We start from the raw sequence: 57,671 nt of genomic DNA, 5'->3' as shown, positions 1-57,671 counted from the left end.
GTCCTCGGTGGGGTGAGCGCGTCGGGACGCGGTCAGCTCGTTGAAGTAGGCGAAGAAGTCCAGAAGCGTCGCCATCCGCTCCTCGAGTGTTGCCCCTCGACGGTATTCGACGTCGTCCGCGCCGAACAGTTCCTGCGTGAGCTGATGCATTCGGGGGAAGTCCGCTTCGGGCAGGCCCAGCAGCGAGAGGATCACATACAGCGGGAAACCGACCGCGACCTCCTCGACGAAGTCGCATTCCGGTCCGATGTCGCGCATCCGGTCGACGTAGCGCTTGGCGAGCTCGTCGACGCGGGTCTGCAGGTCGCGCAGGGCCTTCGGCCGGAACCAATCGGCGCCGATCGCGCGGACCTTGCGGTGGTGCGGATCGTCCATGTGGATCAGGGTGCGCAGGCCCGCACCGGATTCCAGCTGCGCCCGTGCGACATCGTCGGCGGCGGCGGTGGTCAGCACGGGCCGCGGTTCACTCAGCCACAGGGTGTTGTCGCGCTCGATGTCCATGATGTCGGCGTGCTTGGTGATGGCGAAGAACGGTCGGTAGGGGCCGTGGTCGACGCGCGGTACCGGATTGTGTGCCCGCAGATATGCCATCGCCGCGTACAGGCGCGGCTCGTCGGTGTAGGCCTTGGCGTCGGCGAAGATGGTGGCGGCGTCGTCTGCCGTGCTCGTGCTCACGTCGCTTGTCGTCAACGGGTGCGTCCTTCGGTCGAGGGTGATTCTGGATCCGAGTGTCCGATATCGGGGTGTTCCAGTTGGCCGGAATCGCGAACCCGATCGAATGTGCCCCGGCCCATCCGGAAGGGGCCAGGCGACGAATGGCCGCCATGAGCACCGCGACCGAATCCGGCGAGGACGCGAATCCGACTTCCCGATGCGACGGCGCCACGACGGCTGACTCCGCGAGCGACTACCTGCCGATCGCCGATCACGGTGTGATCGGTGACCTGCGGACCGCAGCCGTCGTGGGAGTCGACGGGCGCATCGACTGGTTCTGCTGTCCGCGATTCGACTCGCCGAGCGTGTTCGGCTCGTTGCTCGATGCCCGACGAGGCGGCGCCTGGACGGTGGAACCGGTGGACGGCGACGTCACCACGCGCCAGTTCTATCTGCCCGACTCCAACGTGCTCGTCACCCGCTACCTGAGCGAGGACGGCGTCGCCGAGGTGCAGGACCTGATGCCGATCGCGAGACCACACGACCCCGACCACCGGACGCGGATCATCCGTCGGATCTCGTGTGTCCGGGGTTCCGTCCGGTTCCGCGTGACGATCGCGCCGCGGTTCGACTACGGCCGTGAGGCACACAAGCTGGTCGTCGAGGACGGGCGTCGGGTTCGCTTCGAGACCGACGGCCTGGTGCTGCATCTCGTCTCGACGGCCGATGTCGACACGATCGACGACCGGGACGCGCAGGCCGACTTCACCGTCGAAACCGGCGAGTGCGTCACGTTCGTCCTCGCGCCCGACCCCGTCGACGACGAGCTTCTCGACCACGACAGTTCGCCCGCCGTCGTCGCCGCGACGGTCGCCTTCTGGCAGGACTGGGTGTCGAGGTCGTCGTACACCGGTCGGTGGCGGGAGATGGTGCATCGGTCGGCGCTCACACTCAAACTGCTGACGCACGAACCGTCCGGGGCAGTGGTTTCGGCGGTGACCGCCGCGCTTCCCGAGGAGATCGGTGGCGAACGGAACTGGGACTACCGCTACGTGTGGATCCGCGATGCGGCGTTCACGCTGTATGCCTTGCTCCGGTTAGGGTTCACCGACGAGGCCGGCGCGTTCATGGACTGGCTGACCTGCCGGTTCGACGACGGTGCCGACGAGTCGGGAGATCTGGGGCCGCTGCGATTGATGTACACCCTCGACGGGGATCCACCACCGAAGGAGACCGAACTCGACCACTGGGAGGGCTACCGGCAAACCTCCCCGGTGTTGATCGGAAACGCCGCCGCCGATCAACTCCAGCTCGACATCTACGGTGAGCTCATCGACTCGGTGTACCTCTACAACAAATACGGACCGGGGATCTCGTACGGGGCCTGGACCCATCTGTGCACGGTGGCCGGGTGGCTCGTCGACAACTGGGACCGTCCGGACCAGAGCATCTGGGAGGTGCGCAGCAAGCCGCAGGACTACGTCTACTCGCGAGTGATGTCGTGGGTGGCCCTCGAGCGGATGATCCGGATGAGCCGGCAGCGCGGACTACCCGGCGACATCGCCGGCTGGATGAAGGCGCGCGACGACATCTTCGTGCAGATCATGGAGCGCGGCTGGAACGACGAGGTGGGGGCGTTCGTCCAGACCCTCGACTCCGACCGTCTGGATGCGGCGCTGCTGCTGATCCCCGCCGTGAAGTTGCTGTCACCCACCGACGAGCGCTTCGTCCGCACCCTCGAGCGGATCGAGGAAGAGCTCGTGAGCGACTCCCTGGTGTTCCGGTACGACACAGACGGCGGGCACGACGGCCTCGACGGGGCCGAGGGGACGTTCTCGCTCTGCTCGTTCTGGTACGTCGAAGCGCTCACCCGGACCGGCCGGCTCGGCGACGCCCGGCTGGCGTTGGAGAAGATGTTCACCCACGCCAATCACCTGGGTCTCTACGCCGAGCAGGTCGGTCTCACCGGCGAACAACTCGGGAACATGCCGCAGGCGTTCACCCACCTCGCCCTCATCAGCGCGGCCATCAATCTCGATCGGCGCCTCGGCGAGTAGAGCCGGCGCGCCTCAGATCCAGCCGGACCCGCCGCACAGGTCGTCGGCGGCCGCGGGGCCGGTCGATCCGGCCGCATACGGTTGCGGAGCAGGCGGATTGTCCAGCACCGGCGCGGCCACCTCCCACACGTGGGCGAGGCCGTCGGGCCGGGTGAACAGCGATCGGTCACCGCGCAGCACGTCGACGATGAGTCGCGCGTACGGCGACAGGCCGTCGGCCACCTCGTCGAGCTGTTCGGTCATGTGCGCGACGGAGAGGTCCGTGCCCGACCCCGGTTCCTTGACCGTGACGGCCAGATCGATGGCACCGTCACCGGCCAGGTCGAAGGTCAGCACGGTGCCGTCCTCCCGGGTATCGGTCAGCGGACCGTCAGTGGGGGCGCGGAACACGAGGCTGAGTCGTTGCGAGCTGTGGTCGAGCATCTTGCCGGTCCGGAGCAGGAACGGGACGCCGTGCCAGCGGTCGGTGTCGACCCACAGGCGGACTGCCGCAAACGTCTCGGTGGTGGAATCGTCCGGAATCCCCTCGGTGTCGCGATACCCCTCGTACTGGCCGTAGACCACTTCGGCGGGGTCGAGCGGACGGAAGGCCGCGATGACCGACTCCCGCGCGTCGAGCAGGTCGTCGGCGCCGAGCGACGCCGGAGGTTCCATGGCGACCTCTGCCGCCACCTGGAACAGGTGCGTGACGATCATGTCCAGGAAGGCCCCGGTGGCGTCATAGAACGCGGCGCGGTCGGCGATGTCGAGGGTCTCCGGGACGTCGATCTGGACCTCGGCCACGTGCTCGCGGTTCCACACCCCGGCGAACAGTCCGTTGGCGAAGCGCAGGACGTGCAGGTTCTGGGTGCTCTCCTTCCCGAGGAAGTGGTCGATCCGGTAGATCTGCTTTTCGTCGAGGGATTCGTGCACCGCTTCGTCGAGTGCCCGGAATCCGTCGGGAGACGTCCCGAACGGCTTCTCGTAGACGACCCGCGAACCCTTCGCGAGACCATGCGCGGCAATGGCTTTCGTGTAGTCGACGAAAGTGGTCGGCGGGAGGGCGAGGTAGTGGACCAGCTGAGCGGTGTCCCCGACGGCGTTGCGGGCGGCGTCGATCACCTCCAGCAGACGGCCGGGGTCGTCCGCGGTGAACCCGCCGCCGGCGAACCGGATGGTCTCGGCGAACGATGTCCACTCGTCCGACGAGCCCGACCCGTCCGCGCCGAACTCCTCGATCGCATCCTTGACGTGCTGTCGGAACTCGTCGTCGGTGCGGTCGCCCCGCCCGTTGCCGATCAGCTGCCACCCGTCGGGGAGCAGGTCTCGGCGGTGGAGCTCGTACAGCGATGGCAGGACCATCCGCCTGGCGAGGTCGCCGGTCGACCCGAAGAGGATGAAGATCACTGCCGTGTCCTCATCCGCATCGGTGTCGGACGTTGTCGCGTTCTTTTGTGCGGAGCTGTCTGCGGTCATGCACCAATAGTGCCCATCGAAGACGCCGTAGTTCGGATACCCGGAGAGCGCGTCGTCGAAGTATGGGCCGGCGCACGGTCGGCGACTGTCGAAGCGGGCAGTTCCGGGCCGAAGAAGGAGACTGCCCGCTCGGTGGTGACAATTACGTGTCGCCCGCCGACTCGGCGAACTCATCTCGACGTAGATGGAGTGGATGGCCTGCCACGGTAGCGACTTTACAAATCGGCGAACAATGCCACGACGTCAATTGACTATTCGCTTGGTTCGAAGCCACGCATCGGACGCCTGAGGGGGCGGAAAGACCGCGATCGCGAATGAACTTGCATGCGAACATGCTTTGGCTCGATTTGGGATGAGCAGTAGGCGAGCGAGTTGGCATTGTCAGCTCGACCCACCCGGCGATCTCCGTTCCGTCCGACGACGCCCAATTCGTCGACGTCCGCAACCGTTGGCTATGCGCACCGTTTGCAAGGTCCCAACGCGGGGGTGTCGGAAGTCAGTTCTTCGTGCTGTCGTACGTACCACGCAGAAGAGCACGTCCCGCAGCGAGGCTTGCGTGAATCATCGGTGCGGTGATCGGAATGCTCCCTTCTCCACGTCGCTGCACGATGCTGATGAACGTACCTTCGGCTCGGCTGTCGGATCTGATTGCGCCGTGCACCAGGAACGGCTTAAGCTCCTCACCCTGCGGTGGTATGTCGATCAGAATCAAAGACCGTTCGCCGTCAGCCGGCACAAGGTCGACCCTCAGTCCAAGGGGCGGCGGATACAGGTGGTGGTCGAGAACTTGCCTGTACCTTACGTGGCGGCCGGCAGTCGCTGGGACGCCGCCAACTCTTGTAATGACCTCGCCACCTGGCACCTTCTTCGCCTTGGCCCCGATCACGACGAGCCCTCCGTCCTCGCCGTTGCAGAATCGGGCCACGGCTTGCGCTAGCGAGATCTTCCCATCGAGAGTTGTGAGGTCGTACTCCTGTGATTTTGCGTCGAGCCAGTTTCCCTCCGGCTGACCGACGAGTAGATGAGCTGCGCCACCGCGGACGAGATTCGCGACGGTCTGCCGCGTGATGGCCGATCCTGCGAATGCGTCGCACAGTTGCATCGCGTCCTCGGCGACCGAATACAGATCGGCCAGGGTCCGGCCACGCAACGGCGTCTCGATAGTGATCGTGAGGAACAGGACTTGCGGGTCACTAAAGCGGTCATCCGGTTCGACGACTCGTAGGCTGGACCGTGATGCGGCGAGAAGTGGAGGTAGCAACCGGCGGACAGCCGAGGTTGCTGTGTCCTCGTTCCCGTCTATCGGCCACTGCACCTGCTGGGAGAAGGTCGTGTTCAACTTCCTGCCGTCCCACTCAAAGCTGATGGGGGAGTACGGCCCGTAGTCGAGATCGACGTACCCTATGGGGACCAGTGAAACGGTTGCAGCTGCAGTCTGGACGCCGTAGAACTTCGATTCCGTAGCGAGTTCGCGCCGAAGGTCAGAAGCCGCAATTTTCCCGAGTTCATCCTCGGTGAGCACGATTTCCCCGTCACTGGAAGTGCCCCGTCTCACTCCGAGTACGGTCCATTCCTCCGCCAAGCGGGAGAACTTGAGAGATTTCACGATGTTGACCATAGCGATGCGCCCCGGTGTCGGGCGTCTGCTGGAACGTCCTACCTGGCATCGCTGCGTAAACCTTCGGCGCTCAGCTCGCATCTGAGCTTGCCACCTCACCTCGCGCGCTTCGGAAGTCGGCTCATGACCAGACGGCGATTTTGGGAGATTCCGTCTAAAGTCTGCCGGGCAAATAGACCAGTCCCAGTTACATCGCGTTCTTATCGCTCACAGTTGCTCGGCTGTCGAGATCGGCCGCACCGTGCGAGTCCGCGGGCGTATTCCCACCACACCAAAGAAATTCCTGTCAGCTTGGGACTGCTTCATCTGGAAAGTCTGGTGGGCTTTGCAGGGTGGAGACCAACTGCTCGGCGAACTCTCGGAGAGGTCCCCAGACGGTGGGATCGAGATGGCCGCCGCCCTCAGCCTCAGCCAGGAGAGTTCGAATTCGGGTCTGTACGACATCCTTGTCACTGGTGGGCAGGGATGCTTGCCATGGACCGTTCTTGCCGACTTGTGATGACCAGACAGCGCGAATAAGTTCACCGGCGTCATCTCGAAGGGTTGAGGTGCCGAAGTAGAACTCCAGCGAGGCTCCACGCCCATTGATGTCGGCGTTCGAGAGACCAGTCGGACCCAAAGTTGGAAACTCGCGGAGATAATCGAGGTTCGGAAGTGTCAGACAGTGGTAGTAGTCGGGAATCAAACCCTGTTGGCCAGCATCTATTAATCGTTGTTGTGCCACATTTCCTGCAGCGTCATTATCAAAGATCGCAATGACAGGATTTCGTATCCCGGCTGCCGCAAACGCCCTAACGGCTTTAGATACCTGGTCAGTGCCCCCGGCGGTTTTGGAGCCCTCCATGTCCCAGAACCGGAAATAAGGAGCGAGGTCCGGAATCAGCAAATTTAGGACCCGGGGTAAGATGTTCGCGTCGAACTTTCCTTCGCAGACCACTATGATTGGCAATGACTCGGGGGCCGACAAATCGCCTGTTGCGTTTGGGAAAGCGGAACCCCGCCAGGGATCTACCAATCCGGACGATAGTAAATCGTCCAGGATCAGGACGCATTCGTCATTACCGTCAAACTCAGATAATATCGCTGCGAGCAGGAAGTTGTAGTCTTTCGACTCGTGAGCTTCCGTATACTCCCAATCGAGAAAATCTTCGACGTCAGGTTCTAAAGTGGCGCCGACCCGCTTGTAAGCAATGCATTGAGCAAGGGCGTAGTTCACGAACTCGAGGTGGGACAAGTTCTTGGTTACACCGTCCACCGAGAAAGGGCCATGAGTCTTATTGGGTTCGTCTGATCCCAGGACGGATGCCATCGTGTGCCTGCTGGAGAACGGCGTGAAGCCTAGAAAGCGCAGTCTTTCCAGTAGAGAAGCGACTCTTGTTGAATAAGCAAATCGCGGAGAACTGGCGGATTCGATGTACGCCCATTCGTCATCAGTAAGAGTGTCGTCGTCTTTCTCGAGGATGGTTGCGAATTGTTGGTCAAGAACCTTTTCGTGCTCGAAGAATAATTTCAGCAAAGACTCTGGTAAGAAATTCTTTCCCCAAATTACATCTCGCGTGCCATTTACTTTGAGGGACCACTTGTCGCTCACTGTATCAGCCCCTGTGAGGCAGCGTCGGCAATTGGCGGTGCCGTTCTAGGTGCTCAAGGGTTGCACTGATCTGATCGATCGTCGCCGATGCTTCAGTTCGAACGAGGGATTCTAGGGTTAGTCTCGTGGCCACCGTGAAGCACTCCGTCCGGCGCCACTCGCGCAGTTCGCCACGCTCTCGGCGAGGCATATTAACGTCCAGATATCTCGACATTATGTGGTTAGTAATCCACTTTCACTGCACGATAAGTCTCTGCTGATGTTTCCGCCGCTGTCCCGTACGCTGTATGGAATCCTATCGCAACCCTAGCTGCGAGGCCCGGCGCCACGCGCGGAGCACTGCCGGGTGGTCTTGACCGTCGTCGACCATTGCCGGGGTGCCCGTTCGGGGACTTCCAGTCGGAAGCGCTCGGCGTACTTTTGCTGGAGGGCAGATATCGAGCCGAGCTTTCTGGGCGGCGCCCGTCGCGTTGGCGTGGGTTGCGATACCGCGACGACGCGAAGCGCCTTGGCGATGGTGGCGAACTGTACGTCGCCACCCTCGAGGCTCCTTGCGTCAGGTTGCCGCTTCCTGGCCGTAGTCATCGTTCCCGTTTGATCGTCGAGATGGAGCTCGCGGCATTCTGTGGCCACTGGAGCGATCGAGATCACACAGCGTGGAAACCTGAGTGGAATACGCTCAAGTCTGTTGGCGTTGTAGACCGCGTATGGCTCATACTTGAGCCTGTTGGACTAAAGAGAAAGGTGCACGCGAGTGGACAGCTTCACCCCCACCACCAAGACGCAGCAAGCATTGAGCGCTGCTGTGCAGGCGGCGGCCAGTGCTGGAAACCCCGACGTGCGACCGGCCCACATCCTGGTGGCACTGCTCGATCAGTCCGACGGCATCGCGTCGCCACTGCTGAAGGCAGTGGGCGTGGACCCGTCGAGCGTTCGTGCGCAGGCCCAGGGATTGGTCGATCGCATGCCGACGGTGTCTGGCGCCAGCTCGACGCCTCAACTATCCCGCGAATCGATTGCGGCCATCACCGCAGCCCAGCAGCTGGCCGGTGAACTCGACGACGAGTACGTCTCGACTGAGCACGTCGTCGTCGGTCTGGCGACCGGTGATTCCGATGTCGCCAAATTGCTGCACAACCTCGGTGCGACTCCGCAGGCTCTGCGCGAGGCATTCGTCGCCGTGCGCGGCAGTGCGCGGGTCACCTCCGAGGATCCCGAATCGACCTACCAGGCTCTCGAAAAGTACTCGACCGATCTGACCGCGGCCGCCCGCGAGGGCAAGCTCGACCCGGTCATCGGTCGCGACACCGAGATCCGGCGCGTCGTACAGGTGCTCAGCCGACGGACCAAGAACAACCCGGTCCTCATCGGTGAGCCCGGTGTCGGCAAGACCGCCATCGTCGAAGGCCTCGCCCAGCGCATCGTCGCCGGCGACGTGCCGGAGTCGTTGCGCAACAAGACCGTCATCTCCCTCGACATGGGATCGATGGTCGCCGGCGCGAAGTACCGAGGCGAGTTCGAGGAGCGCCTGAAGGCCGTGCTCGACGAGATCAAGGGGTCGGCCGGACAGGTCATCACCTTCATCGACGAGCTGCACACGATCGTGGGTGCCGGTGCGACAGGCGATTCCGCGATGGACGCCGGCAACATGATCAAGCCGATGCTCGCCCGCGGTGAGCTGCGCCTGGTCGGTGCCACGACCCTCGAGGAGTACCGCAAGTACATCGAGAAGGACGCCGCACTCGAGCGTCGATTCCAGCAGGTGTACGTCGGTGAGCCGTCGGTCGAAGATGCCATCGGCATCCTCCGCGGCCTCAAGGACCGGTACGAGGTGCACCACGGTGTGCGCATCACCGACTCCGCACTGGTCGCTGCCGCAACGCTGTCCGACCGGTACATCACCTCGCGCTTCCTGCCCGACAAGGCCATCGACCTCGTCGACGAGGCCGCGTCGCGGTTGCGGATGGAGATCGACTCGCGCCCCGTCGAGATCGACGAGGTCGAGCGGATCGTCCGCCGTCTCGAGGTCGAGGAGGTCGCCTTGGAGAAGGAGACCGACGCGGCGTCGAAGGAGCGGCTCGAGAAGCTGCGCGCCGAGCTGGCCGACCAGAAGGAGAAGCTCAACGAGCTCTCCGCCCGGTGGCAGTCGGAGAAGACCGCGATCGACGCGGTCCGCGACCTCAAGGAGGAGCTGGAACGGCTTCGCGGCGAGGCGGATCGGGCCGAGCGCGACGGTGACCTCGGACGGGCTGCCGAGCTGCGGTACGGCACGATCCCCGGACTGGAGAAGGAACTCGAGGCCGCGATCGAGAAGACCGGCACCGATCCTTCGCAGGACGTGATGTTGCAGGAGGAGGTCGGACCCGACGATGTGGCCCAGGTCGTGTCGGCGTGGACCGGAATCCCGGCCGGACGCATGCTCGAGGGCGAGACCGCCAAGCTGCTGCGCATGGAAGAGGAACTGGGACACCGGGTCATCGGCCAGAAGGACGCGGTGCAGGCGGTGTCCGACGCGGTGCGTCGTGCCCGCGCAGGCGTCGCCGACCCGAACCGGCCGCTCGGTTCCTTCATGTTCCTCGGCCCCACCGGTGTCGGCAAGACCGAGCTCGCCAAGGCGCTCGCCGAGTTCCTGTTCGACGACGAGCGGGCGATGGTCCGCATCGACATGAGTGAGTACGGCGAGAAGCACAGCGTCGCACGGCTCGTCGGTGCCCCGCCCGGTTACGTCGGGTACGAGGCCGGCGGCCAGCTGACCGAGGCGGTGCGGCGTCGTCCGTACACGGTGGTCCTGTTCGACGAGATCGAGAAGGCCCACCCGGACGTCTTCGACGTACTGCTGCAGGTGCTGGACGAAGGCCGACTGACCGACGGCCAGGGCCGGACGGTGGACTTCCGCAACACCATCCTGATCCTCACCTCGAACCTCGGTGCGGGTGGCGACAAGGACCAGGTGATGATGGCGGTGCGGTCGGCGTTCAAGCCGGAGTTCATCAACCGTCTCGACGATGTGGTGATCTTCGATGCCCTGAGCCCGGAGGAACTGGTGTCGATCGTCGACATCCAGCTCGGCCAGCTCAAGAAGCGCCTCGCGCAGCGTCGCCTCGACCTCGAGGTGTCGCTCAAGGCCAAGGAGTGGCTGGGCGCACGTGGATTCGACCCGCTGTACGGTGCGCGCCCACTGCGCCGGTTGGTGCAGCAGGCCATCGGTGACCAGCTCGCCAAGCAACTGCTCGCCGGAGACATCCGCGACGGTGACGTGGTGCCGGTCAACGTCAGTGCCGACGGAGAGTCGTTGGTACTCGGCTGATCTCAGCTCGTCACAGTTCATCGCGAGACAGAGTCCATCGCAAGACAGGGGACCCATCCTTCGGGATGGGTCCCTTTGTCGTTGTGCATGGTTCAAAGGGTGGCGAGGAGCTCCATGAGGTGTGCTTCGACGAGAGAGGGCCGGGGTGAGGGTGGTCCGGGTCGGGGTGGTCGGACGTCGATGACGTGGCTGATTGTCAGCCATGATTGGCGTGCTTGATCGTCGGGCCCCCTGCTCCCTGAGGAGCGCCCGGAGCTTGCGGAGGGCGCGTCACGAAGGGTGGTCGGTCCGTGGATCTCGGTGCGCACGGTGTTCAGATGTTCTGCGAACCGCCGGGGTATGTCGGGTCGGCGGTTGATGTGTTCGGGGTTGGGGGGTGCGCCGGGTTCGGTGTTGAGTCGCCAGATGCAGCGGCCTTCGTCGGGTCCGGACCGTTCGATTCGGGTGGTGTACTGGCCGGGCTGGTCGCCGACCATGCGGTTGTGGCGGGGGCAGGCCGGTGCGAGGTCGTCGATGTCGGTGAGACCGCCCTTGGCCCAGTCCTTGTGGGCGTGATGGAGTTCGACCTGGGTGGCGGGTTGATCGCAGCCGGGTGCGGAACAGACTTCACCGTCGGGGCGGGCGAAGGAGACGAGGCGTTGTTCGCGGGTTGCCAAACGTTTCCCGCGCCCGAAGTACAGCGGCACCGCGGTGGCGTCTTTGAAGATCGCGAGCCACGGTTGCATGTCGCCGGCCATCGCGATCAGGTCGGGGATGGGGAGCAGGGTGCCGGTGGCGGTGGTGGCGAGCCCGGCTTCACGAATCAGATCATTGAGGTCGGCTTTGATGATCAGATGGGCGGGCAGGCCGCGGTGCGACGTTCCGAGAATCCCGTCGGCGAAGCCGGCGGCCAGTGCGGCGTCGAGCGCGTCGTGATTCGTCTGGGCGAGGGTGCGGCCGTCACGATCGGCTGCGAGCGCGAGGGCGTCGGGGTCGGCGGTGCCGGCGGGTCCGGACGGTGAGGCGGGGTCGTCGGGGTTGTTGAGTCCGGGTTTGCCCCAGACGGCGAACATCATCGTCAGTCGGGCATTCAGTTCAGGACTGAGGGTGCCGGAGATGGTGGCGGTGCCGTCGGCGCGTTGCCGCCCGATCCACACGCCGCGGCGTCGTTTCTGGTCGGTGTCGTCGGACAGGGTGCCGTCCGGGTCGAGATGGGCCAACAAGCGCGCGCCCAATTGGGTGATGTCGGCGGGGGTGTGGGCTTCGGCGATCTCGGCCATCTGCCGTTCCGCAGCGACTTTCAGGTCGTGGTCGACAGCGTTCGGGATGCGGTCGAGGACGTCGAGGGCGGCTTGGACGTGTGCGGTGCCGACGGCGCCTCGCGCGAATGCCTCAGCCAGGCAAGGGTGTTCGGGCTCCAAGATTTCACCGCCGAGGCTGGTGCGGGTGGCGGTGGCGTCCATCTGCTTACGCCGCCGCAGCGGGTTCGAGACCCGCAGTCGATGGGTCATGAACTGCATGAGCGTGCGGCAGCCGGTCTTGCGGGGGAGGTCGCGGGCCTCGACTTGATCGATCTGCCGGTCACCGGCAACGGTCAGTCGTGCGATGGCACGTTCGGTCTCGGCTGCCACGTCAGTCAACTCGGTATCGGTGCACGGCGACAGGTCCACAGTCTGCAATTTGTCGAGAATCGCATGCAGCTCGGCCACCAGCTCGACCGCACCAGGGGACGGCACGCCGGTGCCATCGTGTCGTTGGGTATCTGTCATGACGGTCACCTCCCCCGAGAACCGTTGATGCGAATGTGCTTTCGAGTGTACACGACCTGGGTCGTCTGGCAACACCGAAAGTGTTGGTGTGCAACGGAACTGAGTGATCAAATTCTGTCGGTGCCGTGTGGTAGGGGCGGTTGCCCGCCACCGCCTAGGCGAAGATCGCCTGGAGGGCGGGCACCACGTCGTGGTGGTCCCGGATCGGCCGGCACCGGCCCCGGCCGATGAGCGCCAGGTCTTGTGCGAGTTCGGCGTCGTGTTCACCGGAGATGTCGAGCAGCACGTCGACGCGGGGTAACCGACCGGCCGCGTCCCGGGGGTCGGGTCCGGCGTTGTGGACGCAGTCGCTCAACAGGATCACGCGAGCGTCGGCCGAAGGTGCGTCGGCCAACTGTTCGAGGGCGGTCTGCAGCGGGAAGGCCACGTTGGTCAGGCCCTGTGCGGGCAGTGCGAGGAGTTCGTCGACGAGTTGTTCGGTGGTGACCGGTCGGCCGAGAGGGACGATGAGCGCGGCGTCGGACCAGAAGGCGATGACGGCGAGGTCGTCGCGACCGAGTTCACCGGCGAGTGCGCCGGCTGTCGCGGCCGCGGTGCGGACCTGCTCGCCGCGGGCGGAGCCGGACACGTCGACTGCCAGCACGATGGAGCGTCGGCGCCGGACGCGCTCGCGCACGCGGATGTCGTCGTCCTCGGGAATCGGGTTGCCGATGAGTGCCTCGAGGGTCGCGTCGAGATCGAGCTCATCGGAGCCACCCCGCCAACGCTGGCTCGTGAGTACACCGTTGGCGCTGCGGCGTGCGTTCCGTGTCTCCACGGGACGTGCGAGTCGGAGTCGTCTGGCGAGTCCGATCGCCCGCTCTCGCGCGACCGGGTCGGTCTGTGCTGCAGAGGAATCGTCGTCACGGGTACCTGCGTCATCGGTGACCGCGACGACCGCACCCGAGGTCCCGCGGGGCACGTCCCGGGCACGTCCACGTCGACCGATCGGGGCGACGGCGCCGCCGCGGCCTGCGGGCTCGAACAACACCGGGCTTTCCGACAGCTGTTTGGGTCTGCGCCGCAGTGGCTTCCGTCGACGGGGTTGAGTGCTGACCGAATCGCGCCGGAGCGGTGAATCGGCGTCGACCGCTCTTCAACCCGGGTCGGCCGCCGCCGGCGCCAGTAGGAAGTGGTTCTGCCAGATCTCGCCGAGCACCTGTTCGGCGGTGGTGAACGCGACGTCGTCGAGATGGATCCGCCCGGACAGGGCAACCTGCATGGCGTCGAGGAAGGTGGCGGTGTACGCCGACGGCAGGTCGCGTGGCGGTTCGACCGCGTCGTCGACCGGGACGGCGATGCCGCGCATCTCGCACAGCTGGTGCGCGAGGAGTGCGGTGTCGATCGCTCCGCGTACGCTGCTGCCCTGACGGACGGCGTCGTGTCGACGGGTGTCGCGGGTGACGGCGACGGCATCCGCGACCACTCTCGCCGACGACAATTCTGTCCTGCGCGAGACGATCTCGCGCTCCGCCGCGTCGTCCTGATAGTCGACGACCAGCCGGCACATGCGATCGTAGACCGAGGTCGACAGGCGCGTGGTGCCGACATTGTCGAAGGGATTCATCGACGCCACGATGCGAAAACTTGGCTGGGCGGCGATGGTGCCGACGCGCGGGACGATGATGGTCCGCTCGGCCATCGCGGTGAGCAGAGTGTCGATGGTGTCCTCCGGCGCGCGGTTGAACTCCTCGACATAGAGGAACCCGCCGGCGCGCATGGCCTCGATGAGCGGGCCGTCGACGAAGTTGTCGGGGGAGTAGTCCTCGCGCAAGACCCGCGCCGGGTTGTGGTGCCCCACCAGGCGTCCGGGAGTCAGGTCGGCATTGCCCTCCACCAGGACGAGTGGGATGCCCCAGTCGGCGGTGATCGAGCGCAGCAGTGTGCTCTTGGATGTTCCCGGTGGGCCTTCCAGGATCAGGTCCCGGCCTGCGGCCACCGCGGCCAGGACGAGGTCGAGTTCGCGATCGCGGCCGACGACCTCGGCGGCGATCCGTGCCCGGATCGCCGCGAGGCCATGTGTCTCCATCGGCCGAAGTGAGGTCACCTGACCGGTTCCTGGTTGACCCCGGTGAGGAGAAGGTGACCGGCATCCACCGGGATGGTCACGCCCGTGACAGAAGCTGCCAGGTCCGAGTTCAGATACAGGGCGGTGTTCGCGATCACCTCGGGTGGCATGAACGAGTGCCCCTTGAGTGCGTGGAAGTGATATCCGCCCTCGATCAGGTCGTCGGGGGTGCCGCCCTCGTGGCCGGCGAACATGTCCCACGCGCCCTGCTGATCGGTCATCGGAGTACGGATCGCGCCCGGATTGATGGAGTTGCAGCGAATTCCGTGCGGCGCGAGCTCCAGCGCGATGTTCTTCATCAGCCCGATCACGCCATGTTTCGTGGCCACGTAGTGCGCGTAGTTCATGCCGGGTTCGAGTCCGTTCACCGACGAGGTGATGACGATCGATCCGCTCTGTCGCTCGATCATGTGCGGTGCAACGGCTTTGGCAGACCTCCACACCCCGGTGAGGTTGACATCCATCATGTCCGACCACATCTGTTCGGACATCTCCCAGAACGGGGCGCGGGTCCAGATGCCGGCGTTGGCGATCAGGACGTCGATCTTGCCGAACTCGGTGATCCCCGCGGCCACCGCGTCGTCGAGTTGCGTCTGATCGCGGACGTCGGCGTCGAAGGTCAGAGCCCGCCGGTCGAGCGCTTCGACCTGGCGCACGGTTTCGGTCATGTCATCGGCTGTGGCCAGCGGATATTCGACGGAGTCGAGCTGCCGGGTGATGTCGAGCAGGATGACGTCCGCGCCCTCGCGGGCGGAGGTGAGCGCGTGCGCGCGACCCTGGCCGCGGGCTCCGCCGGTGATCAGTACGGTCTTGCCGTCGAGAAGTCCCATGTCGATGCCCTCTACAGTCGTCCGCCGGCGTCGACGACGTGGGTGGTCCCGGTGACATAGCGACCGTCGTCGGAGACGAGGTAGAGGACCGCGTTCGAGATGTCGACCGGTTCAACCATCGACACCGGCAGCCTGTTCAATTCTCGGGCGGCTTCCTCGAAATCGGCCCGGGTGGGTTGCTCGATGTCGGGACGGAAGAGTTTGTAGGTGGCGTCGTTGAGGATCATCTCGGTCGCCACCGTGGTCGGGTGCACCGTGTTCACGCGAATACTCTGCGGCGCCAACTCTTTCGCGAGGACCTGCATCATGCCGATCAGTCCTGCCTTGGCCGCGGAGTAGTGCGCGATGTTCTCGTTGGCCCACATCGCGGCGAGTGAACTGGTCAGGACGATCGAGCCGCCGCGCCCACCGGCGACGATGTGTGGTGCCGCCGCGCGAACGGTCTTCCACACTCCGGTCAGGTTGATGTCGATCATGGTCTGCCACATGGTCTCGTCCATCTCGAGAGTGGGCGCCATGGTGCTGATACCGGCGTTGGCGAGGACGATGTCGATGCGGCCGAGCTGTGCCACCCCGTCGTCGGCGGCCTGCTTCAGCGCGGACAGGTCACGCACGTCGGCCTCGGTGGCGATGATCCGGCGGTCGAGTGCCTCCACCTCGCGCACGGTCTCCTCGAGGTCCCCCGGGCGGGCGGTGTCGTAGGGGACGGTCTCGACCTGCTGGGAGACATCGACCGCGATGATGTCCGCGCCCTCCTGGGCCAGGCGTATCGCGTGACTGCGTCCCTGACCGCGTGCGGCTCCGGTGATGAAGGCGACCTTGCCCTCGAGTTTGCCCATGGTGATCCCTTCGACACGACGTGCGACGAGTGATGCACGTCTCATCGGTGACGATATGTCACAGCGTGCCATAACGGTGCCGAAACCGACTTTTCCGGTGTCAGGCGTCCGCGGCAGGCGGGGGTGACACGATGGCGGGCATGGAAACCGCACGGTCTGAGGAGGTGCGCGTCGACCGGGGCGGCCGTCCCGCCACGACCAGCGCGCATGAGCTCGCCGCACGAGCACAGGAATTGTTCCTCGAGCGCGGCTTCGAGAAGACGAGTGTGGGCGACATCGCCGATGCGGCGGGAGTCAGCCGCCGGACCTTCTTTCGCTACTTTCCGACGAAGGCCGACGTGGTGTGGGTCGAGTCGGCGGCCGAACTCGATCACTTCCGCCGGCTCGTCGCAGCGGCGTCCACCGACACGCCACCCCACCTGACGGTGACCGAAGCGTTCATCACGGCGATCGATCACGGACGAGCCGAAGAGCGGTGGGCGCGTCATCGGGCGCAACTCATTCTCACCGTGCCCGCAGTGCAGGCGCAGGCGAATGTCGTCTATCGGCAGTGGCGGACGGTCATCGCCGACCACGTCCGGACGCGTGCCGCCGGTCGTGGCGACGACGCGTACCCGACCGCGGTGGCGTACGCGGTCATCGCCGGATCATCTGCTGCACACGAGATGTGGCTCCGACGAGACGATCTCGAGCTCGGGCACTGTCTTCGGCGCATGTTCGACCTCATGGTGCCGGGGCCGCCGTCCGGCAGCTGACTCGGACGAGTCCGTCGAGCCGCCTCGCGTCGAGTTCACCGCACGACCTCGCGGTGCCCGGCGTCGATGCGGCGGGTCCACCTGCGGGAGTCGAGATACTCGAGCAGCGGGATCACCACGCGCCGAGTGGTTCCCAGCGCCTGACGGGCGGCACTGGTGGTGAACGGCTGATCGAGCGAGGCGAGGATGCGCATCGCCATGGCAGGGGCGGTCGGCAACAGCACGACCCCGTCGCGTAACCGGAGCACTCGGCCCGTGTGCTCCGCTGCGGCCAGTTCCCTGGCGCCCAGTCCGAGTGTGCTGAGGTCGTCGGCCTCGGGAGCACGAAACGGTTGGTCGGTGAGACGTCGCTCCAAGGCGCGGACCGCGTCCTCGGCGTCGCCGAGGGAGGGGATGTGGCCGGGCGCCGACAGATGGCCATCGGATGACGTGAGACCCGCCTCGGCGACGACGGCGTCCAACAACGCCGAGTCCGGCAGACCCAACAGTGCGGGCGCTCCCGCCGCGGACATGCCCGCGGACAACGGGTCCCGCTCGTGCAGCTCGAGAACGGAGGTGTGTAGTCGTCCGGCCCAGGCCGCGAGTGACGCCTCGGCGACCCACCATCCGTCGATCACGCGGACGGACCGGGGTGCGGAGTCCGCGTCGCCGACGAGACCGAGTCGCGCGAGATCGGCGACGCGCACCGCGCCCCGTCGCATGACCTCCTCGGCAGCTCCCGCGCCGTCGGTCGTGGCCGCCAGGATTGCCGCTCGACGTGCGGCGTCACCCCGGCGAGTCAGTGGCGGCGGATCGGGGTGCAGGACGACGCCGCCGACGACGATCCGCTGCCCGGGATCACGCAGTACCACCCGGTCTCCGTTCGACAGCGGGAGAGCGTGGGCGAGCGTGAGTCGGCCATGATCGGGGTCGAGCGGTCGCACGCGCACCGGTACCGCGGCCGTGCCGATGTGGGCGATCAGGTGCTCGGGGGCCTCGTCGAACGGCGTGCCGCTCGCGCGTCGTAGGTCGATGAGGGCGGACGCGTGCCAGGCGCCCGGAGTCACGAGCGCGTCACCGCGCGCGACGTCGTCGACACCCGCACCGCGGAGGTTGACCGCGACCCGGCTGACCGGACCGGCGGTCGCGAGAGTCGTGCCCTCGCTCTGCAATCCGCGAACATCGACCCGGCGGCCGCCGTGGGGAGTATGTAGTTCCAGGGTGTCGCCGACCGAGATCGTTCCCGACGCCAAGGTGCCCGTGACGACCGTGCCGGCCCCGGTGCGGGTGAACACCCGGTCGACCCAGAACCGCACACGACCGGAGGACGGTGGCGAAGGTGACTGCGCGAGAACATCATCGAGGGTCGTGCGCAACTCGTCGATGCCGGAGTGGTCGATTGCGGACACCACCACCGCGGGGACATGGGCAAGACCGGTGTCGCCCAGCCGGTGTCGCGCTTCGTCGATCACCTCGCGGATGCGATCGGCCGATGCCCGGTCGGCGCGGGTGATGACGAGCAACCCGGATTGGATGCCGAGTGCGGCGATGGCGTCGCGGTGGTCGTCGGACTGGGCACGCCACCCCTCGTCGGCGGCCACGACGAACAGGACGACCGGCGCAGGCCCCAGGCCGGCCAACATGTTCGGGATGAACCGCTCGTGACCGGGGACGTCGACGAAAGCCACATCGGCACCGGAAGGCAGTGTCGTCCAGGCGAAGCCGAGGTCGATGGTCAGGCCGCGGCGTCGTTCCTCCTCCCACCGGTCCGGTTCGATGCCGGTCAGAGCCCGCACCAGTGTGGACTTGCCGTGGTCCACGTGTCCGGCGGTGGCGACCACGTATTTCATGAGCAGTACTTCATGCGCTGAACTTCATGATTCGGGGATCACAGTTCGTCCAGGGCCTGCACGATCGCGGCGAGGAGTCGCGGGTCGTCGGCCTCGGGGACGCACCGCACGTCGACGAGACATGCGTCGTCGTGGACGCGGGGCAGCACGGCGGGATCGCCGAGGCGGAGGCGTTCGGCCGCGGCGACCGGGAGTCGCACTGCCCACCCTGGTAGCGGCACACCGGGTGCGCCACCGCCACCTACCCGCCCGTCGTGTGCGACGACCGGGAAACCGAGTGCAGTAGCCAGGGATTCAGTGCGTACACGAAGGTTCTCGGAGTCGGCATGGAGGTACTCCCAGACCGGCGGCCGCGGCCCGCCGACGGTGGCCTCCATGGCGGCGAGTGCGAGCTTGTCCGCGCGAACCGCCCGCGCCAGAGGGTGTTTCGCCAACCGTTGCACGAGAGTTGGATCACCGAGGAGGAGTCCGGCCTGCGGACCGCCCAGGAGCTTGTCGCCGCTCGCGATCACCAGATCGGCACCGGATTCCAGTGTCGTCGTCGCGTCCGGCTCGTCGGGCAGCAGCGGGTCTGGTCGCAGGAGGCCGCTGCCGATGTCGGCGACGACGGGCACGTCGTGCGCCCGGCCGAGGTCGCGCAGCTCCGCCAGCGAGGTGTCGCTGGTGAAGCCCTCCACGCGGAAATTGCTGGGGTGGACCTTGAGGATGGCACCGACGTCGTCCGAGGCGAGGGCGTCGGCGTAATCGCGTGCATGGGTCCGGTTGGTCGTACCGACCTCGTGCAGCCGTGCGCCGGTCGACGCGATCAGCTCGGTGAGCCGGAAGCCGGCACCGATCTCGATCATCTCGCCACGGCTGATCACCACCGCCCGGCCGGCGGCCAGCGCGGTCGTCGCGAGCACCAGCGCAGCGGCACCGTTGTTGACCATCAACGCATCTCCGGCGGCGGGACACGCGCGCACGAGCGCCGCGCGGGTGGCCGCCCCGCGCTTCGACCGCGTCCCGGTCCGAAGATCGAGTTCCACATCCACATAGCCCGATGCTGCGACCACTGCTTCGAGCGCGGTGGGGGAGAGTGGCGCCCGACCCAGATTGGTGTGCACGACGACGCCGGTGGCGTTCAGCACCGGGCTTGCCGAGGACGCGCGGTGACCGGAGAGTGCGTCGACGACCGCCTGCTCGACCTCGTCGGGCGGCAGTTCACCGCGCCGCGCGGCGTCCTGGGCGGCACGGATGGTGTCGCGAACCGTCCCGTCGCCCAGCCGCTTTCGCGCGTCGATCGCGGCGGGCAGCGACAGCAGGGCATCGGTGCGAGGAATGCGGCGACGCGGGTCGGTGACGGGGGGCTTCGACACGGCTCCTCGCTTCGCTCGTCACCGGCTCAGCCGGCGGTGGGTGGCTCTCGCCCTACTTGTCACCGGCTCAGCCGGCGGTGGGTGGCGGAGGCGGACGGGAATCGAACCCGCCAGACCGAGATACTCGACCTCACCGGTTTTGAAGACCGGGGAGCCCACCAGGACCCATACGCCTCCCTGCGCCGTCCAACGTATCCGACGGCGAGAACCGTCAGTCCTGCTGGTGCGGCCAGTTCCCCTGGGTGATCAGCTCCTCGAAGTGGCGGATCAGCTTCGGATTGAGATCATCCTCGACCGCTCGTCGAAAATCGCCGTCCCACTTCGCAAACCAGTCGTCGTCCCGCTTCATCAGGAAGATGGGCCAGCCGTGGGTGATGTCGAGTTCGTCGCCATACAGGTCGGTGGAACCGTCCTCCCGCATGTACCAGTAGTCGTGACCCGACTCCCAGAACGCCTGTAACTCGTCTGCGGTGACGTAGTACTCGCCGTCTGCCTGCCTCATGTGCCCGATGGTAGCGATCCGCGGTCGGGGGCACGTCTGATTGCGTGAGGGCTACGCTCGGCACGGTGACTGTGCGTGATGATGCTCCCGTCCGACTCACCGGCTACGCCCACGGTGGCGGGTGCGCGTGCAAGATCCCGCCGGGCGAGCTCGAGCAGGCGGTCGCCGGGCTGACCGGCCAGGTCGGCGACGACATCATCGTCGGGCTCGACGCCGGGGACGACGCCGCGGCCGTGCGCGTCCGTGACGACCTCGCGGTGCTCTCGACCGCTGACTTCTTCACGCCCGTCGTCGACGATCCCTACGACTGGGGCCGCATCGCCGCCGCGAACGCGCTGTCCGACATCTACGCGATGGGCGGTACCCCCGTCGTCGCGATCAACCTGGTCGGCTGGCCGCGAGGTGTCCTGCCGATGGAGTTGATGACCGAGGTGCTGCGCGGGGGTCTCGACGTCGGGGCGTCGGCGGGCTGCCCGGTCATCGGCGGGCACACCATCGACGACCCGGAACCCAAGTACGGCATGGCGGTGACGGGTGTCGCCCACCCCGACCGGTTGCTGCGCAACGACGCCGCCGAGGCGGGCCTGCCGATCACCCTCACGAAACCGATCGGGGTCGGGTTGCTGAACAACCGGCACAAGCAGACCGGCGAGGTGTTCGACGAGGCGATCGCCCTGATGACGACGCTCAATCGCGACGCTTCGACGGCCGCGGTCGCAGCCGGTGCCCGCGCGGCGACCGACGTCACCGGATTCGGCCTGCTCGGTCACCTGCACAAGTTGTGCCGAGCCTCCGGCGTCGGCGCGGTGCTCGACCGCAGCGCGGTACCCGCGGTGGGCGGCGCGGCCGAGGCCCTGCGCGACGGGTTCGTGTCCGGCGGAACCCGCCGCAACCTCGACTGGGTGCGGCCGCACCTGACCCTCGGTGCCGGGATCACCGACGACGCCCTGCTGTTCCTGGCCGACGCCCAGACATCGGGCGGGCTCCTCGTGGTCGGTGAGGTGCCGGGCTATCCGGTGATCGGAGAGACGGTGGCCGGCTCCGGGATCACGGTGTGCTGACGCTCCTGGCACTCACGGAGCAGAAGCGCTACCCACACTCAGGGCGCGGGCGGTCCGGTGGTGATCGAGTCGTCGGTGATCCCGGCGCCCCGACGGGCCGCGAGGCGCCGTTTCTGCGGTTCGATGGTGTAGCGCGGGTTCTTCGCGGATTCGATCCCGGCATCGAAGACGCCGAAACGTGTGCACGCCGATGCGGCGAGCAACGCCAGTCCCGACGCGACGGCCAGCGGCCGGGACCGGCTGCTGAGGAGGGCGCCGACGCCGCCGACCACGGCCAGCCGCTCACTCCACCGCAGCAGCTTTCCGGCGGTGCCGTCGTGCATCGGTTCGGTCGTCACCGGGTCCATCCGGCGTTCCATGAGTCGCATCGCGGTGAGGTCGCCGATCACGCCGATGGCGGCCAGGGTGCGTGCCGGGGCCGCCTGGCGCGTGGGCGTGGTGACCAGTGCCAGCCCGCTCGACGCCAGGCTCGCCGAACTGACGAACACGAACGGCAGGTCGCGGTGCATGGCGTTCCAGGTCGGCACGGCGGTGTCGGAGAGCAGCACCGCGGTGTAGACCGCGAGCGGCGGTCCCGCGAGACCCGCCGCCAGTCCGGCCGGGGCCTCGACGGCGCGAAGCACCGGACGTAGCGGCCCCAACGGGAGACGTGCCCCGGACATCCGGTCGATCTCGCCGACCGCGGCCACGCCGAGCGCGCCGCTGAACGCCGACAGGATCCACGAGCCGACGCTCATCGGCGAGGTCACCTTGAACGTCCGCAGCATGTTGTAGAAGCGGTCGGGGCGGCCGAGATCGGCGACGAGTGCGATCGCGCCCAGACCCACCGCGCCCAGTCCGCCGAGACGGGCGTTGCGGCGCAACACATCGCGTCCCGTGAGCTGTGCGCCGGCGGCGAGCACACCGGAGCCGCCTGCGACACCGCCCAGGAATAGGTAGGCGGCGACCTTCTCGTCCCAGGGCGGCGGTTTGACCACCGGATGGCCGTAGTACGAGGTGAATTCGGCGTCGGGCACCATCGACATCTCACGGTTGCCGTCGCCCTGCCCGAAGTTCTTGCGTGGCTTGCGTTGACCGCCACGACCGAACCCCCGCCCGCGCCGCCGGGGCGGCTCCGGCGGGCGGAACGAATCGAACTCCGACGAGGTCATCGGCCACCGCGCAGGAACGAGAGTGCAGCTGCGGCGAGCATCCCGGCCGCGGCGATGCCGGCGCGTTTGTACATGGCCGGCAGGTCGGCGGTGCACACCCGCGGGTCTGGCGGCAGCCCGTAGACCTCCGGTTCGTCGAGCAGCAAGAACACCGAACCCGTGCCTCCCACACCGTCATTCGGGTTGGCACCGTACAGCCGCGCCTCGGTCATGCCTTGATCGTGCAGCGCCCGCACCCGGGCGTGGGCGTCGTCGACGAGGTCGTCGTGGTCGCCGTACTTGATCGACGTGGTCGGGCAGGTCTTGGCACACGCGGGCGTCTCGTCGTCGACCAGACGGTCGTAACAGAGCGTGCACTTCTGTGCGACACCGCGTTTGGGCACCTCGGGCTGTTCACCCTTGCGCTCGCCGGAACGCGTCGTCGGCGCCGCGGTGCCGTCGGCGCGACGTTCGACGACGCCGAACGGACATCCCGCGACGCACGTCCCGCAGCCGTTGCAGACGTCGTCCTGGATCACCACGGTGCCGAACTCGGTGCGGAACAGCGCGCCGGTCGGGCAGACGTCGAGGCACCCCGCATGGGTGCAGTGCTTACAGACATCCGACGACATCAGCCAGCGGAACTCGGGGGTGTCCGGGACTTCGACTCGGCTCGTCGACCTCGACGCGCTCCTTCGTCGCTTGCTCGGCCCGGCGGCTTCGCTCCTCGCCGGCTCAGCCGGCGGGAGGGTGGTACCGCCCGGCTGATCGGCACCACCGGACCCCTCGGGTTCGGGCATGGCGGGCATCCCGAGACCGACCAGCATGCGGCCGGATTCGCGGGCCTCGGCGATGCGGTCGGAGTTCTGTTCGATGAAGGCGACGTGCCGCCAGGTGCTCGCACCGAGTGCGACGGTGTTGTCGTACGACATCCCGGTCAGCGCCAGGTCGCCGTCGCGCGGGTTGGAGTTCCATTCCTTGCAGGCCACCTCGCAGGCCTTGCAGCCGATGCAGATCGACGTGTCGGTGAAGAACCCCTTCCGGGATTCGTGCGTGGCCCAGTGTGCGTCGGCACTGGGGTCGGAGGGTCCGGACAGTTGCCCCATCTACTCGTCCACCTTCCCGGTGATGTGCTGATTGTCTGTCTCGACCGTGACCCCGGCTCGCTCCTGGTAGGTGCGCACCAGGTCGAGCAGTGCCCGACCCTGCGGTCGGCGTCCGGCGACGACGTCGCACGAACCGACCTTGGATTCCTGGATCTGGACGTTCGGATCCAGTGTGACCCCGATGAGGTCGTTCGCCGCGTCACCGCTGACCACCGCGTCGGAACCGACGCCCCAGTGGTAGGGGAGACCGACCTGATGTACCTGCCGGCCGTTGATGGTCAGCGGCATCATGCGGTCGGTCACCAGCACGCGTGCCTCGATCGCGCCGCGCGGCGAGACGATCGTCGCCCAGCCCTCGTTGGTCAGGCCGCGCTCCGCGGCCAGCTCGGGGGAGATCTCGCAGAACATCTCCGGCTGCAGCTCCGAGAGGTACGGCGACCACCGGCTCATGCCGCCCGCGGTGTGATGCTCGGTGAGGCGGTACGTGGTGAACACGAACGGATACACCTCGGAGCCCGGGACATCGCCGCTCGGCGCGTCGAGGTTGTCCGCGCGGGGGAACAGGACTCGGGCGGGCGACTGCTGTTGCGGATACAGCGTGTTGACCACGGGCGATTCCTGCGGCTCGTAGTGCGTCGGCAGCGGGCCGTCGACCAGACCCCGCGGGGCGTAGAGCCAGCCCTTGCCGTCGGCCTGCATGACGAACGGATCGTCGCCGCACAGGGCTTCGACGCCGCCGACCGAGGGGTCGGGTCGCGCGTCGGGTGCGAGGTCGACGGGGAAGTCGGGTACGTCGGGACCGACCCATCGACCCGCGTCGGCGTCCCATTCCATATACCGCTTGCGTTCGCTCCACGGCCGACCGTCGGGGTCGGCAGATGCGCGGTTGTAGAGGATTCGACGATCCGCAGGCCACACCCAGCCCCACTCGTGTTGGGTGACACCGCCACCGCCCTGCGGGACCCGGCGGGCGGCGGAGTTCGACGGCCCGTCGGTGTCGGCGCCCGGGTACACGCCGGTGTAGATCCAGCAGCCGCCCGCGGTCGAGCCGTCGCGTCGCATCTGGGTGTAGGACGTGAGGTTTTTGCCTGCGTCGGGACCGGTCACGTGGTAGCCGTTGATCTCCGACAGCACCGCCTCGGGATCGGGGTTGCCGTGCTGGTCCAGGGGATAGTCCCAGGTGATGTCGAGCAGCGGACGGTCGCGCTCGTCGGTCGACCCGGCGAGACGTTCGCGGATGCGTCGCCCGAGCTCGTAGAAGAAGTCCATCTCGCTCTGGCACTGGCCCGGTGGCTCGACGGCCTGGTGACGCCACTGGACCATGCGCTGGGTCTGGGTGAACGAGCCGGCCTTCTCGACGTGTGTGGCCGCCGGCAGAAAGAACACCTCGGTGGCGATGTCCTCGGTACGCAGCTCGCCGGACTCGATCTCCGGTCCGTCCTTCCACCAGGTGGCCGTCTCGATCATGTTGAGATCGCGGACGACGAGCCACTTGAGGTGCGACATCGCCATCCGCGCCTGGCGGCCGTTGGCCGAACCCACTGCGGGGTTCTGACCGAGGACGAAGTAGCCGTCGACCTTGTCGGCGAGCATGTCGACGGTCGTCTGGAAGGTGCCCGCCGGGCCGGTGAGTCGCGGCAGATGGTCGTAACACCAGTCGTTCTCGGCGGTCGCGGCGTCGCCGAACCACGCCTTGAGGAGACTCACGGTGTAGTCCTCGGCGTTGGCCCAGAAACCCTTCTCGGCCTCAGAGGTGATGGCGTCGATGTACTCGCCGAAGCTGTCGTGCTTGCCCGCCGAGGGCATCGGAAGGTAACCGGGCAACAGGTTGAACAGGGTGGGGATGTCCGTGGACCCCTGAATGCTCGCGTGGCCGCGGAGCGCCATGATCCCGCCGCCCGGGCGACCGATGTTGCCGAGCAGGAGCTGCAGAACCGATGCGGCACGGATGAACTGGGCACCGAAGGTGTGCTGGGTCCATCCGGTCGCATACCCGAAGCAGGTGGTGCGCTCGCGTCCGGAGTTGTCGGTGATGGCCCGGGCGAGATAGTCGAAGTCGCGTACCGAGATCCCGCACATGTCGCGCACCATCTCGGGGGTGTAGCGCGAATAGTGGCGCTTGACGATCTGGAACACGCTGCGCGGATGTTCGAGCGAGTCGTCGCGCACCGTCGCACCGTGCTCGAGCGGCGGCCCGCCGGATCCGTGTTCGTGGCCGACGGCGCGGTCCTTGACGGGAGGTCCGTCGTCGGGGTGTCCGGGCGACTCGACCTTGCCGTCCTCGCCGCCGCCACTGTCGTCGGACTGGGCGGCCGGTTCCTCGTATGCCCAACTGGAGGCGTCGTATTCGCCGGTCTCGGCGTCGAACCCGGAGAAGAGGCCGTCGAGGTCCTCGGTGTCGCGGAAGTCCTCCGAGACCAGGGTCGCCGCATTGGTGTAGGCGACGACGTACTCGCGGAAGTACTTCTCGTGCGTGATGGCGTAGTTGATCAGCGCGCCGAGCAGGACGACGTCAGAACCGGCCCGGATCGAGATGTGCTTGTCCGCCACCGCGGAGGTGCGGGTGAAGCGCGGGTCGACATGGATGACCCTTGCGCCCTTGGCTTTCGCCTCCGACACCCACTGGAAACCCACCGGGTGCGCCTCGGCCATGTTGCCGCCCATGAGGACGATGCAATCGGCGTTGGCCATGTCCTGCAGTGATTGCGTTGCGCCGCCGCGTCCGAACGAGGCCCCCAGACCGGGAACCGTGGCGGAGTGTCATATACGTGCCTGGTTCTCGATCTGGATCGCACCCGCGGCGGTGAACAGCTTCTTGATCAGGTAGTTCTCTTCGTTGTCGAGGGTGGCGCCACCGAGCGAGGCGATACCCATCGTGCGCCGGAGCAACCGACCCTCGTCGTCGTGGTCCTGCCATCCGCGGCGCCTGGCCTCGAGGAAGCGGTCGGCGATCATGTCGATCGCGGCGTCGCGGTCGAGGTCTTGCCACTCCGTCGCATACGGGGCGCGATAGCGGATCGCGGTCTGCCGCATCGGGTTGTTGACCAGCTGCTCGCTCGACGCCCCCTTGGGACAGAGGCGGCCGCGCGAGATCGGTGAGTCGGGATCGCCCTCGATCTGGACGACCTTCTCGTCCTTCACGTACACCTTCTGTCCGCAACCGACCGCGCAGAACGGGCACACGCTCTGGACCACGCGGTCCGCGGTGGCGGTGCGCGGTTCGATGCCGCGTGTCTTCGCCGACGTGACCGCCGGCCCGCGTCCGAAGACGTCGCCCGACCGCAGCTGGCGGAACACCGGCCATTCGAGGGGGCTGAAGGCTGGCACGCGTTCGAGTCTAGACCTCTTCGCTCACTGCGCCAGGGCGACGCCGATGTCGCGAGCGGTGGACCGGCCCAGGTCGACGAGGAACGGGATGCGTTCGGGACTCATGAGTTCGGTTGCCCCACGGATGCCCAATGCGAAGCGCACCTCCTGGTCGTCGGAAGCCGGGAAGATCGGGAGCCCGATGGTGCGGTGGCCCGGGCTCAGCTCCTCGTCGTTGAAGCCATAACCCCGCTCGCGGGTGAGGGCCAGTTCTTTCGCGAGCTCGTCGGCGTTTCGGACGGCACGGTCGGTGCCGTCTCCGTAAGGGAGGCGTTCGAGCTCGTCCTGACCGACATTCGAGAAGGCGAGCAGCGCCTTGCCGAGTGCGGAGGCGTGCAGCGGGAGCAGGACGCCCTGGAGGGCATGCCCCTCCGCTTCGCGCCAGCGGCTGGTACCCAGCAGCACCACCTCGTTGCCGTATCGCATCGCGACCGAGGCTGATGCGCCGGTGGTGGCCGCGAGCCGTTCCAGGTGCGGTTCGGTGAGGTAGATCCGGTGCTGGCGGTAGGCGATCTGGCCGTACTGCGCCAACGCGCCGCCGAGGCGGTATCTGCTGCCCTCCGCGGTCTTCTCGAGAAACCCGGCGTCGACCAACGCGGTCAGCAGCCGGTGCGTCGTGCTGAGGGCGAGGCCCTGTGCGCGTGCCACATCCGTGACGCCGAGCTCGTCCCCGCCGCGAAAACAGCCGAGAACGGCGAGCGCCCTCGACACGGTCTGCACACCAGAACCCGCCATCGCCTCCGTGCCTCCCGATTAGAAATCGGCCTGATTCAGTGCCTGGCCACTTTCCACTATTCGGAAGATACTCCTCGCGGAGTGAGCCGTCGAGATCAGGATCAGCGCGGTTCGAGCTCGGCAGTTCGGCAATCAGGGCAATCGCGAGATCGACGAGGAGACGTGTGACCGACGAGAGTGGAGCGGGCTGGTTGCGACGGCTCTGGCAGTGGGTCCGCCCGTACCGCGGGCGGGTGTCGGTGGCGCTCGTGCTCGCGGTGGTGGGGCAGGGATTGCTGGCGCTGGTGCCGCTGGTCCAACAGATCATCGTCGACGACGTCCTGCTCGACCCGACGCAGTCCCTTGCGTTCTGGATCGCGATCCTGTGTTCCATCGGCGTGCTGAGCTTCGTCTCCCACGCGCTGCGCCGCTACATCGGCAGCCGGTGCGCCGTCGACGTGCAGCACGATCTGCGGGTTGCGGTCCACCGTCACCTGCACGCGCTCGATGCGCGACGCCGCGCGGAACTCGCTGCGGGCGACGTCATCTCGCGGGGCACGTCGGATCTCAACCTGATCCAGATGTTCCTCTCGCAGGTGCCGCTGTTCGTCGCCAACCTGACGTTGCTCGCGGTCGGGCTGATCGTGATGTTCACGCTGTCCCCGCCGCTGTTCGTGGTCGTGGCGACCAGCGTCCCGGTCCTGTTCTGGGTCACCCGCCGGCTCCGCCGCGAACTGTATCCCGCGTCGTTCGGCGATCAGGTGTTGCTGGGCCAGGTGGCCGCGGCGGTCGACGAGGAGATCGCCGGGGTCGAACTGATCCGGGCGTTCGGTCAGGAGTCGACGCGGATGGATCGGTTCCGCGCCCGCGCGACCCGCCTGTTCTCCTCGCGGCTGCGCAGTGCGCGGATCTCGGCGCGCTGGAGCGCGGCGATGGTCGCGATCCCCGTCTTCACCCAGCTCGGCGTCCTGGTGGTCGGCGGTTGGCTGGCCATGAACGAGCACGTCTCGGTGGGTGTCTTCCTCGCATTCGCCTCGTACGTACTGCAATTCGCGCCTCCGGCGCGGCTGCTCGCGGCGATGGTGACGACGATGCAGCTGGCTCGGTCGGGGGCGCGCCGGGTGTTCGCGCTGTTGGACACCGTGCCGGCCGTGGACCCCACCGGTCCGGATCTCCCGTCGCCGGGCGGGACGATCGAGGTGACCGATGTCGACCTGGCGCTCGGCGGCCACCCCGTCCTGCGTGGTGTGACCACCTCGATCGCCCCGGGCAGCCGGGTCGCGATCATCGGTCCGGCCGGCGCGGGCAAGACGACCTTCGGCGCACTCATCGCCCGCCAGTTCGATCCCGATCGGGGAACGGTGCGGATCGGCGGCACCGACCTGCGCGCCGTGTCGCCACGGTCGGTGCGGTCGGCGGTGATGATGGTGTTCGACGAGAGCCTGCTGTTCTCCGGCACCCTCCGCGACAACATCGCGATGGGGTCCCCGGCCGACGACGCGGGAATCGCCGCTGCTGCCCGCGCCGCCGCGGCCGATGAGTTCATCGAGCGGCTGCCCGCGGGTTACGACACCGTGGTCGGACCGGGCGGGATCTCGTTGTCGGGCGGTCAACGCCAGAGGATTGCGCTCGCCCGCGCCTTCTTCGCCGACCCGGCGGTCCTGATCCTCGACGACACGACGTCGGCGCTCGACCCGACGACCGAGCGGACGGTGTTGGCGGGCCTGGAAGGGCTGATGGTCGGCCGGACCACGATCCTGATCGCGCGCCGGCCGGCGACGACCGAACTCGCCGACCAGGTCATCGTCCTCGAGGCAGGTCGCATCACGCACGACGGTCCGCCGTCGGAGGTGCTCGCCGACCCGCGCGTCGCGGAGCTCCTGGCCGGCGGCGCGGTCCGGGGCGCGACCAGGCCTCACGAAGGACAGGCGATCCCGAGTGCGGAGAGCTGGCCGGAAGTCGACGAGGCCGGTGCCGACCCGGTGGTCCGGGCCCGGTTGGGTCTCGACGCCGACGAGAGCGGCAAGCAGGTCCAGCAGGTGGACTCGCACCTGCGCGAGGCGCTCCTGGCGCTCCCGCCGCTGACCGAGGAGCCCGCACCCGGCGACGACCGTCCGCCGCCGACGTCGGCGCGCACCAGGGTCTTCGGTCTGACCGGTTCCCTGCGGCCGTTCTGGTGGGCCGTCGCGCTGTGCGTCCTCCTGGTCATCGTCGACGCGGCGACGACGCTGGCCGTCCCCGCCCTCTTCCGCCACGCCATCGACAAGGGTGTCTCGGTGGACGCGACGACCGTGTTCTGGGTGACCAGCGCGATCGTCCTGATGATCGCGCTGGTGTCCTGGCTGAACTCGTGGGTGCTGGCGCTGCGGGCGGCGCGGGTCTTCGAGCGGGTGCTCTTCGCGCTGCGGCTCCGGCTGTTCGGGCACCTGCAGCTATTGCGCATCGACTATTTCGACGGGCGGCAGTCGGGCCGCATCGTCACCCGGCTCACCAGTGATGTGGACGCGGTCGGGCAGCTGATGACGCAGGGCATGGTCAACGCGATCGTCAACGTGTGCACGTGTGCCGGCATCCTGGCGGTGCTGGCCCTGCTCGACATCCGGCTTGCGGCCGCGATGCTCGTCACCATCCCGTTGCTCGCGGTGGGGTCGTGGGTCTTCGTCCGAGGCTCGAATCGGGCCTACCTGCAGGCACGTTCACGCATCGCGACCGTCACCGCGCTGCTCTCCGAACACCTCGGGCGGGTGCGGGTCACCCAGGCGCACAACGCCGAGGAGTGGGCGACGGGGGCCTTCGACGGGCACTCGCGACGTTACCGCGACGCGCGCCGCCGTTCGATGCTCTACATCTCGGTGTTCTTCCCCTTCCTGAACCTGCTCGCGGTGGTGGCCAAGGCGCTCATCCTGATCGTCGGCGCGCATCTCATGGACGCGGGCACGCTCACCACCGGTGTGCTGGTCGCCGCGCTCCTCTACGTCGATCTGTTCTTCACCCCGCTCCAACAGTTGTCGATCGTGCTCGACCTCTGGATTCAGGCTCGGGTCGGCACCCAGCGGATGCGCGGCTTCCTCGACACCCCTGTCGACACATCCGCCGACGCGGACGTGCGGCCGGAGGCGACCGGAACAGCCGGACCAAGCGGCGCGGCAGTCGAATTCGACGGGGTGGTGTTCGGTTACTCGTCGACGACGCGGACGCGGGGTCGTCCTGCGCTCGACGGGCTGGACCTGGCCATCCCCGACGGCGAGACCGCGGCCGTGGTCGGCACGACCGGCGCGGGCAAGAGCACCGTGATGAAACTGCTGTTGCGGTTCTACTCGCCCGACCGCGGCGTCGTCCGAGTCGGCGGCGTCGACCTGCGTGATCCCGGCTCACCGCGCACCCGGCCGGGAATCGCCTATGTGCCCCAGGATCCCTACCTCTTCGCCGGGACGGTCGCGTCCAACATCGCGTTCGGGCGTCCCGACGCCGGGCAGGCCGAGATCGAGCGCGCGGCGAGGTCGGTCGGCGCGCACGAGAGCATCGCGGCCCTTCCGCTCGGCTACCAGACGCCGGTCGGGCCGGGCCGGGCCACACTGTCTGCGGGACAGCAGCAACTGATCTGTCTCGCGCGCGCCGAACTCGTCGAGCCGGACCTGCTGATCCTCGACGAGGCGACCTCCGACATCGATCCGGGTACCGAAGCCCAGGTGCTCGCCGCGCTGCAAGCCGTCGCGCGCAGCCGCACAACGGTTCTGGTGGCGCACCGACTCACCACCGCCGCGTGGGCGGACCGGGTCGTCGTGATGCGCGACGGCCGGGCCGTCCAGGTCGGGCGCCATGCCGATCTGGTGTCGAGGCCGGGTCCGTACCGCGATCTGTGGGAGAGCTACGCGCCGGCTGACCCAGCCTTCGGCGAAGTTGTCAAGCTTTCCAACTGATGGAAACGCAGAGGTGTGCGCGGCGTCCCCGTCCACATAACGTCTGCGGTAGCCCAGTCCTCGTGTTCGCCTGAACACGGTCTCCACCTGTCGAACAGGAGCCCTTCATGCCCGGAACCCCACGATTTCGCCTCGCCGCCGCCGCGGTCGCAGCGGCAGCGTTGTTCACCGTCGCCACCGGGTGTGCGTCGGGCGACTCGGACGGCGACGCCGCCGGCGGTGGCGACCAGTACGTGCTCAAGGTGACCGATCCGGGCAACGCCGGGCCACTGGCCGTCGGCAAACGTGACGGGACCTTCGACGAGGCGCTGGCCCCGCTCGGAGCCAAGATCGAATGGGTCAATTCGACACCGGGCTTCTCGTCCAACCTCAAGCTGTTCAACACCGGCCAGCTCGACGTGTCCGGCGGTGCCTACAGCCCGGTCGTCGGCGCCCTGTCGAAGAACGTCGGCGTCAAGATCATCGCGGTGGCCGACCCGGCCGGCAAGGACCAGAACGGCATCCTCGTCACCAAGGACTCCGGGGTCACCGATGTCGCCGGCCTCGTCGGCAAGCGGATCGCGGTCAACCCGGCGGGCAAGGGTGAGTACATCACGCTGAAGGCGTTGCAGCAGGCGGGTATTCCGTTCGACAAGGTCGAGCGGGTGCCCCTGCAGCAGGCCGAGGCAGGGTCGGCGTTCTCCACCGGTCAGGTCGACGCGTGGGCGTCCTTCAACCAGCCCTACCAGGAGGCGAAGGCCGCCGGCGGGGTCGAGATCGCCACCGAGGAGAGCATCGGTTCGGTCGACAACACCATCGTCGCCTTCCGGACCGAGGTGCTCGAAGAGCGGCCAGACGTCGCCGACGTGTACCTGAAGACGTTGCAGCAGTTGACCGATCAGCAGCGGGAGAATCCCGACGACTACGAGAACGTCTTCGAGAAGGCGGGTCCTCGGGCGCTCAGCGGAGACCGGCTCACCCGCGCCCTCGCCCTCGGCGCCGACGCGTCGACCCCGCGTTACCCCACGGCGGAAGACGGTGAGGACCTCGAATCGGTGTCGGCACTGTTCGTCGAAGCCGGCGTGATCCAGAAGCCGGTCACCGCCGAGGACATCTTCTTCGATCTGCCCGCACAGTTGCAGAAGTACGAGAGCGGACAGAAGTGACCTCGGCAACGGTCGCGAAGTCCACCGCGGGAGACGCTGCATCGCAGCGGGTGTCACGGATAGGTCTGGAGACCCCCCGGACTCGGAAGCAACGCAGCCGGCCCGTCTGGCTCTCGCTGCCGCTGCGGTTCCTGGTGCCCGGGGTCATCGTGGCCGTCTGGTGGATCGGCACCGCCACCGGCACGATCTCACCGTCGGTGCTGGCCTCACCCGGGGCGGTGTTCGACGCGTTCGTCGAGCTCTACCGCACCGGTCAGCTCGTCGACTTCGCGCTGGCGTCGCTGGAGCGCGCTGCGCTCGGTGTCGGTCTGGGCGTCGGCGTCGGGTTGATCCTCGGGGTGCTCGCCGGCCTGTACACCCTCGGTGAGGAACTCATCGACTCGACGATGCAGATCAACCGGGCCATCCCGTTCCTCGCGCTGGTACCCCTGTTCATCGCCTGGTTCGGCATCGACAACACCTTCAAGGTGCTGCTGATCGCCATCGCCACGGTGTCGCCGATGTACGCCTACAGCTACCTCGGGGTCCGCAACGTCGACCGCAAGATGATCGAGGCGGCACAGGGTTTCGGGCTCACCGGGGGCCGTCTGATCCTCGGCGTGATCATCCCGGCGGCGCTGCCGGGAATCCTGATGGCACTCCGGATCTGCCTGTCGATCTCGATCACCGGACTCATCGCCGCCGAGCAGGTCGGCACCCGAGAGGGCATCGGTTATCTGGTGAGTCTGGCGCAGGAGTACAACCGCACCGACTACATGATCCTGTGCGTGGTGCTGTACGCCATCCTCGGCCTGATCTTCGACCTGATCGTCCGCATCCTCGAGAAGTACTCGATGCCGTGGCGGGCGGGGGTGACCGTCCGATGAGCCCGGAGGCTCCGCTGCCCCCACTCCTCGAACGGCAGCCGACGCAGGTCACCGCGCGCGAACGTCGTGCGGGCCAACCGGTTGCGGTCTCGCTGACCGGAGTGACCAAGACCTTCGGACCGAAGACCGTGCTGCACTCGGTCGACCTGACCATCAGGCGCGGCGAGTTCGTGGTGCTGCTCGGTCCATCGGGAACCGGGAAGACGACGCTGCTGCGGTTGCTGACCGGCCTCGAAGAGCCCGACTCCGGCGAGATCCTCGTCCCCGCAGCACGCACGACGGTCTACCAGGAGCCGAGGCTGGTGCCCTCGAAGCGGGCGCTGGCCAACGTGACCATCGGTCAGCGTGGTGGCAAGAGCACCAAGGACCGCGGTCGCGCCGCGCTGGCGGAGGTCAACCTCGCGGACAAGGCCGACGCCTGGCCGGCGACTCTGTCCGGCGGTGAGGCGCAGCGTGTCGCGCTGGCCCGGGCTCTCGTCCGCGAACCGGAACTGCTGCTGCTCGACGAACCGTTCGCGGCACTCGACGCCCTCACCCGGCTCCAGATGCAGGACCTGGTCGGCGACCTGGTGGCCCGACACCAGCCCGCGGTGCTTCTCGTGACCCACGATGTCGACGAGGCGGTCCGGCTGGCCGACCGCGTGATCATCCTGTCGCACGGCACCTTCGGCGTCGACGAGGACATCGACCTGCCCCGCCCACGTGACCGCTCCGACCCCGAATCGCTCCGCTACCGCGCCGAGTTCCTCCGCGAACTCGGCGTCGGCCGCATACATCCCGACACCGAGAGTTGAGGAACATCATGACCATCGACAGCGTGACTCCCATCGACACCGCGACCACCCAGGCGGGCTCTACCGATGCCGACACCGTCTGGTACACCCGGTGCCCGGTCCCCACCGCCAGTGGTCTGGCCAACAGCCTGGGTTGGCTCGGCGAGCCGGCATCGGCTGCGGGCCTGCGATTCTCGATCCTCCAGGACGCGGGCGCCGAACTCGCGCCCCGCCACTTCGATCATCAGCTGTCGGGCCTGATCCGCGAAGGCGGCAACGTGCCGGCGATCGTCGCCCGCGCCTCGGGTTCGCCGACACGTCTGATCGGACTGACCTGGATCGACGAGTCGCAGTCGATTCTGGTGGGACCCGACTCCGACATCGACGATGCCGCCGGGCTCCGCGGTAGACGAGTCGGTGTTCCCGCGTGGGCGGTCGACCAGGCACGCAGCTTTCCGCGCGCGATGTCGTTGCACGGCTTCGCCTCCGCGCTGGCACTCGCCGGACTCTCGTTCGGCGACGTGATCGTCGTCGAGACGGCCGGCAACTGGGAACCACGCGTACGCACCGAGGAAGCGGCTCGGTTGCGATCGGTGCCGTCCGGTTTCCCGGAACTGCTCAACGGTGACGTCGACGCCATCTACGTGAAGGGTGCCCGGGCCGCCGAGGCCGCCGCCGAGCACGGTCTGCGGGTCATCGTCGACCTCGATTCGACCGAGTCGAGGCGGTCGCGGGTCAACAACGGTACGCCGCGGCCGATCACCGTCCACGAGTCGCTGCTGCAGGATCATCCCGAGGTCGTCGTCGGTTTCCTCGCCGCCAGCCTCCGTGCGGCCGACTGGGCGGCCGGAAACCTCGGAACGGTCCGTGAAGTGCTTGCGCAGGAGACGTTCTCGGGGCCAGAAGGCGTCGCGGCGGCGTATGGCGACGGCTTCCACACCTCGTTACACCCATCGCTCTCCGAGGAGCGGCTGGATCTGCTGGGAGTCCAGAAGCGCTTCCTCTACACCTATGGTTTCCTGCCCGCCGACTTCGACATCGAGAGCTGGGTCGACTTCGAGCCGCTGCGGCGTGCGCGCGCCGAGATCGGTGGGGCCACACCCATCTCAGAGCTCTCCGGAGAAGCGTGATGGTCGCGTTCGAATGGGAGGTGCCGACTCGCGGCGACAGCAGGCACGTCGGCTCCGTCGGGAGGCACCGCGGTGGCTGGGCGCCCACGCCCGGATCCGCGGTGGCCACCGACCTGCGAACGGGTGGCCGGTGGGATCCGTTCGATCCGACCGAGCAGGTGATCACCGCGATCGACACCGCAGGCTACGACTCGGTGATCGCCCCGTACGACCCCGCCGGAGAGGAATCGTGGATCCTGGCGGGTATCGCGTTGCGACGCACGCGACATGCGCGCGTCGCCGTCGAGTTCCATCCCGGTTTCGGGACACCCGTCTACGCGGCGAAGGTGTCGGCGACCCTGCAGCGTAACTCCGACGACCGGCTTCAGTGGCAGGTGCGCGTGGTGACCGGCGCCGCGGACAACCGGGCTCGCGGAGATCGACTGACGGAAGCCGCGCGCTACCGCCGGGCGGACGAATTCCTGACCGTGGCGAAAGGGGTGTGGGACGGGGCCGGAGCCCGCCAGGGTGGTTTCGACGGTGGCGAGTTCAACCACGCGGGCGAGTTCTACGAGGTCATCGACGGCGGGCTCGACCGGTCGGTGCACGGCCATCGATTCCCGACCGTCCGCCTGACCGGGGAGAGCGACGACGCGCTCGCGCTGTCGGCCAGGCACGGCGACATCCATCTGTTCGAGTTGTCCTCGACCCTCGCGGCACCCGCGATCGGACCGCTCTCCGAACGGGCGGCCGCACTCGGACGGACCGTCGAGGCGGGCCTCTACCTACCGGTGATCGCTCGCGCGACGAAAGACGAGGCGGTGCAACGCCTGCGCCGTCAATGGCGTGACGCCTACGGCGCGGACGCCGACATCCGCGCGGAGGATCTCTGGGTCGACGACCTCACGTTCGCCGGATTCGACCGGATCGGCCACCGGCACCCGATCGGTCTGGTCGGCTCGTACGACGATGTCGCGCAACGGATCGTCGGACTGTCCGAGCAGGGTTTCCAGCGTTTCGTCCTGTCCGGCATACCGAACATCGAGGAACTCAATCGCAACACCGAGCACCTCCTCTTCCGGGCGGACGAACGAAACCGCGTCTTGTCCTGACCGTTCCCTGACCGACCCGTTTCCCATCGACGAGCGGAGACCCATGACCATCGACTTCTACTGGCGGATAGGCATGGGTGGCGACCATGCCACCCTGCGCACGCCGCGCCGGCTCAACCGGGGCGACTGGCGCGGCGTCCAGCCGGGCAACCTGACGCCGGCGATCCGTGCGGGAGAACGTGACTCGTACAGCTACATCGACCACATGGCGGCCGTGGCCAAGGCCTCGGAGAGCGCCGGCTTCGTCGGCGGGTTGCTCCCGTCGTTCCCCGGGACCGACGATCCGTGGGCGGCTGCTGCGGCGCTGGCCCGAGAGACCAGCACATACCGGTTCATGGTCGCGTTCCAGCCGGGGTTCCTGCATCCGCTGCAGGCCGCCCGGATGTCGGCCAGCCTGCAGCGCGCGACCGGAGGACGCCTCGTCTACAACATCATCAGCGGGGGCGGCGGCCCGGCGCAGCTGTGGTGGGGTGACAAGGTCGCCCACGACGACCGCTATCGCCGGACCAGCGAGTTCCTCGACGTCCTCAAGGGCGTATGGGGGAGTGAGCCGTTCGACTACGACGGCGACTTCTACTCCACCGAGGGTGCGGTGCTGCCACCACAACTCGCCGAGACACCGTTTCCGGAGATCTACTTCTCCGGGTCGTCCGGCGCCGCGGTCAACGCCGCGGGCAGCCACGCCGATTACTACCTGTCCTGGCTCGAACCCTTCGCGGATCTGCGTGCCAAGTTCGACGGGGTGCGCGAGCACGCGGCGCGGCTGGGACGGCGTCCGCGGTTCGCCGTCCGCATCGACGTGCTCGCCCGGCACACCGCCGAGGCGGCGTGGGCGGAGATCGCCGAGGGCTGGCAGCACGTCGACCGCGCGGCGGCGAACCGCCAGGCGCAGGGCGACTCCGTCGGCGCGGGCCGGATCAAGGGCTGGGTGCCCGAGAACATCACCCACTATTCCGATCTCGAGGTCCAGCCCAACGTGTGGTGCGGATTCAGCCTGATGCGCGGCGGCCCGGCGTTCGGGTTGGTCGGCAGCTATGAGCAGGTTGCCGAGCGGCTCGACGAGCTGATCGATCTCGGTGTCGACGCCTTCATCCTGGCGGGCAACCCCCATCTCGAGGAGGCCTATCGCGTGGGCGAGGAGGTCCTCCCGCTCCTGGGACGATCGCGGCTCGGCCGCGCCGAGAACACCGCCGGTTCCGCCCTGGGCGTGGCCTGAGCAGCAGCGCTTTCTCTAACACACGCCATCGCCGAAGACAGACAACCCATGTGACGCAAGGAGAGACATGACCACCGTAGAAACCGGCCTCGACCGCGAGGTCGCCGAATTCGTCGCCGAGGCGACCGAGCACGCACAGAAGGCGTTCGACGTCTTCCGGACCACCGGGACGGTGTCGGCGAACGGCACCGCCAACTTCGTCGAACGCGTACCCGGCCGTGAGATCGCCGTCGCACTGAACGACCCGGGTCCCTGGGCCGACGACCTGACCGTGCACCCCGTGGTCGCGACCTTCGACGGGGAGATCCTGTCCGGTTCGGGCGCAGCGGGTTTCGTGACATCGTACGCGCCGGTGTTCCGGGCCCACGAGGACATCACGACCGTCGTGCACATCCACACGCCCTGGCTGGGTGCCTGGGCGCAGACCCACCGGACCCTCCCGATCCGGTACGCGGCCTCCCAGCGGTTGACGCTGTCCCGGGAGATCAAGCCGCATATCAACCGCCACCAGCCGGCGTCGGAGTTCATCCTCGAGCGTCTCCACGAGGATCCGCACCTCGCCGCGATCTTCGAGGCCAATGGCGGGTCCAACGTGATCGGCCGTCGGGGACTGCTCGACACCGCGAAGTTCATCGTCCTGCTGGAGGAGGGCGCCCAGTTCCAGGCGATCGCCGAAGGACTCGGCGGGTCGGCGGAGTTCCACCCCACCAACCTCGAGGTCCAGTGGAAGCGCAGCGGTCTGCTGTCCGAGGCACGCGAGCGCGGCCTCATCCCCGAACTCTGAACCGCCCCCGAACCACCTGACACCACTGAGGAGAGACAATGACCGTTCGAGTCGGCTATTTCCCGCACAACAATTCCCTGTTCGTGCTCCGCCACCGGGGCATCCTGGAGCAGCGCATCGACGTCGAGTGGGTCGATCTGCGCAGCCTGCCTGCCACATCGGAGCCGGACCCGACCACCGGCTTGCCCACGCTGCACTCGGATTGGCTGTTCACCGAGTGCGGATACGACTTCATCGGCACGGGCTTCACGCCGCCGATCACCGGTCTGGCGCAGGAGCGCGACCTGGTCTACGTCGGGGTGTCCGGACCGCGCACCGAGAACGGGCGTCTCGTCGTGAAGGCCGACTCGGACATCGACTCGGTGACCGCACTGAAGGGCAAGCGGGTGGGCATCGCCCACGGTTCGTGGCAGACGACACTGCTGCTGTTCGCGCTCGACTCGGTCGGATTGACCTGGCGCGACATCATTCCCGTCAACACCTCGGTCACCGATGGCGCCGACCTGTTCCGCAATGGCACGATCGACGCCTGGGTCGGCGCCTACCCCGGCCTGGCCGCCGTCGAACGTGATCTCGAACTCCGGACTCTGATCGACACCGAAGGCCTGTTCAGTCACCCGTCGCTGTGGTTCACCCGACGCGACTTCGCCGAACAGCATCCCGCGGAGCTGGCCGCCATCGTCGACGCGCTCCGTGAGTCGGATCAGTGGATCGTCGATCATCCCCGAGAGGCGGCCGAGTACTTCGTGCAGGACGTCGTCGATCGGGGTGGCCACGCGAGTCTCGACGCCTGGGAAGCCGCCATCCGCAACCGGCCGTTCGGAATCGGGCCCGTCACGGAGGACTTCCTCGACGAGCAGCAGCGTGCCGCCGACCTCCTCCACGCGAACGGTCTGCTCCCGCGGGCCGTCCGGGTGCGCGAGGCTGTTCTCCCCTCGGCCGAGGCTGTCGTCACCGCGTCGTGACGGGCGTCAGTGCTGCGCGGCCGTGACATCCGTGCCGCGCGGCACGAGCACGAAGACGGCCGCGGCGACGGCGACGAGCGTGAGCCCGCCGATCAGGCTCGTCTCCTGCATGGCGTCGGTGAACGCTGTCGCCGCCCGCTCCGCGAGGCCCGGCGCACCGGCCGCCTCGGCGAGACCCATCGCGGCGCCGAGGGATTCGGCGGCCGCATCGGTCACCTCATCCGGTACACCGGGGATCGGTTCGGCGGTCAGTGTGGACCGGTACAGGATCGACGCGACGCTGCCCAGGATGGCGACGCCGAGCACGTTGCCGAGGTCGTACGCGGTCTCCTCCAGAGCAGCGGCGTTGCCCGCCTTGGCATCCGGGGTCCCGGCCATGATCATCGCCGACGCGATCGCCAGCGAGCCGATGCCGAAGCCGACGAGGACCTGGGCGACGGCGACCGTGCCGTAACCGAGTCCGTCGGAACCGAGCGACATCAGGGCCATGCCGACACCGGCGATGCCGATGCCGCCGGCCACGACGGCACGCGCGCCGATCAGGCGGGACAGCGGGGCGGCGATCATCGAGGACACGATCGCCGCTCCCGCCACCGGCAGCAACCGGATCCCGGCCGCGATCGGGGAGTGGCCCTCGACCAGCTGGAGCCATTGCGCCAGCAGCAGCAGTGCCGCCGCCAGTCCGAACATCGACCCGAGCGCGGCCAGGACACCGGCGCTGAAGGGCCGGCTGCGGAAGAGGGAGACGTCGAGGAGCGGTTCGGTGCGACGCAGGCATCGCCGCACGAACAGGGTCAGGACGAGAATCGCGCCGAGCAGGGCCAACCAGGCCGCCGGTGCGAGGAGGCTCTCCTCCTTGGCGAACCGCTTGATCGCCCAGACGAGCGCCACCATGCCGACGATCGACATCAATGCGCCGACAGCATCCCACCGGCCCGGCTGCGGATGCCTCGACTCCGGCAGGATCAGCAGGGCGGCAACGATGGCGACGGCCATCAGTGGAACGTTGATCAGGAACGCGGCACGCCACGAGAAGTACTCCAGCAGAACGCCGCCGACGATCGGGCCGATGGCCGCACCCAGACCCGACACCGCGGCCCACAGCCCGAGTGCGGTGGCTCGTTCGGCGGGGTCGGTGAAGATGCTGCGCAGCAGCGACAGTGTGGTCGGCATGATCATCGCGCCGCCGACACCCAACAGCACCCGCACCGCGATCACCGCTCCGGGTGAATCGGCCAGGAGCACGAGTGCCGAGGCGCCGCCGAACACCGCGAAGCCCGTGACCAGCATCCGCTTCCGGCCCCACCGATCGGCAAGTGAGCTCATCGAGAGCAGCAGGCCGGCCAGGACGAGCGAGTAGGCGTCGATGATCCACAACTGCTGATCGGCGGTCGGGCGGAGGTCGGCGGCCAGATCGGGCAGCGCGACGTTGAGGATCGTCAGATCGACGGTGATGACCAGCAGGCTGGCCGACAGCACCGCGGCCGACGCCCACCGGCGCCGGTAGGACAGGTCTTGTCCGGCGCCGGGCATGCCGGGTGACGAGGTGGTCTTCGATGAATGCTGCGTCATCGTCGGCTCCGGTTCTGATCGGTGGTCGAGGGGGTTGAGGGCAGTGCGGTGAGAGCGGTCAGGGTGGCCGTCAGGTCGTCGAGTGACAGCGGTGACCCGTAGAGGAGTGCGTGCATCGCCACCCCGTCGGTGTACGCGGCGATGGCGCGGGCGGCAGTCCGCCCGACATGGGGTATCAGCATCTCGACCAGTCCGTCGGTCCACCGAATCGCGAGCGGACGGAGCGAGGGGTCGATCACCGCGGCCGACACGAGTGCGAGGTCGGCACGGATCAGCCGCTCGTCGGACATGTACTCGTGGAGCGCCTCGGCGAAGACCGCGGCCGACGGGCCGTGCTCGCCGAGTGTCTCCGCGACGTCGGCCAGGCCCGAGTCGATGTCGTCGGCCAGATGGGCGAGCGCAGCTTCGCGCATATCGTCGAGCGTGGCGAAGTACTGCGTCGTCGAACCGAGTGGTACACCTGCGCGTTTGGCGACGAGTCGGTGGGTGAGGCCGTCGGAACCGACTTCGGTGATCAGGGTGGCGGCGGCCTCGACGATGATGCGACGACGTTCTTCGGGGTTCCGGCGGCGGCGAGCCGGGGCCTCGGTCATGACGGTCTTCTCATGACGGTCTGGTCCTCTCGACGTTGATGTACGTATGTACATGTACAAACGTACACCGCCGCTTCGGCGGTTTCCGGACCGAGTGCTGGCATCATGCGACCATGGCGGTGCGCAGGATGGATGCGGTCGAGTTGCCACGGGCGGCACTCGACAGTTTCCTCTCGTCGGCAGCCTTCGCCGAGATGCTCGACCCCGGCGACGAACGGACAGCATCTCGGAGCGCTGCGGCGCGGCGCGCCGAGGTCGCCGATGTCATACGCGCCGTCGACCGATTCGCCGGCCGGCGGTTCGTCGACCGGGAGCGTGCCGGCGAAGTCGTCTTCGGCGGGGTCACCGGGGGCGGGCTCGGTGTCCGGCCGTCGGTTGTCGACGAGGTGCTCGCCCTGTTGCGACCGGTCGCGGTCCCGCCACCCGGCCCGCCGAAACCGGTTCCGTACGAGGCGCAGTCCGCGCTCGGCGTCTATGTGTACGCGCTCGTCGATCCGCGGGACTCGTCCTTGTTCCACGTCGGTGCGGGTCGTGGTGACCGTGTGCATCGCCATTCGGCCGCCGCACTGGCGGGCGTCGTGCCGGACCCCGCCGACATCGTGGGTGACGACGATCCGGTGGCGATCGCGGATGCGATCGAAGAACGCATCCGCGACATCGACGCCGACGGGTTCGGCGTCGAGCACTGGATTCTGCACTACGACATCGGCACTGCGGATTCTGCTGAGCTGCATGCGAGCTCGCTGCGACGCTCGGGACTCGACGTCGTCGCCCTCGCCGGGTCGGGCTCGTCGGAAGCGCCGGACGCGCAGGGGCCGTGGCGAATCGAAGAACTCGTCTTGAGATATGCGGCGCCGGTGTCGCCGCCGCTACCGGATCCGTGCGTCCTGGTGAAGGTCGACGCGGCGGCCCGGGGCGACGCCACCGCCGACGTCATCTACGAACTCTCTCGCAGCGACTGGCGCGCGGGACCGCACCGGACCGTTCCGGACCTGCCCGTGTTGGTCTTCGCCGACGACCTCGTCCGTGCGGTCCATCGCGTCGACTACTGGGAGTCCTATCGCGACGCCGAGGGCAACCTCGACCCGAAGCGGTGGGTGTACACCGGGAAACCCGACCCCGACCTCGAGGCGCGATACGTCGGGACCAGCCTGCGCGAGGTCCGGCGGGAGCGCGGCGGTAAATGGAACCCCTCCGGATGGCACCCGTACGGTCACGTGTCCTGAGACCGGCGGCCGGGCGATGGAACGAATCCTGCTGTTGTCGCCAATGACGCGACGTGCGCCCTGGTAGAACTCGCGGCATCGTCCATCGAGGAGAAAGTCCGCTATGTCATCGGATCGAGACGGGTCGCCTGACCACCGCACGGCCCTGATCACCGGCGCTTCCGCCGGCATCGGCAAGACGTTCGCAGACCATCTCGCAGGACAGGGATACGACCTCATCCTGGTCGCCCGCCGAGCCGAGCGGCTCGATGACCTGTCCGCGCGACTGCGTCGAGAACACGGTGTCCGATGCGAGAACTTCGTCGGCGACCTGTCCGATCCCGCGATGCCCGCCGCGATCATCGAACACGTCGACGAGCTGGGGTCGGGGATCGACGTGCTGATCAACAACGCCGGGATGTCGTTGAGCACGAAGTTCGGCGAGACACCGTGGGAGGAGGTGGGAGGTCAGCTCCAATTGATGCTGACCTCGCTGACCGAGCTGACCCATCGAGTGCTCCCGGGGGCGGATCGTCAACCTGTCATCCATCACGGCGCTGCTGCCACCGCCGGAGGGCCTGCTCTACAACGCCATCAAGTCATATGTGCTGACGATGTCGCAGTCGCTGGACATGGAGCTGAAGCCGCACGGCATCCACGTGACGGCGCTGTGTCCCGGATTCACCCGGAGCGAGTTCCACGACGCGATGGGCGCCGAGACCCGCAAGACCGCCGACCGGCTGCCGGGTGTGCTGTGGCAAGAACCTGAGGACGTCGTGCGCGAGGGGTGGAACGCGGTGATGAAGGGCGACGCGGTGTGCGTCACCGGCACGGTGAACAAACTGGTGACGGCGGCTGCGCGGCCGCTCCCGCCGGGTGTCCAGTACTTTCTCGGCCGGACGCTCAACCCGTTCAAGTAGGAACGTCCAGGCTCACTTGTGGGTGCGCCGGCTTCCGCCGTGCCAGTCCTCCTCGACGCCCGTCTGGTCATCGGATACGCCGAAGGCCCGCAGCTGCGGCTTCTCCCGCAGGCTGCGCTTGAGTTCGGCGAAGCCCGGGAAGCTCGCCAGCCCGATCACGTGGTCCCACAACGTGATCGCCTCGTCGTCGCCGGGTAGCCGGCTGATCACGGGCCCGAAGAACGCCACGCCTTCGGGCGGTTGGAAGTGGATGATCGGCGTACCCACGTCGCGGCCGGTCAATGTCAGGGCCTCGTCGGTCTCCGCCTGGATCTCGGCGTCGAAGGCGGTGTCGTCGAGGGCATCCAGGTGATGCGCGGGCAACCCGAGTTCGTCCAGAACGGGTCCGAGGAAGTCCGCGGTACCGCGGAAGTCGGTGGCGCCGACGGTGTAAGAACCGGTGTGCGCGTCGAAGATTCGCGTACCGAGCGCCTCATAGAGCGGGCCGATGGCGGTTCGTCCGTGGTCGCGGCGGATGCTCGCCGCGGCTCGCAGCAGCCGTAACCCGGCCGTGTGGCCGGCCTCGTACTCCGGCGGGAACTGCGCGTCGTAATCGACGTGCGCGTTCAGCAGGCGCAGCGAGATGAAACGCCAGTCGACCGTGTAGTCGCGCTGGGACTGCACCTTTCGCACCCATGTGCTCGTCATCCAGGCGAACGGGCAGACGGGGTCGAAGTAGAAGTTGACGTCGGCGTCGGTCATGTCCCGACACTACGTGTATCCCTCATGGCGAGGGGCGCCGTAGTCGGCGCCCCTCGCCATGAGGCCGGGCGATCAGCGCTGCGCGCTCGCGAGTGCGTCGTTGAACGTCGAGCTCGGACGCATGACGGCGGCGGTCTTGTCCCAGTCTGGGTAGTAGTAGCCGCCGATGTCGACCTGCTCACCCTGCACTGCGTTGAGCTCGTCGACTATCTTGTCCTCGTTGGCGGCGAGGGTCTCGGCCAGCGAGGCGAAGTGCTTCGCGAGATCCTCGTCCTCGGTCTGTGCGGCGAGTTCTTGCGCCCAGTAGAGCGCGAGGTAGAACTGGCTGCCGCGGTTGTCGAGCTCGCCGGTCTTGCGCGACGGACCCTTGTCGTTCTCGAGCAGCTTGCCGGTGGCGGTGTCGAGGGCCTTGGCCAGGATGACGGCGCGCTTGTCGTCGAACTTCTTGCCCACGTCCTCAAGGCTCACCGCGAGCGCGAGGAACTCACCGAGCGAATCCCACCGGAGGTGGTTCTCCTCGATGAGCTGCTTGACGTGCTTGGGGGCCGAGCCGCCCGCGCCGGTCTCGTAGAGGCCGCCGCCGGCCATGAGCGGGACGATGGACAGCATTTTGGCGCTGGTGCCGAGTTCCAGGATCGGGAACAGGTCGGTGAGGTAGTCGCGCAGGATGTTGCCCGTGGCCGAGATGGTGTCCAGGCCGCGGACGACGCGCTCGAGGGTGTACCGCATCGCGCGCACCTGCGACATGATCTGGATGTCGAGGCCCTCGGTGTCGTGATCGGGCAGGTACTTGTGGACCTTCTTGATCAGCTCGTTCTCGTGCGGGCGGTACGGGTCCAGCCAGAACAGCACCGGCATCCCGGAATCGCGGCAGCGGTTGACGGCCAGCTTGACCCAGTCCTGGATCGGGGCGTCCTTGACGATGCACAGACGCCAGATGTCGCCCTCTTCGACGGTCTGGGTCAGCAGGACCTCGCCGGTCTCGAGGTCGGTGATGTTGGCGGTGCCGCCCGCGGGGACCTCGAAGGTCTTGTCGTGCGAGCCGTACTCCTCGGCCTTCTGCGCCATCAGGCCGACGTTGGGGACGGTGCCCATCGTGGTGGGATCGAACTGCCCGTTGGTCTTACAGAAGTTGATCATCTCCTGGTAGATGCGGGAGAAGGTCGACTCCGGGTTGACGGCCTTGGTGTCCTTGAGGCGGCCGTCGGCGCCGTACATCTTGCCGCCGGCGCGGATCATGGCCGGCATCGAGGCGTCGACGATGACGTCACTGGGGGAATGGAAGTTGGTGATGCCGCGGGCCGAGTCGACCATCGCCAGCTCGGGACGATGCTCGTGGCATTTGTGCAGGTCGTCGATGATCTCCTCGCGCTGCGCGCTGGGCAGCGACTCGATCTTGCTGTAGAGATCCGACAGGCCGTTGTTGACGTTGACGCCGAGCTCGTCGAAGAGTTCGCCGTGCTTCTCGAACGCGTCCTTGTAGAAGACCTTGACGGCGTGACCGAAGACGATCGGGTGGCTGACGCGCATCATCGTCGCCTTGACGTGCAACGAGAACATCACGCCGGTCTTGTAGGCGTCCTCGATCTGCTCCTCGTAGAACTCGATGAGGGCCTTCTTGCTCATGAACATGCTGTCGATGACGTCACCGTCGGTCAGCGACACCTCGGGCTTGAGGACGAGGGTCTCGCCGGAATCGGTGAGGAGCTCCATCTTGACCTTGCGGTCGCCGGAGACGGTCATCGACTTCTCGCCGTGGTAGAAATCGCCTTCGCGCATGTGGGCGACGTGGGTACGCGACGCCATCGACCACTCGCCCATGCTGTGCGGATGCTTCTTCGCGTACTCCTTGACCGCCTTCGGCGCGCGGCGATCTGAGTTGCCTTCGCGCAGAACGGGGTTGACGGCGCTGCCCAGGCACTTGGTGTAGCGGTCGCGGATGGCGCGCTCGTCGTCGGTCTTGGGGTTGCCCGGGAAGTCGGGGAGGTCGTAGCCCTTGTCCTGGAGTTCCTTGATGGCGGCGAGGAGCTGGGGGACAGATGCGCTGATGTTGGGGAGCTTGATGATGTTGGTGTCGGAAGCCTGGGTGAGCTTGCCGAGCTCACCGAGATTGTCGGTGACCTTCTGGTCGTCGGGCAGGAGGTCGGAGAACTCGGCGAGGATACGAGCCGCGACCGAGATGTCACTCGTCTCGACGGCGATCCCGGCCGCTCCGGCGAACGTGCGCACCACCGGCAGAAACGCGTGAGTGGCGAGCATGGGTGCCTCGTCGGTCAGCGTATAGATGATGGTCGGCTGTTCGGCACTCATGCGATGTGTTCTCGATTCTGTCTTGGTTGACGCTTCAGTGTGCGGCCTTGTGGGTCCGGCTTTACCGATATCACGACGGGGATGTACCCGTGCGACATCCACCCATGATTTTGCCTGTCCACCGCGAACGGCGGGAGACGTGGTGGGTGGAATCAGACAGAACTCGAGGTGGTAACGGCTGTGACCTGGCCTGCGTCTCAAAATTTGTGTGGTCGAGGACACAGCGGGACCTCATGGGTCACGACATGACTCGACCCCACTCGGGTGGCGGGAGATCGCCGTCGAGCGGGGTCTGCGGAAACGGGCGGGGGTGGGGGCGGGCCGGTGTCAGGCGGCGCGGCCGGGCACGGTCTGCCGCAGTCGGATCAACCCGTCGCGGATGCGCGACTTGACGGTCGGTAGGGCCACCTCGAGATGTTCGGCGACCTCGCGGTAGGTGAGCCCGTGGAAGTAGGCGAGTTCGATGGCCTGTCGCTGCAGCGGTGTGAGGGTCTCCAGGCCGGTGTGGATGAGACGGGCGATCTCGCGTCGCTCGACCGACTCGCTGACCTCATCGACCTCTCGGCCGGTGTCGGCGATGCCATAGGCGACGGTGCGCCGAGTCGCGGCGGATTCCGAGCGGACACGGTCGACGGCTCGGCGGTGCGCGAGCGTCAGTATCCAGGAGAGCGCCGAACCGGATGCCGGGTCGTAGGCGTCGGCGTTGCGCCACACCGCGAGGAAGGTCTCCTGCGTCGCCTCTTCGCTGTAGCCCGGGTCGCGGAGCACGCGCAGTGTCATGCCGTACACCCGATCGCAGGTCGCGTCGTAGAACTGGGCGAAGGCGTCCATGTCGCCGGTGGCCACCCGGGCGAGGAGGGCGCTCAGATCGGTGTCTTTCATCACGAAGCTCCTTGCCGAAGGTGGATTGTGGCGATCGCGGGTCCGGTCGTCGGTGAGTCCGGGGTGCCCTGTGATGCGATGTGTCCAACGCTAGGCGGGTGGCGCCGTGGAGTGATCATCGCGAGACACAACGGGATGGTTTCGCAATACTTGGTAACGGTGAGATAACGACGATGCGTTGGGGCCGCGTGGCGGCGATGAGCAGGGCTGTCGGTCTCGCGGAGTAGCCTCCTCGCGACGAGAGGGGCATGCCTTGCCTGACGACACCATAACGATTGCCGACGGTCGGGCGCGCTGCCTGTGGGCGGCGCGGGAGCCGGAGACCACCTACCACGACACCGAATGGGGATTTCCGATCGCCGGCGATACGGCGCTGTTCGAGCGCGTCTGCCTCGAGGGTTTCCAGTCGGGGCTGAGCTGGCGGACCATCCTGACGAAGCGCGAGAACTTCCGGGCGGCGTTCGCGGGATTCGACATCGAGCAGGTGGCCCGATTCGCCGACGCCGACGTCACCCGGCTGCTCGCCGACGCCGGCATCATCCGGCACCGCGGCAAGATCGAGGCGTCGATCAACAACGCGCGCCGGGCGATCGAGCTCATCGACGAGCACGGGTCGCTCGAGTCCTACTTCTGGGGATACGCCCCTGCCGGGGAGCATGAACCCGGCTCGATGACGACCTCGCCCGAGTCGGTGGCGCTGTCGAAGGACCTGAAGAAGCGTGGCTGGCGGTTCGTCGGTCCGACGACGATGTTCGCCCTCATGCAGGCGACCGGCATGGTCAACGACCACGCCTACGACTGCGTGATCCGGGCGGACGTGGACGCGGCGCTTCGGGCCGCCTATCCCCAGCGATTGTAGACAATCTGACAATATGCCATCATCCCTGCATGACCGCCCAGATCGGCATCGGGATGGTGTGCCCGTTCGACATGGCTCTCGATCGTGAGCTGTGGCGCTGGATGCCGGACTCGGTGTCCCTGTACTTCACCCGCACCGGGTTCATCGACGCACCCGTCGACGTCGAACTGTGTCGCGACCTGAACAATCACGCCGAGATCGCCGCCGCGGTGCGAGCCGTGTCGTCCGTCGGACCCCGTTCCTTCGGCTACGCCTGCGCGTCGGGCAGCTTCGTCTACGGGATGGCGGGCGCGCTCGAGATCTCGAACTGCATGGTCGCAGCCGGTGCCGACCGGGCGGTGACGACATCCGAGGCCCTGATCCGCGCCCTCGACGCGCTGGACATCGGCACGCTCTCGGTCGCGACCCCGTACACCGCGGCGCTCACCGGGCTGCTGTGCGACTTCCTCGCCGAATCCGGCCGGGGCGTCGTCGCGCAGGCGGGACTCGGTCGTGACCACGAGATCTGGACGATCCCGTACCCCGTGACCGCAGACCTCATCCGGGCCGCGGACCACCCCGACGCCGACGCGATCTTCGTGTCCTGCACCAACCTCTGGACCTACGACATCCTCGCCGGCCTCGAAGCCGAGCTCGGCAAACCGGTCCTGTCGGCGAATCAGGTCACCGCCTGGGCGACACTCTGCGACGCCGGGGTGCTCGGTGACAGCACCGGATTCGCGGGCGCGTCGAGCGGCCACTCACAGGCGCTGTTTGCCCGTAGCATGGCCGCATGACCTCGAGCGCGGCGGCTTTCGGCGAAGCAGGCACGGCCAAGTACGTGAGCCTGACGACCTATCGCAAGGACGGCACCGCGGTGACCTCACCGCTGTGGGCGGCGCTCGACGGCGACCGTCTCGTCATGTGGACCGTCGCTGACTCGTGGAAGGTCAAGCGCCTGCGGCGCGACCCCCGCGTCGTCGTACAGGCCTGTGATGTTCGGGGCGACAAGACCTTCGGCGAACCCGTCAGCGGTACCGCCGAGGTGCTCGACGAGGCCGGCAGCGACAGCGTGAAGCGCGCTATCGCCCGCAAGTACGGACTGCTCGGCAAGATCACCATCCTCGGCAGCAAGATCCGCCGCGGCAAGCACGGCAGCGTGGGGATCGTGATCACGCCGGCTGCCTAGTGCGGTTGACCCCAGCATTTTAAGGTCCTACCATAAGACCGTTAGTGATGACGGAGGGACTGAAACGTGGCTGGTGTGTGGTTCGACGAGTTGGTCGTAGGGCAGACGTTCGAGCATCCGATCCGACGCACGGTGACCGAGACGGACAACGTCCTGTTCACCGCCATGACCCACAACCCCGCGTTGCTCCATCTCGACGAGGAGTACATGAAGGGGACCGAGTTCGGTCAACGAGTCGTCAACAGCGCCTTCACCTTGGGTCTGATGGTCGGGATCTCGGTCGGCGACACGACCCTCGGTACCGCCGTGGCAAACCTGGGGTGGGATGAGGTCCGCTTTCCCAAGCCCCTGTTCCACGGTGACACCATCCACGTCGTGACCGAGGTGCTCGAACTCCGCGAATCCAAGTCGCGGCCCGACCAGGGGATCGTCGTGTTCTTGCACCAGGCCTTCAATCAGCACGATGAGGTCGTGGCGTCGTGTAAGCGAAGTGGACTGCAGCGGAAGCGTCCGGCATGACCCGGCCCATCCGTTCGTTCCTGTTCGTACCCGGTGACAGCGAGAATAAGCTCGCGAAGATCGAACAGTCGACCGCCGACGCGGTGATCCTCGACCTCGAGGACGCGGTCAGCGAAAGTCGCAAAGACATTGCGCGCGAACTGGTCGCGGAGTTCATCCGGTCTCACGAGCCGGACGTCGGATCACCTCAGCTGTGGGTGCGGATCAACCCGCTGGATTCCGGATCCGCGCTTCCGGACATCGCCGCGGTCGTGCCCTCGGCGCCGGCCGGACTGGTGATTCCCAAGATCGACGGGCCGGCCGACGTCGTGCGGATCCACCACTATCTGGAAGCGCTGGAGTCCTCGAACAACATCGCCGGCGGCTCGATCCGGGTCCTTCCGGTGGCGACCGAAACCGCCATCGCGCCGTTCCGGCTGGGCGACTTCGCGGCTGCGGGACTGTCCCGTCTCTACGGCCTCACCTGGGGCGCCGAGGACTTGAGTGCGGCCCTCGGCGCGTCGACCAACCGTGCGCCGAATGGACAGTGGGACAACACCTATCAACTCGTCAGGTCTCTGACGCTGATGGGTGCGCGCGCCGCCGACGTCGAGGCGGTCGAGACGCTGTATGTCGACATCCTTGACGATGAGGGTCTCGCCGAGACCTCGCGCCGGGCTCGCGCGGAAGGTTTCAGCGGCCGGATCGCGATCCATCCGGCGCAGGTCGACACCATCAACGCGGCCTTCACCCCGACCGCCGCCGAAGTGGAGTACGCGACACGCGTGATCGAGGCCTTCGCCGCGGACGTGGGAACCGTCGCCCTGGATGGGCGGATGCTCGATCTCCCGCACCTGAAGCAGGCGCAGCGCGTTCTCGCGCTGAGTGCCACGACCGACGCGTAGACGAACCCCGTGCCCCTCCGTGAGCGACGGGCCGAAAGCTATGACGATGTGCGGGAGGTCTCGATGCATGCCGTGATGATGACCGGATTCGGCGGGCCGGAGTCGCTGGAGTACGGGGAGATCGAGTCACCCCCGGCGCGGCCGGGCTGGGTCGAGGTGAACCTCCGAGCGAGCGCATTGAACTGGCACGACGTGCTCGTTCGGCGGGGGCGGTACAACTCGCCGCTGCCCCATGTCCCGGGTGCCGACGGCGCGGGCGTCCGCGTCGACACCGGCGAAGAAGTCCTCATTCTGCCATCATTGTTCTGGGGCAATCGATCTCAGGCTCCCGGAGCGGAGTGGGAGATTCTCGGCGACACGACCAGAGGGACCTACGCGGAGCGCGTCAGTGTCCCCGAGGAATGTCTGGCACCCAAACCCGACTCCTACAGCTGGGAACAGGCGGCGGCCCTGCCCCTGGTGGGGGTGACGTGCTTTCGAGCGCTGATCACGCGTGCCGGGCTGACGGCGGGAGAGTCCCTGCTGATCGTGGGCGCCGGTGGCGGGGTGGCGACGATGGCCGTACACATCGCGGTGGCCGTCGGCGCGCACGTTGTCGTGGCCGGCTCCACTTCGTCCAAGATCGAGCAGGCGCATCAAGCCGGCGCCGCATCCGGCGTGCTGCACGGCGCCGATGACTGGCCCACGCAGGCGAAGCGGCTGTCGCCCGGGGGCGAGGGCTTCGACGTGGTGCTCGATCCCGTCGGACTCTGGGACCGGTCGGTCGACGCACTCCGGCCCGGAGGCCGGTTGGTCGTGCTCGGCGCGAACGTCGCCGAGCAGGTACGAATGGACGTGCGCGGCTTCTACTTCGGCCAATACAGCCTGTTGGGCACGACGATGGGCGGCCCCCAGGACTTCCGGGGATTGCTCGATCTCGTCGTCGAGCGCGGAGTGGAGCCGCCGCCCATCGCGCGCACCTTCCCGCTCGCGGACGCCGCGGAAGCACATCGGGCGATGGAGGCCGGTGGTTCTTTCGGGAAGATCATCCTGCGACCTTGACGCCGCGTCGTGAGGCAGGTCATGTGCCCGGCGGACGGCTCTATCAGTCTGACCGGAGCTCGATGCTATTTGGTCTGGCCATTCTACTGGCTGCTGGTTACGATGAATCGAAGGACAACTGCGGCCAGTAGGAAACGACATGACGCAAAAGCTGCACGACACGAATTCCGTCGTCCACGAGATGGTGCGGTTTCTGGAGCGATGGGCACCGTTCGACGGTGGAGACGACGAGATCTTCACCACCTTCGGTATCCGCCCATCTGTGTTCTACTCTCGGCTCGCCAACAGCCTGCGGGCCGAGCCAGAGCTGGCCGTCACCCATGATGTGGACGAGCTCATCGCGTATTGCGCTCGCAAGGCCGGGATCTCGGAGTCCGGCGGAACCGTGGGATCGCGAAAACGGCCATACCGATCGAACTGCGGGTGACAAGACGTGGTGGGTACCTGGCCCCGCGGAATCGGGGGCGTCGCGGGGCCAGGTACCGGTTTACGGAGTTCAGTGATCGTCGAAGACGAGAACAGGTTTGACGACGTCGCCGTCGTGCTGGGCGGTCACGGCTCGATTGATGTCGGCGAACGGGAAGGTGGTGACGAGTTTGTCCAGGGGCAGACGACCGTGGCGATGGAGAGCGACGAGTTCCGGGATGAACTCGTCGGGCACGCTGTCACCTTCGATGATGCCGATGACGGTCAGGCCCAGGGTCAACGCGGTGATGATGTTCAGATCGACACCGGCCGCCGGATCCGAGGGAACTCCGATGAGACCGATCGTGCCCCGGACGGCCACCGCGCCGACGAGGGCCTGGATCACGGCGGGAATGCCGGTGGTGTCGATGACGTAGTCCACACCCCTCGCCACGATGCCGCGGATCTGTTCGGCGACATCGCCGGCGGCGGGGTCCACGGCATGGGTCGCGCCGAGTTCGAGCGCGAGATCTCGCCGCTTCTGGTTGGGCTCGACGACGATGATGGTCGCGCACTCGGCGATGACAGCTCCGAGGACCGCCGACAAGCCCACCGATCCACCACCGGTGACGGCGATGGCCGAACCCTTCTCGGCGTTCAGTGATCGGGTAACCGCACCGAAACCGGTCTGAACGCCGCACCCGAGCGGCGCGAGCAACGCGAACGGGATGTCGGCATCGACCTTCACCACATTGCGCTCGTTGGCCAATGCGACTCGGGCAAAGGATGATTGACCGAAGAACAGGCCGCCCACCGGCGCGCCGTTCCGGCTGAGCGGCTTGCTGCCGTCCGGCCGGACGCCGCCGTAGTTCATCTCGTTGAAGCGTTCGCAGTACGACTGCCGTCCAGTCGTGCAGGTGACGCATTCGCCGCAACTGTTGAAGGTGATCCCGACCTTGTCGCCGACCTTCACCTTGGTGACGCCGGCTCCGACCTCGAGTACGACCCCGGCGCCCTCGTGTCCGACGACTCCGGGGAACTCGATCGGCAGGACTCCGTCACGCGCCGCCAGGTCGGTGTGGCAGATGCCGACCGCCTCGACCTGGACCAGGACTTCCCCCGCACGCGGGCCCTCGATGTCGATCTCGTCGACGGTGAAGTCGCTGCCTTGCCCGGTGAGCAGTGCCGCTTGTGTTTTCATCGATATCTCCTGTGATGGGGTGGTGCGGGTGTCAGGAACGGACCGGCATCGGTGCGGTGACCTCGTGCAGCGACACCGACGGGTCGCCCAGCGCTGCGGGCGACACCGGGATCCGTTGCGCGATGAACTTCTTTCCCGCGATGAAGTCGGACGGAGCGTTCGCGGCCTCCACGGCGTGGACGATGTCGTCGGTGTCGAGGTGGTACAGCGCGAACGATCCGTCCTTCTTGCCGGGTCGGTGCACGACCCGGGCGCGTGGGGTGACCAGCCCGGCGATCTTCAACTTGATGTCGAACTGATCTGACCAGAACCACGGAACCTCCGGCTCCGGTGGCGGTTGCCCCGTCAGCGCCGCGACAACCTGCTTGGCCTGCTCGGTCACATTCGGAATCGACTCGAGCCGCACGAGGGTCTCGGAGCCGTCGACCGGCCTGCGGGCGACGTCCCCGATCGCGAACACCGACGGATCGCTCGTCCGGCCGGACGAGTCGACGATCACACCGTTGTCGCACGCAAGACCCGCTGTGTGGGCGAGAGCGTCGTCCGGGACCGCTCCTATCCCCACCAGGACCGTGCCGGCAGAGACCGTCGAACCGTCCGCGAGTTCGACTCCGGTTGCGCGGCCGCGGTGTTCACCGATTGCGGCCACCTGTGCGCCGACCCGGACGTCGGTCCCGCGTTCGCGGTGACGGGCGGTCATCATCTGCGAGAGTTCCGGACTCGCCACTCTCGCCAAGATGCGGTTCTCGCGCTCGACAACGGTGACGGGCACCTCGTGGGAGCGCGCGACCGCGGCCACTTCCATTCCGACGTAGCCGCCCCCGATGATGACGAGGCCGTCGCGGCCCCCGAGTGCACTGCCGAGTCTCGCGGCGTCCTCGATCGTCCGCAATGTCAACACTCCTGCGGCGGACGAGCCGGGCACCGCCAGCCGTCGCGGTGACGAGCCGGTGGCGAGCACGACGTGTGCGTACTCGATCCGTTCTCCGGTCGACAAGTGCACTGTCTGCGAGGACCTGTCGATCGCGGTCACCGTGGTCGCGGTCCGCAGTTCGATGTCGTTGTCGGCGTAGAAATCCCGCGGTCGGATGAGCTGCTGCGCGCCGGGTCCGCCGAACTTCTTCGACAGCGGCGGACGGTGGTAGGGGGCATGGGCCTCGGAGCCGATCAGCACGATGGGTTCGTCGAAACCGGACTGACGGAGCAGCGCCGCGAGTGTGGAGCCACCATGGCCGGCTCCGACGATCACGACCGGACGTGTCACCGGACTCATCGGCCGGTGAAAGCGAGTTCGACGGGCATGTTCTTCAGTCCGCCGACGAAGTTCGTCTGGATGAACCTGGTCTCGCCGGTGAGATGCACGGCCTCCAGGTGGGGGAGAAGTGTCTCGAACATGATGCGCAACTCGATCTTGGCGAGGTGCTGGCCGATGCACATGTGGGGTCCGTAGCCGAAGGCGATGTGCCGGTTGGGGCGACGGTCGATGTCGAAGACGTCCGGCTCGTCGAAGACCTCGGCGTCGCGGTTGCCCGACTGGTAGAGCAGCATGAAGCGGTCGCCCGGGTCGATCGAACGCCCGCGCAACTCATAGGGTTCCAGGGCGGTCCGCATGAAGTGCTTGACCGGAGAGGCCCACCGCAGAGCTTCGTTGACGAGGTTGGGCACCAGCGACAGGTCGCTTTTGACCCGTGCCAGGAGCTCGGGACGCTGTGACAGGGCGTGGACGGCGCCGGCCATCGTCGATGACGTGGTGTCGTGTCCCGCGGTGGCGATGGCGATGAAGTATCCGTAGGCGACCTCCTTCGGGAAGTATTCTCCGTCAGCGGTCTTCGCCACCGCGATGATCGATGCGAGATCGTCGGTGGGGTTGCTGCGGCGGTCCATGAGGAGTGAATCGAAGTAGGCATAGAAGTCCTGGATCGTCGCGACCCACTGTTTGGCCGCCGCATCGGGCGTCAGCGGTTCGACGTCGTCGCGCGCGGCATCCGGATCGGCGGTGCCGAAGAACTCCTGGGTGAGTGCCATCATCCGCGGCTCGTCGGATTCGGGCACGCCGAAGAGGCTCATGATCACGTGCAGCGGGTACTGCAGCGCGAAATCCTCGACGAAGTCGATCTTTCCGTCGCCGGAGAGAAGCCGTCCGACGGACTCCGCAGCGAGCTGACGGATGGTGTCCTCCCACTGCTTGAGGTTCGCGGGCCGGAACCAGTCGGCGGCGATGTCCTTGACCACCGTGTGCTCCGGCGGGTCGAGGTAGGTCAGAGTCTCCAGGATGCGCAGGCTCCCGTTGTTGATGGACTTCGTGAATTCGTCGCCCGCTTGGTTGGCGAGAATCGGGTTGAACCTGCCCTTGTCCTCACCGCCAGCGCTGGAGAAGACGTGTGGCTGACGTTCGATCTCCATGATGTCGGCGTGCTTGCTGACGAGATAGATCGGGTCGTATCCGTCGATGTGTGCGATCCCGAGCGGATTGTTCTCGCGGAGCCAGCGATACGCCGCGAACAGTTGGGCGTCATCACGGTGGCCTTCGGGGAGGACGATCTGCTGCGCGATGTGGTCCGGGAGTGTTTCGGTGGCCGATGGCTGCGCGGTGGAGGTCATGGGTCTCCTCAATGGGAATGGGCTGTACCACCCCAGTCTGTTGTCCACATCACACTGTGCGCATCCCCCTGAAAGGGTATTTCGGCGACTCGAGGGGTGACCGCTGTGGGGACCATCAGTGTTGTGTACCTCTGTCGGACAGTGGATTACATCTGACAGGGGGATGCGAGTGCGCAACAGTGGCCCGCACCATGGAAGTCGGGGCCGCCGGCCCCGGTCAACTCGATTGCACAACAGGAGGTTCTTCGATGGCGCGAGTCGTGTATCACCTGCCCGACGGCACCGAACAGTCGGTCGAGGTCCCGTCGGGTCAGAGCGTGATGGATGGGTCCGTCCGCAACAATCTGCCCGGAATCGTGGCCGAATGCGGCGGAAGCTGTTCGTGCGCAACATGTCATGTGTATCTCGAGGGGTCAGGAGCGGACCTGTTCGAACCGCCGTCGGAGGAAGAGACCGAGCTCGTCGAGTTCCTGGACGGCGCCCGCCCGAGTTCGCGGCTGTCGTGTCAGCTGATCATCTCCGACCAGGACGAGGTGCACGTCGAGGTCGCCGACTCGTCGCTCTGATCGCGACGGTCACATCGAGCGGGCGATCAGCTCCGCCCGGTTCGACGCTCCCATCTTCCGCAAGATGTGCTTGACGTGCGTCTTCACCGTCTCGATCGACAGGGTGTACTTCTCGGCGATGGCCGCGTTCGACGCGCCGGCCACGACCAGTTCGAGCACCTCGCGCTCCCGCTGAGTGAGCAACGATGCCGCGACCGCCAGATCCGACGCTCCGGCATCGTCGGAAGACTCAGGCGCCGAGTCGAATCCGACGCTCCGGAGTTTGTCGCCGAGCCGGCGAAACCGTTCCT

47 protein-coding genes, 1 tRNA gene and 1 pseudogene (2 of these 49 cut by a window edge) are annotated in these 57,671 nt (G+C 67.1%); 23 read left to right on the top strand and 26 right to left on the bottom strand.

The features are described 5' to 3' along the window. On the bottom strand, nucleotides 1–675 hold the 5' portion of the coding sequence (locus ABIC25_RS09405) for a cytochrome P450 (RefSeq protein ID WP_354561125.1). The gene continues 576 nt to the left of window position 1, outside the view; the window shows 675 of its 1,251 coding nt (coding positions 1–675); its start codon is at nucleotides 673–675; the stop codon falls past the left edge of the window. Nucleotides 676–815: 140 nt separating this feature from the next. Here ABIC25_RS09405 and ABIC25_RS09400 point away from each other — a divergent pair, with 140 nt between their 5' ends. Continuing rightward, nucleotides 816–2,711, top strand: coding sequence for a glycoside hydrolase family 15 protein (locus tag ABIC25_RS09400; RefSeq protein WP_354561123.1), 1,896 nt, complete (start codon nucleotides 816–818; stop codon nucleotides 2,709–2,711). 12 nt (nucleotides 2,712–2,723) lie between these two features. Here the strand turns inward: ABIC25_RS09400 and ABIC25_RS09395 are convergent, their stop codons facing one another. The 3 genes from ABIC25_RS09395 to ABIC25_RS09385 form a co-directional block, all read right to left on the bottom strand. After that, a complete protein-coding gene (locus ABIC25_RS09395; RefSeq protein WP_354561121.1) occupies nucleotides 2,724–4,166 on the bottom strand; it encodes a glucose-6-phosphate dehydrogenase in 1,443 nt (480 codons plus the stop codon). A gap of 496 nt (nucleotides 4,167–4,662) precedes the next feature. After that, nucleotides 4,663–5,772, bottom strand: coding sequence for a hypothetical protein (locus ABIC25_RS09390; RefSeq protein ID WP_354561120.1), 1,110 nt, complete (start codon nucleotides 5,770–5,772; stop codon nucleotides 4,663–4,665). Nucleotides 5,773–6,070: 298 nt separating this feature from the next. Further along, a complete protein-coding gene (locus ABIC25_RS09385; RefSeq protein ID WP_354561118.1) occupies nucleotides 6,071–7,375 on the bottom strand; it encodes a hypothetical protein in 1,305 nt (434 codons plus the stop codon). 754 nt (nucleotides 7,376–8,129) lie between these two features. Between ABIC25_RS09385 and clpB the strand changes: the two genes are divergently transcribed. Then, nucleotides 8,130–10,682 carry an ATP-dependent chaperone ClpB gene (clpB, locus tag ABIC25_RS09380; protein ID WP_354561117.1) on the top strand — a complete coding sequence of 851 codons (2,553 nt, stop codon included), beginning with the start codon at nucleotides 8,130–8,132 and terminating at the stop codon, nucleotides 10,680–10,682. Nucleotides 10,683–10,774: 92 nt separating this feature from the next. Here clpB and ABIC25_RS09375 read toward each other — a convergent pair whose 3' ends face one another. The 5 genes from ABIC25_RS09375 to ABIC25_RS09355 form a co-directional block, all read right to left on the bottom strand. After that, nucleotides 10,775–12,430, bottom strand: a complete 1,656-nt coding sequence (locus ABIC25_RS09375) for an HNH endonuclease signature motif containing protein (protein WP_354561115.1) — start codon at nucleotides 12,428–12,430, stop codon at nucleotides 10,775–10,777. Between the two features lie 154 nt (nucleotides 12,431–12,584). Next, nucleotides 12,585–13,460 carry a vWA domain-containing protein gene (locus tag ABIC25_RS09370; RefSeq protein ID WP_354561113.1) on the bottom strand — a complete coding sequence of 292 codons (876 nt, stop codon included), beginning with the start codon at nucleotides 13,458–13,460 and terminating at the stop codon, nucleotides 12,585–12,587. A 105-nt stretch (nucleotides 13,461–13,565) separates the two neighbouring features. Continuing rightward, complete coding sequence (locus tag ABIC25_RS09365) at nucleotides 13,566–14,498, bottom strand: AAA family ATPase (protein ID WP_354561112.1); 933 nt, start codon at nucleotides 14,496–14,498, stop codon at nucleotides 13,566–13,568. 14 nt (nucleotides 14,499–14,512) lie between these two features. Further along, nucleotides 14,513–15,367 carry a mycofactocin-coupled SDR family oxidoreductase gene (locus ABIC25_RS09360; RefSeq protein WP_354561110.1) on the bottom strand — a complete coding sequence of 285 codons (855 nt, stop codon included), beginning with the start codon at nucleotides 15,365–15,367 and terminating at the stop codon, nucleotides 14,513–14,515. A gap of 11 nt (nucleotides 15,368–15,378) precedes the next feature. Continuing rightward, nucleotides 15,379–16,206 carry a mycofactocin-coupled SDR family oxidoreductase gene (locus tag ABIC25_RS09355; protein ID WP_004021919.1) on the bottom strand — a complete coding sequence of 276 codons (828 nt, stop codon included), beginning with the start codon at nucleotides 16,204–16,206 and terminating at the stop codon, nucleotides 15,379–15,381. Nucleotides 16,207–16,337: 131 nt separating this feature from the next. Here ABIC25_RS09355 and ABIC25_RS09350 point away from each other — a divergent pair, with 131 nt between their 5' ends. Next, on the top strand, nucleotides 16,338–16,961 hold the full coding sequence (locus tag ABIC25_RS09350; protein ID WP_239401630.1) for an acyl-CoA-like ligand-binding transcription factor: 624 nt from the start codon (nucleotides 16,338–16,340) through the stop codon (nucleotides 16,959–16,961). 35 nt (nucleotides 16,962–16,996) lie between these two features. Here ABIC25_RS09350 and selB read toward each other — a convergent pair whose 3' ends face one another. The 4 genes from selB to ABIC25_RS09330 all read right to left on the bottom strand — a co-directional run bounded on the left by selB (nucleotide 16,997) and on the right by ABIC25_RS09330 (nucleotide 20,647). Further along, nucleotides 16,997–18,790: a selenocysteine-specific translation elongation factor gene (gene selB, locus ABIC25_RS09345; protein WP_354561108.1), complete on the bottom strand. Its 1,794-nt coding sequence runs from the start codon at nucleotides 18,788–18,790 to the stop codon at nucleotides 16,997–16,999. A gap of 38 nt (nucleotides 18,791–18,828) precedes the next feature. Next, nucleotides 18,829–20,145 (bottom strand): L-seryl-tRNA(Sec) selenium transferase, encoded by a 1,317-nt coding sequence (gene selA, locus ABIC25_RS09340; protein ID WP_354561106.1) that lies wholly within the window; start codon nucleotides 20,143–20,145, stop codon nucleotides 18,829–18,831. An 82-nt stretch (nucleotides 20,146–20,227) separates the two neighbouring features. Further along, nucleotides 20,228–20,322, bottom strand: a tRNA-Sec gene (locus ABIC25_RS09335). A gap of 34 nt (nucleotides 20,323–20,356) precedes the next feature. Beyond that, a complete protein-coding gene (locus ABIC25_RS09330; protein ID WP_101819680.1) occupies nucleotides 20,357–20,647 on the bottom strand; it encodes a hypothetical protein in 291 nt (96 codons plus the stop codon). Nucleotides 20,648–20,718: 71 nt separating this feature from the next. On the opposite strand from ABIC25_RS09330, the gene selD reads away from it, so the two are divergent. Next, the gene (selD, locus tag ABIC25_RS09325) at nucleotides 20,719–21,708 is read left to right on the top strand and encodes a selenide, water dikinase SelD (RefSeq protein ID WP_435529065.1); all 990 of its coding nucleotides are present in this window, start codon (nucleotides 20,719–20,721) and stop codon (nucleotides 21,706–21,708) included. A gap of 38 nt (nucleotides 21,709–21,746) precedes the next feature. On the opposite strand, the gene nrfD is transcribed toward selD, so the two are convergent. From nrfD to ABIC25_RS09305, 4 genes are read right to left on the bottom strand one after another with little or no spacing between them, the layout of a single operon-like run. Continuing rightward, the gene (gene nrfD, locus ABIC25_RS09320; protein ID WP_354561103.1) at nucleotides 21,747–22,859 is read right to left on the bottom strand and encodes an NrfD/PsrC family molybdoenzyme membrane anchor subunit; all 1,113 of its coding nucleotides are present in this window, start codon (nucleotides 22,857–22,859) and stop codon (nucleotides 21,747–21,749) included. Further along, a complete protein-coding gene (locus ABIC25_RS09315) occupies nucleotides 22,856–23,944 on the bottom strand; it encodes a 4Fe-4S dicluster domain-containing protein (RefSeq protein ID WP_354561101.1) in 1,089 nt (362 codons plus the stop codon). The genes nrfD and ABIC25_RS09315 overlap by 4 nt, the downstream gene beginning before the upstream one ends. Then, nucleotides 23,945–27,271, bottom strand: coding sequence for a formate dehydrogenase (gene fdh / locus ABIC25_RS09310; protein ID WP_354561099.1), 3,327 nt, complete (start codon nucleotides 27,269–27,271; stop codon nucleotides 23,945–23,947). Nucleotides 27,272–27,295: 24 nt separating this feature from the next. Beyond that, a complete protein-coding gene (locus ABIC25_RS09305) occupies nucleotides 27,296–28,045 on the bottom strand; it encodes an IclR family transcriptional regulator (protein ID WP_354561098.1) in 750 nt (249 codons plus the stop codon). Between the two features lie 164 nt (nucleotides 28,046–28,209). Between ABIC25_RS09305 and ABIC25_RS09300 the strand changes: the two genes are divergently transcribed. From ABIC25_RS09300 to ABIC25_RS09260, 9 genes are all read left to right on the top strand, one after another. Then, complete coding sequence (locus ABIC25_RS09300; RefSeq protein WP_354561096.1) at nucleotides 28,210–31,944, top strand: ABC transporter ATP-binding protein; 3,735 nt, start codon at nucleotides 28,210–28,212, stop codon at nucleotides 31,942–31,944. A 107-nt stretch (nucleotides 31,945–32,051) separates the two neighbouring features. Beyond that, complete coding sequence (locus ABIC25_RS09295; RefSeq protein WP_101819690.1) at nucleotides 32,052–33,089, top strand: NrtA/SsuA/CpmA family ABC transporter substrate-binding protein; 1,038 nt, start codon at nucleotides 32,052–32,054, stop codon at nucleotides 33,087–33,089. After that, nucleotides 33,086–33,955 (top strand): ABC transporter permease, encoded by an 870-nt coding sequence (locus tag ABIC25_RS09290; protein WP_354561094.1) that lies wholly within the window; start codon nucleotides 33,086–33,088, stop codon nucleotides 33,953–33,955. The genes ABIC25_RS09295 and ABIC25_RS09290 overlap by 4 nt, the downstream gene beginning before the upstream one ends. Continuing rightward, nucleotides 33,952–34,749 carry an ABC transporter ATP-binding protein gene (locus tag ABIC25_RS09285; RefSeq protein ID WP_004021295.1) on the top strand — a complete coding sequence of 266 codons (798 nt, stop codon included), beginning with the start codon at nucleotides 33,952–33,954 and terminating at the stop codon, nucleotides 34,747–34,749. The genes ABIC25_RS09290 and ABIC25_RS09285 overlap by 4 nt, the downstream gene beginning before the upstream one ends. Nucleotides 34,750–34,757: 8 nt before the next feature. Next, nucleotides 34,758–35,858, top strand: a complete 1,101-nt coding sequence (locus ABIC25_RS09280; RefSeq protein WP_354561092.1) for an ABC transporter substrate-binding protein — start codon at nucleotides 34,758–34,760, stop codon at nucleotides 35,856–35,858. Next, a complete protein-coding gene (locus ABIC25_RS09275) occupies nucleotides 35,858–36,949 on the top strand; it encodes an LLM class flavin-dependent oxidoreductase (protein WP_354561091.1) in 1,092 nt (363 codons plus the stop codon). The genes ABIC25_RS09280 and ABIC25_RS09275 overlap by 1 nt, the downstream gene beginning before the upstream one ends. 43 nt (nucleotides 36,950–36,992) lie before the next feature. Continuing rightward, nucleotides 36,993–38,165, top strand: coding sequence for an LLM class flavin-dependent oxidoreductase (locus ABIC25_RS09270; protein ID WP_354561089.1), 1,173 nt, complete (start codon nucleotides 36,993–36,995; stop codon nucleotides 38,163–38,165). 67 nt (nucleotides 38,166–38,232) lie between these two features. Continuing rightward, a complete protein-coding gene (locus ABIC25_RS09265) occupies nucleotides 38,233–38,949 on the top strand; it encodes a class II aldolase/adducin family protein (protein WP_354561087.1) in 717 nt (238 codons plus the stop codon). Between the two features lie 38 nt (nucleotides 38,950–38,987). Further along, entirely contained in the window at nucleotides 38,988–39,914 is a 927-nt protein-coding gene (locus ABIC25_RS09260) for an ABC transporter substrate-binding protein (RefSeq protein ID WP_354561086.1), read from the top strand. Nucleotides 39,915–39,920: 6 nt separating this feature from the next. On the opposite strand, the gene ABIC25_RS09255 is transcribed toward ABIC25_RS09260, so the two are convergent. Next, the gene (locus tag ABIC25_RS09255) at nucleotides 39,921–41,486 is read right to left on the bottom strand and encodes an MFS transporter (RefSeq protein WP_354561084.1); all 1,566 of its coding nucleotides are present in this window, start codon (nucleotides 41,484–41,486) and stop codon (nucleotides 39,921–39,923) included. After that, the gene (locus ABIC25_RS09250) at nucleotides 41,483–42,079 is read right to left on the bottom strand and encodes a TetR/AcrR family transcriptional regulator (protein WP_354561082.1); all 597 of its coding nucleotides are present in this window, start codon (nucleotides 42,077–42,079) and stop codon (nucleotides 41,483–41,485) included. Before ABIC25_RS09250 ends, ABIC25_RS09255 begins: the two co-directional genes overlap by 4 nt. Nucleotides 42,080–42,207: 128 nt before the next feature. Here ABIC25_RS09250 and ABIC25_RS09245 point away from each other — a divergent pair, with 128 nt between their 5' ends. Next, complete coding sequence (locus ABIC25_RS09245; protein WP_248645657.1) at nucleotides 42,208–43,305, top strand: GIY-YIG nuclease family protein; 1,098 nt, start codon at nucleotides 42,208–42,210, stop codon at nucleotides 43,303–43,305. 103 nt (nucleotides 43,306–43,408) lie between these two features. After that, a pseudogene (locus ABIC25_RS09240) lies at nucleotides 43,409–44,204 on the top strand (SDR family NAD(P)-dependent oxidoreductase). Between the two features lie 12 nt (nucleotides 44,205–44,216). Here ABIC25_RS09240 and ABIC25_RS09235 read toward each other — a convergent pair. The 3 genes from ABIC25_RS09235 to sigK form a co-directional block, all read right to left on the bottom strand. Continuing rightward, entirely contained in the window at nucleotides 44,217–44,945 is a 729-nt protein-coding gene (locus ABIC25_RS09235; RefSeq protein WP_354561081.1) for a mycothiol-dependent nitroreductase Rv2466c family protein, read from the bottom strand. A gap of 72 nt (nucleotides 44,946–45,017) precedes the next feature. Beyond that, a complete protein-coding gene (locus ABIC25_RS09230; RefSeq protein ID WP_239403846.1) occupies nucleotides 45,018–47,255 on the bottom strand; it encodes an NADP-dependent isocitrate dehydrogenase in 2,238 nt (745 codons plus the stop codon). Nucleotides 47,256–47,582: 327 nt separating this feature from the next. Further along, nucleotides 47,583–48,137 (bottom strand): ECF RNA polymerase sigma factor SigK, encoded by a 555-nt coding sequence (gene sigK, locus ABIC25_RS09225; RefSeq protein WP_004021307.1) that lies wholly within the window; start codon nucleotides 48,135–48,137, stop codon nucleotides 47,583–47,585. 253 nt (nucleotides 48,138–48,390) lie between these two features. Between sigK and ABIC25_RS09220 the strand changes: the two genes are divergently transcribed. The 7 genes from ABIC25_RS09220 to ABIC25_RS09190 all read left to right on the top strand — a co-directional run bounded on the left by ABIC25_RS09220 (nucleotide 48,391) and on the right by ABIC25_RS09190 (nucleotide 53,035). Further along, nucleotides 48,391–48,996 carry a DNA-3-methyladenine glycosylase I gene (locus ABIC25_RS09220; RefSeq protein ID WP_004021308.1) on the top strand — a complete coding sequence of 202 codons (606 nt, stop codon included), beginning with the start codon at nucleotides 48,391–48,393 and terminating at the stop codon, nucleotides 48,994–48,996. Nucleotides 48,997–49,025: 29 nt separating this feature from the next. Beyond that, a complete protein-coding gene (locus ABIC25_RS09215; RefSeq protein ID WP_101819704.1) occupies nucleotides 49,026–49,772 on the top strand; it encodes a maleate cis-trans isomerase family protein in 747 nt (248 codons plus the stop codon). Next, nucleotides 49,769–50,164, top strand: coding sequence for a PPOX class F420-dependent oxidoreductase (locus ABIC25_RS09210; RefSeq protein WP_354561079.1), 396 nt, complete (start codon nucleotides 49,769–49,771; stop codon nucleotides 50,162–50,164). Before ABIC25_RS09215 ends, ABIC25_RS09210 begins: the two co-directional genes overlap by 4 nt. Before the next feature lie 66 nt (nucleotides 50,165–50,230). Further along, nucleotides 50,231–50,683 (top strand): MaoC family dehydratase, encoded by a 453-nt coding sequence (locus ABIC25_RS09205; protein WP_354561077.1) that lies wholly within the window; start codon nucleotides 50,231–50,233, stop codon nucleotides 50,681–50,683. Further along, on the top strand, nucleotides 50,680–51,567 hold the full coding sequence (locus tag ABIC25_RS09200) for an HpcH/HpaI aldolase/citrate lyase family protein (RefSeq protein ID WP_354561075.1): 888 nt from the start codon (nucleotides 50,680–50,682) through the stop codon (nucleotides 51,565–51,567). Before ABIC25_RS09205 ends, ABIC25_RS09200 begins: the two co-directional genes overlap by 4 nt. Before the next feature lie 63 nt (nucleotides 51,568–51,630). After that, nucleotides 51,631–52,608 (top strand): quinone oxidoreductase family protein, encoded by a 978-nt coding sequence (locus ABIC25_RS09195; RefSeq protein WP_354561074.1) that lies wholly within the window; start codon nucleotides 51,631–51,633, stop codon nucleotides 52,606–52,608. Between the two features lie 139 nt (nucleotides 52,609–52,747). Next, a complete protein-coding gene (locus ABIC25_RS09190) occupies nucleotides 52,748–53,035 on the top strand; it encodes a hypothetical protein (protein WP_354561072.1) in 288 nt (95 codons plus the stop codon). A gap of 69 nt (nucleotides 53,036–53,104) precedes the next feature. On the opposite strand, the gene ABIC25_RS09185 is transcribed toward ABIC25_RS09190, so the two are convergent. Genes ABIC25_RS09185 through ABIC25_RS09175 form a run of 3 tightly spaced genes read right to left on the bottom strand, consistent with a single transcriptional unit; the run spans nucleotide 53,105 to nucleotide 56,815 of the window. Continuing rightward, nucleotides 53,105–54,214: an NAD(P)-dependent alcohol dehydrogenase gene (locus tag ABIC25_RS09185; RefSeq protein WP_354561070.1), complete on the bottom strand. Its 1,110-nt coding sequence runs from the start codon at nucleotides 54,212–54,214 to the stop codon at nucleotides 53,105–53,107. Between the two features lie 31 nt (nucleotides 54,215–54,245). Further along, a complete protein-coding gene (locus ABIC25_RS09180) occupies nucleotides 54,246–55,487 on the bottom strand; it encodes an NAD(P)/FAD-dependent oxidoreductase (protein WP_354561069.1) in 1,242 nt (413 codons plus the stop codon). Beyond that, entirely contained in the window at nucleotides 55,484–56,815 is a 1,332-nt protein-coding gene (locus ABIC25_RS09175; protein WP_354561067.1) for a cytochrome P450, read from the bottom strand. Before ABIC25_RS09175 ends, ABIC25_RS09180 begins: the two co-directional genes overlap by 4 nt. Nucleotides 56,816–57,063: 248 nt before the next feature. Between ABIC25_RS09175 and ABIC25_RS09170 the strand changes: the two genes are divergently transcribed. Beyond that, on the top strand, nucleotides 57,064–57,381 hold the full coding sequence (locus tag ABIC25_RS09170; RefSeq protein WP_354561065.1) for a 2Fe-2S iron-sulfur cluster-binding protein: 318 nt from the start codon (nucleotides 57,064–57,066) through the stop codon (nucleotides 57,379–57,381). 9 nt (nucleotides 57,382–57,390) lie between these two features. On the opposite strand, the gene ABIC25_RS09165 is transcribed toward ABIC25_RS09170, so the two are convergent. Continuing rightward, nucleotides 57,391–57,671, bottom strand: the end of a protein-coding gene (locus ABIC25_RS09165) for a LuxR C-terminal-related transcriptional regulator (protein WP_354561064.1). Its footprint extends 394 nt past the window's final position; only the last 281 of its 675 coding nucleotides appear in the window; the start codon falls outside the window, past its right edge; it ends in the stop codon at nucleotides 57,391–57,393.

It is taken from the genome of Gordonia sp. PvP123, from assembly GCF_040547295.1.
Classification (GTDB): Bacteria; Actinomycetota; Actinomycetes; order Mycobacteriales; family Mycobacteriaceae; genus Gordonia; species Gordonia terrae.
The sequence above is the reverse complement of the archived record's forward strand: the minus strand, read 5'-3'. Positions and strand labels throughout refer to the sequence as shown.

Excerpts from the sequence above, each read along its gene's own strand:
- ABIC25_RS09180 (WP_354561069.1), bottom strand. The coding sequence starts at position 55,487 with ATGAGTCCGGTGACACGTCCGGTCGTGATCGTCGGAGCCGGCCATGGT.
- ABIC25_RS09305 (WP_354561098.1), bottom strand. The coding sequence starts at position 28,045 with ATGGCGGGTTCTGGTGTGCAGACCGTGTCGAGGGCGCTCGCCGTTCTC.
- ABIC25_RS09395 (WP_354561121.1), bottom strand. The coding sequence starts at position 4,166 with ATGACCGCAGACAGCTCCGCACAAAAGAACGCGACAACGTCCGACACC.
- ABIC25_RS09400 (WP_354561123.1), top strand. The coding sequence starts at position 816 with ATGGCCGCCATGAGCACCGCGACCGAATCCGGCGAGGACGCGAATCCG.
- sigK (WP_004021307.1), bottom strand. The coding sequence starts at position 48,137 with ATGAAAGACACCGATCTGAGCGCCCTCCTCGCCCGGGTGGCCACCGGC.
- ABIC25_RS09200 (WP_354561075.1), top strand. The coding sequence starts at position 50,680 with ATGACCCGGCCCATCCGTTCGTTCCTGTTCGTACCCGGTGACAGCGAG.
- ABIC25_RS09175 (WP_354561067.1), bottom strand. The coding sequence starts at position 56,815 with ATGACCTCCACCGCGCAGCCATCGGCCACCGAAACACTCCCGGACCAC.
- ABIC25_RS09360 (WP_354561110.1), bottom strand. The coding sequence starts at position 15,367 with ATGGGACTTCTCGACGGCAAGACCGTACTGATCACCGGCGGAGCCCGC.
- ABIC25_RS09210 (WP_354561079.1), top strand. The coding sequence starts at position 49,769 with ATGACCTCGAGCGCGGCGGCTTTCGGCGAAGCAGGCACGGCCAAGTAC.
- ABIC25_RS09275 (WP_354561091.1), top strand. The coding sequence starts at position 35,858 with ATGGTCGCGTTCGAATGGGAGGTGCCGACTCGCGGCGACAGCAGGCAC.
- ABIC25_RS09280 (WP_354561092.1), top strand. The coding sequence starts at position 34,758 with ATGACCATCGACAGCGTGACTCCCATCGACACCGCGACCACCCAGGCG.
- ABIC25_RS09265 (WP_354561087.1), top strand. The coding sequence starts at position 38,233 with ATGACCACCGTAGAAACCGGCCTCGACCGCGAGGTCGCCGAATTCGTC.
- ABIC25_RS09190 (WP_354561072.1), top strand. The coding sequence starts at position 52,748 with ATGACGCAAAAGCTGCACGACACGAATTCCGTCGTCCACGAGATGGTG.
- ABIC25_RS09245 (WP_248645657.1), top strand. The coding sequence starts at position 42,208 with ATGGATGCGGTCGAGTTGCCACGGGCGGCACTCGACAGTTTCCTCTCG.
- ABIC25_RS09235 (WP_354561081.1), bottom strand. The coding sequence starts at position 44,945 with ATGACCGACGCCGACGTCAACTTCTACTTCGACCCCGTCTGCCCGTTC.
- ABIC25_RS09285 (WP_004021295.1), top strand. The coding sequence starts at position 33,952 with ATGAGCCCGGAGGCTCCGCTGCCCCCACTCCTCGAACGGCAGCCGACG.
- nrfD (WP_354561103.1), bottom strand. The coding sequence starts at position 22,859 with ATGACCTCGTCGGAGTTCGATTCGTTCCGCCCGCCGGAGCCGCCCCGG.
- ABIC25_RS09355 (WP_004021919.1), bottom strand. The coding sequence starts at position 16,206 with ATGGGCAAACTCGAGGGCAAGGTCGCCTTCATCACCGGAGCCGCACGC.
- ABIC25_RS09255 (WP_354561084.1), bottom strand. The coding sequence starts at position 41,486 with ATGACGCAGCATTCATCGAAGACCACCTCGTCACCCGGCATGCCCGGC.
- ABIC25_RS09185 (WP_354561070.1), bottom strand. The coding sequence starts at position 54,214 with ATGAAAACACAAGCGGCACTGCTCACCGGGCAAGGCAGCGACTTCACC.
- ABIC25_RS09215 (WP_101819704.1), top strand. The coding sequence starts at position 49,026 with ATGACCGCCCAGATCGGCATCGGGATGGTGTGCCCGTTCGACATGGCT.
- ABIC25_RS09330 (WP_101819680.1), bottom strand. The coding sequence starts at position 20,647 with ATGAGGCAGGCAGACGGCGAGTACTACGTCACCGCAGACGAGTTACAG.
- ABIC25_RS09270 (WP_354561089.1), top strand. The coding sequence starts at position 36,993 with ATGACCATCGACTTCTACTGGCGGATAGGCATGGGTGGCGACCATGCC.
- ABIC25_RS09170 (WP_354561065.1), top strand. The coding sequence starts at position 57,064 with ATGGCGCGAGTCGTGTATCACCTGCCCGACGGCACCGAACAGTCGGTC.
- selB (WP_354561108.1), bottom strand. The coding sequence starts at position 18,790 with ATGAAATACGTGGTCGCCACCGCCGGACACGTGGACCACGGCAAGTCC.
- ABIC25_RS09295 (WP_101819690.1), top strand. The coding sequence starts at position 32,052 with ATGCCCGGAACCCCACGATTTCGCCTCGCCGCCGCCGCGGTCGCAGCG.
- ABIC25_RS09230 (WP_239403846.1), bottom strand. The coding sequence starts at position 47,255 with ATGAGTGCCGAACAGCCGACCATCATCTATACGCTGACCGACGAGGCA.
- ABIC25_RS09375 (WP_354561115.1), bottom strand. The coding sequence starts at position 12,430 with ATGACAGATACCCAACGACACGATGGCACCGGCGTGCCGTCCCCTGGT.
- ABIC25_RS09350 (WP_239401630.1), top strand. The coding sequence starts at position 16,338 with ATGGCGGGCATGGAAACCGCACGGTCTGAGGAGGTGCGCGTCGACCGG.
- ABIC25_RS09250 (WP_354561082.1), bottom strand. The coding sequence starts at position 42,079 with ATGACCGAGGCCCCGGCTCGCCGCCGCCGGAACCCCGAAGAACGTCGT.
- ABIC25_RS09260 (WP_354561086.1), top strand. The coding sequence starts at position 38,988 with ATGACCGTTCGAGTCGGCTATTTCCCGCACAACAATTCCCTGTTCGTG.
- ABIC25_RS09365 (WP_354561112.1), bottom strand. The coding sequence starts at position 14,498 with ATGGAGACACATGGCCTCGCGGCGATCCGGGCACGGATCGCCGCCGAG.
- ABIC25_RS09195 (WP_354561074.1), top strand. The coding sequence starts at position 51,631 with ATGCATGCCGTGATGATGACCGGATTCGGCGGGCCGGAGTCGCTGGAG.
- ABIC25_RS09315 (WP_354561101.1), bottom strand. The coding sequence starts at position 23,944 with ATGGGGCAACTGTCCGGACCCTCCGACCCCAGTGCCGACGCACACTGG.